Source organism: Mesoflavibacter sp. (genome assembly GCF_964226795.1).
In the GTDB taxonomy this organism is placed as follows: domain Bacteria; phylum Bacteroidota; class Bacteroidia; order Flavobacteriales; family Flavobacteriaceae; genus Mesoflavibacter; species Mesoflavibacter zeaxanthinifaciens.
This window is the reverse complement of record NZ_CAXQQP010000013.1, coordinates 1-57,671: the sequence shown is the minus strand read 5'-3', so window position 1 is coordinate 57,671 and position 57,671 is coordinate 1. Positions and strand designations below refer to the sequence as shown.

General features: G+C 31.6%; 53 protein-coding genes and 1 pseudogene (1 of these 54 running past the window's edge). 12 read left to right on the top strand and 42 right to left on the bottom strand.

The window, feature by feature from the left end; genetic code table 11:
- The 3 genes from ACEQT4_RS11715 to ACEQT4_RS11705 form a co-directional block, all read left to right on the top strand.
- A protein-coding gene (locus ACEQT4_RS11715) for a T9SS type A sorting domain-containing protein (RefSeq protein ID WP_370227899.1) crosses the window boundary here: on the top strand, positions 1-15 show its end. The gene continues 726 nt to the left of window position 1, outside the view; 15 of the gene's 741 nt are visible here — the last part of the coding sequence; its start codon lies beyond the left edge, outside the window; its stop codon occupies positions 13-15.
- 94 nt (positions 16-109) lie between these two features.
- Positions 110-568, top strand: a complete 459-nt coding sequence (locus tag ACEQT4_RS11710; protein WP_370227897.1) for an SRPBCC family protein — start codon at positions 110-112, stop codon at positions 566-568.
- Positions 568-804 carry a hypothetical protein gene (locus ACEQT4_RS11705; protein ID WP_036227340.1) on the top strand — a complete coding sequence of 79 codons (237 nt, stop codon included), beginning with the start codon at positions 568-570 and terminating at the stop codon, positions 802-804. Before ACEQT4_RS11710 ends, ACEQT4_RS11705 begins: the two co-directional genes overlap by 1 nt.
- 317 nt (positions 805-1,121) lie before the next feature.
- Here ACEQT4_RS11705 and guaB read toward each other — a convergent pair whose 3' ends face one another.
- Positions 1,122-2,591, bottom strand: a complete 1,470-nt coding sequence (gene guaB, locus ACEQT4_RS11700) for an IMP dehydrogenase (protein WP_027880007.1) — start codon at positions 2,589-2,591, stop codon at positions 1,122-1,124.
- 182 nt (positions 2,592-2,773) lie between these two features.
- Between guaB and ACEQT4_RS11695 the strand changes: the two genes are divergently transcribed.
- Positions 2,774-5,005, top strand: coding sequence for a TonB-dependent receptor family protein (locus ACEQT4_RS11695; RefSeq protein ID WP_370227894.1), 2,232 nt, complete (start codon positions 2,774-2,776; stop codon positions 5,003-5,005).
- A 54-nt stretch (positions 5,006-5,059) separates the two neighbouring features.
- Here ACEQT4_RS11695 and ACEQT4_RS11690 read toward each other — a convergent pair whose 3' ends face one another.
- The 3 genes from ACEQT4_RS11690 to ACEQT4_RS11680 are packed head-to-tail and all read right to left on the bottom strand — an operon-like array spanning position 5,060 to position 7,643.
- Positions 5,060-5,926: a hydroxymethylglutaryl-CoA lyase gene (locus ACEQT4_RS11690; RefSeq protein ID WP_370227892.1), complete on the bottom strand. Its 867-nt coding sequence runs from the start codon at positions 5,924-5,926 to the stop codon at positions 5,060-5,062.
- A gap of 37 nt (positions 5,927-5,963) precedes the next feature.
- A complete protein-coding gene (locus tag ACEQT4_RS11685) occupies positions 5,964-6,590 on the bottom strand; it encodes a LysE family translocator (RefSeq protein ID WP_370227890.1) in 627 nt (208 codons plus the stop codon).
- Positions 6,591-7,643 (bottom strand): quinone-dependent dihydroorotate dehydrogenase, encoded by a 1,053-nt coding sequence (locus tag ACEQT4_RS11680; RefSeq protein WP_370227888.1) that lies wholly within the window; start codon positions 7,641-7,643, stop codon positions 6,591-6,593.
- A 106-nt stretch (positions 7,644-7,749) separates the two neighbouring features.
- On the opposite strand from ACEQT4_RS11680, the gene pepT reads away from it, so the two are divergent.
- Complete coding sequence (pepT, locus tag ACEQT4_RS11675) at positions 7,750-8,991, top strand: peptidase T (RefSeq protein ID WP_370227886.1); 1,242 nt, start codon at positions 7,750-7,752, stop codon at positions 8,989-8,991.
- A 91-nt stretch (positions 8,992-9,082) separates the two neighbouring features.
- Here pepT and ACEQT4_RS11670 read toward each other — a convergent pair whose 3' ends face one another.
- Positions 9,083-10,015, bottom strand: coding sequence for a peptidylprolyl isomerase (locus ACEQT4_RS11670; protein ID WP_370227884.1), 933 nt, complete (start codon positions 10,013-10,015; stop codon positions 9,083-9,085).
- A 144-nt stretch (positions 10,016-10,159) separates the two neighbouring features.
- Positions 10,160-12,352, bottom strand: a complete 2,193-nt coding sequence (recQ, locus tag ACEQT4_RS11665) for a DNA helicase RecQ (RefSeq protein WP_370227882.1) — start codon at positions 12,350-12,352, stop codon at positions 10,160-10,162.
- Between the two features lie 160 nt (positions 12,353-12,512).
- Here recQ and ACEQT4_RS11660 point away from each other — a divergent pair, with 160 nt between their 5' ends.
- The 4 genes from ACEQT4_RS11660 to lptB all read left to right on the top strand — a co-directional run bounded on the left by ACEQT4_RS11660 (position 12,513) and on the right by lptB (position 15,463).
- Entirely contained in the window at positions 12,513-13,478 is a 966-nt protein-coding gene (locus ACEQT4_RS11660) for an SIS domain-containing protein (protein ID WP_027880015.1), read from the top strand.
- Positions 13,478-14,314: a twin-arginine translocase subunit TatC gene (tatC, locus tag ACEQT4_RS11655; protein ID WP_027880016.1), complete on the top strand. Its 837-nt coding sequence runs from the start codon at positions 13,478-13,480 to the stop codon at positions 14,312-14,314. Before ACEQT4_RS11660 ends, tatC begins: the two co-directional genes overlap by 1 nt.
- Positions 14,298-14,648, top strand: coding sequence for a carboxymuconolactone decarboxylase family protein (locus ACEQT4_RS11650; RefSeq protein ID WP_027880017.1), 351 nt, complete (start codon positions 14,298-14,300; stop codon positions 14,646-14,648). The genes tatC and ACEQT4_RS11650 overlap by 17 nt, the downstream gene beginning before the upstream one ends.
- A gap of 74 nt (positions 14,649-14,722) precedes the next feature.
- Positions 14,723-15,463, top strand: coding sequence for an LPS export ABC transporter ATP-binding protein (gene lptB, locus ACEQT4_RS11645; protein WP_027880018.1), 741 nt, complete (start codon positions 14,723-14,725; stop codon positions 15,461-15,463).
- Positions 15,464-16,026: 563 nt separating this feature from the next.
- On the opposite strand, the gene ACEQT4_RS11640 is transcribed toward lptB, so the two are convergent.
- Together ACEQT4_RS11640 and ACEQT4_RS11635 are read right to left on the bottom strand one after the other, a co-directional pair.
- Entirely contained in the window at positions 16,027-16,848 is an 822-nt protein-coding gene (locus tag ACEQT4_RS11640; protein ID WP_370227879.1) for a TerC family protein, read from the bottom strand.
- A gap of 8 nt (positions 16,849-16,856) precedes the next feature.
- A complete protein-coding gene (locus ACEQT4_RS11635; protein ID WP_370227877.1) occupies positions 16,857-17,606 on the bottom strand; it encodes a phosphatidylcholine/phosphatidylserine synthase in 750 nt (249 codons plus the stop codon).
- A gap of 206 nt (positions 17,607-17,812) precedes the next feature.
- Here ACEQT4_RS11635 and ACEQT4_RS11630 point away from each other — a divergent pair, with 206 nt between their 5' ends.
- Positions 17,813-18,799 (top strand): PorV/PorQ family protein, encoded by a 987-nt coding sequence (locus ACEQT4_RS11630; RefSeq protein WP_205619340.1) that lies wholly within the window; start codon positions 17,813-17,815, stop codon positions 18,797-18,799.
- Between the two features lie 9 nt (positions 18,800-18,808).
- Positions 18,809-19,960 carry a DUF4105 domain-containing protein gene (locus ACEQT4_RS11625; protein WP_370227875.1) on the top strand — a complete coding sequence of 384 codons (1,152 nt, stop codon included), beginning with the start codon at positions 18,809-18,811 and terminating at the stop codon, positions 19,958-19,960.
- A gap of 68 nt (positions 19,961-20,028) precedes the next feature.
- On the opposite strand, the gene ACEQT4_RS11620 is transcribed toward ACEQT4_RS11625, so the two are convergent.
- From ACEQT4_RS11620 to ACEQT4_RS11455, 34 genes and pseudogenes are all read right to left on the bottom strand, one after another.
- The gene (locus tag ACEQT4_RS11620) at positions 20,029-21,423 is read right to left on the bottom strand and encodes a sugar transferase (protein WP_370227873.1); all 1,395 of its coding nucleotides are present in this window, start codon (positions 21,421-21,423) and stop codon (positions 20,029-20,031) included.
- 78 nt (positions 21,424-21,501) lie between these two features.
- Positions 21,502-22,509 carry a glycosyltransferase family 4 protein gene (locus ACEQT4_RS11615; RefSeq protein ID WP_370227871.1) on the bottom strand — a complete coding sequence of 336 codons (1,008 nt, stop codon included), beginning with the start codon at positions 22,507-22,509 and terminating at the stop codon, positions 21,502-21,504.
- Entirely contained in the window at positions 22,469-23,818 is a 1,350-nt protein-coding gene (locus tag ACEQT4_RS11610; protein WP_370227869.1) for an O-antigen ligase family protein, read from the bottom strand. Before ACEQT4_RS11610 ends, ACEQT4_RS11615 begins: the two co-directional genes overlap by 41 nt.
- Positions 23,818-24,897 (bottom strand): glycosyltransferase, encoded by a 1,080-nt coding sequence (locus tag ACEQT4_RS11605; RefSeq protein ID WP_370227867.1) that lies wholly within the window; start codon positions 24,895-24,897, stop codon positions 23,818-23,820. The genes ACEQT4_RS11610 and ACEQT4_RS11605 overlap by 1 nt, the downstream gene beginning before the upstream one ends.
- A gap of 145 nt (positions 24,898-25,042) precedes the next feature.
- Positions 25,043-26,170: a glycosyltransferase gene (locus ACEQT4_RS11600; protein ID WP_370227865.1), complete on the bottom strand. Its 1,128-nt coding sequence runs from the start codon at positions 26,168-26,170 to the stop codon at positions 25,043-25,045.
- Positions 26,167-27,162 (bottom strand): glycosyltransferase family 2 protein, encoded by a 996-nt coding sequence (locus ACEQT4_RS11595; RefSeq protein ID WP_370227863.1) that lies wholly within the window; start codon positions 27,160-27,162, stop codon positions 26,167-26,169. Before ACEQT4_RS11595 ends, ACEQT4_RS11600 begins: the two co-directional genes overlap by 4 nt.
- A complete protein-coding gene (locus tag ACEQT4_RS11590; RefSeq protein ID WP_370227861.1) occupies positions 27,159-28,190 on the bottom strand; it encodes an exostosin family protein in 1,032 nt (343 codons plus the stop codon). Before ACEQT4_RS11590 ends, ACEQT4_RS11595 begins: the two co-directional genes overlap by 4 nt.
- On the bottom strand, positions 28,183-29,727 hold the full coding sequence (locus ACEQT4_RS11585) for a glycosyltransferase family 2 protein (protein ID WP_370227859.1): 1,545 nt from the start codon (positions 29,725-29,727) through the stop codon (positions 28,183-28,185). Before ACEQT4_RS11585 ends, ACEQT4_RS11590 begins: the two co-directional genes overlap by 8 nt.
- On the bottom strand, positions 29,724-30,671 hold the full coding sequence (locus ACEQT4_RS11580) for a hypothetical protein (protein WP_372521220.1): 948 nt from the start codon (positions 30,669-30,671) through the stop codon (positions 29,724-29,726). Before ACEQT4_RS11580 ends, ACEQT4_RS11585 begins: the two co-directional genes overlap by 4 nt.
- 5 nt (positions 30,672-30,676) lie before the next feature.
- Positions 30,677-31,825: a glycosyltransferase family 4 protein gene (locus tag ACEQT4_RS11575; protein ID WP_370227855.1), complete on the bottom strand. Its 1,149-nt coding sequence runs from the start codon at positions 31,823-31,825 to the stop codon at positions 30,677-30,679.
- Positions 31,826-31,828: 3 nt separating this feature from the next.
- On the bottom strand, positions 31,829-32,491 hold the full coding sequence (locus tag ACEQT4_RS11570; RefSeq protein ID WP_370227853.1) for an FkbM family methyltransferase: 663 nt from the start codon (positions 32,489-32,491) through the stop codon (positions 31,829-31,831).
- Position 32,492: 1 nt separating this feature from the next.
- Positions 32,493-33,890 carry a UDP-glycosyltransferase gene (locus tag ACEQT4_RS11565; RefSeq protein WP_370227851.1) on the bottom strand — a complete coding sequence of 466 codons (1,398 nt, stop codon included), beginning with the start codon at positions 33,888-33,890 and terminating at the stop codon, positions 32,493-32,495.
- A gap of 231 nt (positions 33,891-34,121) precedes the next feature.
- Complete coding sequence (locus ACEQT4_RS11560) at positions 34,122-34,997, bottom strand: N-acetylneuraminate synthase family protein (RefSeq protein ID WP_370227849.1); 876 nt, start codon at positions 34,995-34,997, stop codon at positions 34,122-34,124.
- 10 nt (positions 34,998-35,007) lie between these two features.
- Positions 35,008-36,162 (bottom strand): cytidylyltransferase domain-containing protein, encoded by a 1,155-nt coding sequence (locus ACEQT4_RS11555; RefSeq protein WP_370227847.1) that lies wholly within the window; start codon positions 36,160-36,162, stop codon positions 35,008-35,010.
- A 113-nt stretch (positions 36,163-36,275) separates the two neighbouring features.
- The gene (locus ACEQT4_RS11550) at positions 36,276-37,106 is read right to left on the bottom strand and encodes a polysaccharide pyruvyl transferase family protein (protein ID WP_370227845.1); all 831 of its coding nucleotides are present in this window, start codon (positions 37,104-37,106) and stop codon (positions 36,276-36,278) included.
- Between the two features lie 13 nt (positions 37,107-37,119).
- Positions 37,120-38,208, bottom strand: coding sequence for a glycosyltransferase family 2 protein (locus ACEQT4_RS11545; protein WP_370227843.1), 1,089 nt, complete (start codon positions 38,206-38,208; stop codon positions 37,120-37,122).
- A gap of 3 nt (positions 38,209-38,211) precedes the next feature.
- Positions 38,212-39,345: a glycosyltransferase family 4 protein gene (locus tag ACEQT4_RS11540; protein WP_370227841.1), complete on the bottom strand. Its 1,134-nt coding sequence runs from the start codon at positions 39,343-39,345 to the stop codon at positions 38,212-38,214.
- 11 nt (positions 39,346-39,356) lie between these two features.
- On the bottom strand, positions 39,357-40,826 hold the full coding sequence (locus ACEQT4_RS11535; RefSeq protein ID WP_370227839.1) for a hypothetical protein: 1,470 nt from the start codon (positions 40,824-40,826) through the stop codon (positions 39,357-39,359).
- A gap of 19 nt (positions 40,827-40,845) precedes the next feature.
- The gene (locus ACEQT4_RS11530) at positions 40,846-41,640 is read right to left on the bottom strand and encodes a glycosyltransferase family 2 protein (RefSeq protein ID WP_370227837.1); all 795 of its coding nucleotides are present in this window, start codon (positions 41,638-41,640) and stop codon (positions 40,846-40,848) included.
- A complete protein-coding gene (locus tag ACEQT4_RS11525; RefSeq protein ID WP_370227835.1) occupies positions 41,640-42,572 on the bottom strand; it encodes a glycosyltransferase family 2 protein in 933 nt (310 codons plus the stop codon). The genes ACEQT4_RS11530 and ACEQT4_RS11525 overlap by 1 nt, the downstream gene beginning before the upstream one ends.
- A pseudogene (locus ACEQT4_RS11520) lies at positions 42,565-43,605 on the bottom strand (acyltransferase family protein). Before ACEQT4_RS11520 ends, ACEQT4_RS11525 begins: the two are co-directional and overlap by 8 nt.
- A 14-nt stretch (positions 43,606-43,619) precedes the next feature.
- On the bottom strand, positions 43,620-44,573 hold the full coding sequence (locus tag ACEQT4_RS11515; protein ID WP_370227833.1) for a glycosyltransferase family A protein: 954 nt from the start codon (positions 44,571-44,573) through the stop codon (positions 43,620-43,622).
- A gap of 7 nt (positions 44,574-44,580) precedes the next feature.
- On the bottom strand, positions 44,581-45,357 hold the full coding sequence (locus ACEQT4_RS11510; protein ID WP_370227831.1) for a glycosyltransferase family 2 protein: 777 nt from the start codon (positions 45,355-45,357) through the stop codon (positions 44,581-44,583).
- Between the two features lie 2 nt (positions 45,358-45,359).
- Positions 45,360-46,283, bottom strand: coding sequence for a GDP-L-fucose synthase family protein (locus ACEQT4_RS11505; RefSeq protein WP_370227829.1), 924 nt, complete (start codon positions 46,281-46,283; stop codon positions 45,360-45,362).
- Between the two features lies 1 nt (position 46,284).
- A complete protein-coding gene (gmd, locus tag ACEQT4_RS11500; protein ID WP_370227827.1) occupies positions 46,285-47,400 on the bottom strand; it encodes a GDP-mannose 4,6-dehydratase in 1,116 nt (371 codons plus the stop codon).
- A 65-nt stretch (positions 47,401-47,465) separates the two neighbouring features.
- Positions 47,466-48,278: a putative capsular polysaccharide synthesis family protein gene (locus tag ACEQT4_RS11495; RefSeq protein WP_370227825.1), complete on the bottom strand. Its 813-nt coding sequence runs from the start codon at positions 48,276-48,278 to the stop codon at positions 47,466-47,468.
- Between the two features lie 10 nt (positions 48,279-48,288).
- On the bottom strand, positions 48,289-49,167 hold the full coding sequence (locus tag ACEQT4_RS11490; RefSeq protein WP_370227823.1) for a glycosyltransferase family 2 protein: 879 nt from the start codon (positions 49,165-49,167) through the stop codon (positions 48,289-48,291).
- An 8-nt stretch (positions 49,168-49,175) separates the two neighbouring features.
- Complete coding sequence (locus ACEQT4_RS11485) at positions 49,176-50,132, bottom strand: glycosyltransferase (RefSeq protein WP_370227821.1); 957 nt, start codon at positions 50,130-50,132, stop codon at positions 49,176-49,178.
- Positions 50,133-50,173: 41 nt separating this feature from the next.
- Entirely contained in the window at positions 50,174-51,313 is a 1,140-nt protein-coding gene (locus tag ACEQT4_RS11480; RefSeq protein WP_370227819.1) for a glycosyltransferase, read from the bottom strand.
- Positions 51,297-52,217: a class I SAM-dependent methyltransferase gene (locus ACEQT4_RS11475; protein ID WP_370227817.1), complete on the bottom strand. Its 921-nt coding sequence runs from the start codon at positions 52,215-52,217 to the stop codon at positions 51,297-51,299. Before ACEQT4_RS11475 ends, ACEQT4_RS11480 begins: the two co-directional genes overlap by 17 nt.
- Before the next feature lie 3 nt (positions 52,218-52,220).
- The gene (locus ACEQT4_RS11470) at positions 52,221-53,042 is read right to left on the bottom strand and encodes a sulfotransferase (RefSeq protein ID WP_370227815.1); all 822 of its coding nucleotides are present in this window, start codon (positions 53,040-53,042) and stop codon (positions 52,221-52,223) included.
- Complete coding sequence (locus tag ACEQT4_RS11465) at positions 53,023-54,246, bottom strand: ABC transporter ATP-binding protein (protein ID WP_370227813.1); 1,224 nt, start codon at positions 54,244-54,246, stop codon at positions 53,023-53,025. The genes ACEQT4_RS11470 and ACEQT4_RS11465 overlap by 20 nt, the downstream gene beginning before the upstream one ends.
- A 111-nt stretch (positions 54,247-54,357) precedes the next feature.
- Positions 54,358-55,200: an ABC transporter permease gene (locus ACEQT4_RS11460; RefSeq protein ID WP_370227811.1), complete on the bottom strand. Its 843-nt coding sequence runs from the start codon at positions 55,198-55,200 to the stop codon at positions 54,358-54,360.
- 179 nt (positions 55,201-55,379) lie between these two features.
- Positions 55,380-55,589 (bottom strand): hypothetical protein, encoded by a 210-nt coding sequence (locus ACEQT4_RS11455; RefSeq protein WP_370227809.1) that lies wholly within the window; start codon positions 55,587-55,589, stop codon positions 55,380-55,382.
- Between the two features lie 948 nt (positions 55,590-56,537).
- Between ACEQT4_RS11455 and ACEQT4_RS11450 the strand changes: the two genes are divergently transcribed.
- A complete protein-coding gene (locus ACEQT4_RS11450; protein ID WP_370227807.1) occupies positions 56,538-57,287 on the top strand; it encodes a hypothetical protein in 750 nt (249 codons plus the stop codon).
- Positions 57,288-57,671: the final 384 nt, after the last annotated feature.

Sequence of the window (57,671 nt, the reverse complement as noted above, 5' to 3'; positions counted from 1 at the left end):
AAAGTATTATTGTAGTTAATCCTACAATACTGGTATTTTGTATAATAAAAGCGATTGAAATTTTTTCAATCGCTTTTTTTTTATACTTTAATTTAGAAATTGAAATTTGATGCTAAGTTATACTTCTGAAATAATCATTAATAAACCTATTACTACTTGCTTTACAGAAATTGTTAACCTTGATAGTATGAAGCATTGGCAAGAAGGCTTAATTAGTTTTGCGCATATCTCCGGTACACCAAGAAAAATAGGTTCTACTATTCAACTTAATTATCAATTTGGTAAACGAAAAATGGAACTTACAGAAAGTGTTACCCACAGAAAAGATAATCATTCTATTCATTTTAATTTTGATACTAAAATGATGCATAACGTGCAGCAAAATTTCTTTGAAATTATAGATGATGATACTACAAAGTGGATTAGTCACAATCAATTTTTACCAAGAAATTTCACTTCAAGAATAATGCTTTTTTTAATGCCCAAAGCATTTAAAAAACAAAGTAAAAAGTACTTAATTAACTTTAAAAACTACTTAGAAAACGGCACCTCAATAATTATAAAATAATGAGACAATTAAAACTAATTTGGGATTTTAGAGGTCCTGATGCTTTAAAAATTGCAGAACACCATGTAATACATCTAAAAGAATATATAACTCTTCAAAACACCAATCTAAACATCACTGGTTATCAAGAATTATCACCCATGCATAGTATTGCTTTTATGGTTGTTGATGAAATTGAAATGAAACCAATACGTGATGCTTTAAAACCACATCGTGGACAGATTTATAATCCGTAATACCTCTTTTATTGAATCACAATACAACCCAGCTAATTAAAATATACAGTTTAAGTCTGTTAAGTATTTTTTGTTATTACTTATTGGATACAACAACTGTAATCCCTACGATTTTAGAGAAGACCAAAAACTCCAAATACCAAGGATTTCTTACCTTTTTCTTTTCAGGAATTATTAAATATGGTTTATTAGCTATTGGAATTTTATCAATTGTAATTGTTAGTTTTTTAGTGATTAGAAAACAGTTTCTAACAAAACACAAATAAAAAAGCACAACAATTAAGTTGTGCTTTTTAACTATCTATTAATAATTAAAATTATCTTGAATAATTTGGTGCTTCTTTAGTGATTGTAACATCATGTGGATGACTTTCATTAATTCCTGAAGATGTTATTTTTACAAATTGTGCAGACTCTTTTAAAGTTGCAATATCTTTTGCGCCGCAATATCCCATACCAGCACGTAAACCACCAATAAATTGATGTATACTTTCGTAAAGTTCTCCTTTATAAGGTACACGACCAACAATTCCTTCTGGGACTAATTTTTTAATATCGTCTTCTACATCTTGAAAATAACGGTCTTTACTACCTTGTTTCATCGCTTCTACAGAACCCATACCGCGATAAGACTTAAACTTACGTCCTTCGTAAATAATAGTTTCTCCTGGACTTTCTTTTGTTCCGGCTAATAACGATCCTAACATTACAGTATCTGCACCAGCTGCAAGAGCTTTAGGTATATCTCCTGTATATCTTATTCCACCATCTGCTATCACAGGAACACCTGTTCCTTTTATTGCTGCAGCAACTTCTAAAACAGCGCTAAACTGTGGGAAACCAACACCTGCAACAACACGTGTTGTACAAATAGATCCTGGTCCAATTCCTACTTTTACAGCGTCTGCACCAGCTTCTACTAAATATTTTGCAGCTTCTGCTGTTGCTATATTACCAACAATTGCTTCTAATTGAGGGAATTTTTTCTTTATTTCTTTTAAAACATTTACAACTCCTTTTGTGTGTCCATGTGCTGTATCTATAACAATTGCATCTACACCTGCATTAACTAACGCTTCTGCTCTATCTACTGCATCACCTGTTACTCCAATTGCTGCAGCAACACGTAATCTTCCGTAGTTATCTTTATTAGCTATAGGTTTTTGAGTAACTTTGGTGATATCTCTAAACGTAATTAATCCTTCAAGTTTATCACCTTCTACAATTAAAAGCTTTTCAATTTTATTTTGCTGAAGTATTTTCTCTGCATCTTTTAAAGAGGTACCAACTGGCGCTGTTACTAGATTTTCGCTAGTCATTACTTCTACAATTGGTCTAGAATTTTGATGCTCGAAACGTAAATCTCTATTAGTAACAATACCTTTTAATTTTCCTGTTGCATCAACAATAGGAATACCTCCAATACTATGCTCTTTCATAGCTTGTTTAGCATCTGCAACAATTGCTGTAGTTGGCAAGGTTACTGGATCTATAATCATACCGCTTTCGGCACGTTTTACTTTACGTACTTTAGTCGCTTGCTCTTCTATGGTCATGTTTTTATGCAACACACCAATACCACCTTCTCTAGCCATAGCTATTGCCATACGACTTTCGGTAACTGTATCCATAGCTGCAGAAACTATAGGTACATTAATAGTTATATTTCTTGTAAATTTTGATTGAATATTGACTTCGCGTGGAAGTACTTCAGAAAACGCTGGAACTAGTAGGACATCATCGTAAGTTAATCCTTCGCCTACTATTTTATTGTTGTGTGCTGTCATGTTGCAATTAGAATTAATTGCGCGTAAAGATACGACTTATATATGAAACTATCTCGAAATTTTTTCTCTTATAAAATCTTTCCGAAAATTATCTTTATTTATTCTAAATAAGTTTTGAAAAACTAAAAATGAATATTATTTTTGCACGCTGAAAACAAATTATTTTTAATCAGTCTAAATAAATGAGAACTAAATTTTTATTCTTCATCTTATTAATCACCAGTAGTGTAATAGCTCAAAACACAAAAGATTCTATTACCAACAATACAGATTCTATTCAAAAATTAGAAGAAGTTTTAATTAAAACAAATGTAATATTTGGTAACAAATACATGGCAAAAAACCGCACAGGTTCTGCATATTACATTTCGCCAACAGAATTAAAAAAACTAGGTTACACAGATATTAACCGTGTTTTAAAAACTGTTCCTGGTGTAACCATTGTAGAAGAAGATGGTTTTGGTCTACGTCCTAACATTAGTTTAAGAGGTACTTCTCCAGAACGTAGTGCAAAAATTAGCTTAATGGAAGATGGTGTATTGATTGCTCCTGCACCATACAGTGCTTCTGCTGCTTATTACTTTCCTTCTGTTGCAAGAATGGAAGCTGTAGAAATTTTAAAAGGTAGTAGCCAAGTGCAATATGGTCCTTTTACTTCTGGTGGTGCTATAAATATGGTTTCTACACAAATTCCTGATCATTTTTCTGGTAGAATTAAAGCCTCTTACGGAAGCTTTAACAGCGGACAAGTTTATGCGTCTGTTGGAGACAGCAACAAAAATTTTGGATATAATGTTGAATATTTAAACTTTAATTCTGATGGATTTAAAAATCTATTAAACGATGCAAATACTGGGTTTGACAAGAATGACGTTGTTGCTAAATTTAGATTGAACACAGATAAAGAAGCAAAAATTCAACAAAGTTTTGAAACTAAATTTCAGTTTGCAGATGAAGTGTCTAATGAGACCTACCTAGGATTAACAGACACAGATTTTAAGAATAATCCTTTTGATAGATACGCAAGTTCTCAAGAAGATAAAATGACTAATGAGCATATTCAATTATTATTAACTCATAACATTGAATTTTCTAAAAATTTCGCCATTACAACCAATGGTTACTTTAATAGATTTGAAAGAAACTGGTATAAATTAAACGATATTACAGCTAATGGTGATAATGTAAGTATTGCTAACATTGTATCTAACCCAGATCTATACCCTACCCATTTTAGTTATATGACAGGTTTAGAAAACTCACCAGCAGATGCTTTAACGGTTAAAGCAAATAACCGCAAGTACATTTCTAAAGGTGTTCAAACTAAATTAGATTATCATTTTTATGGTGAAAACACATTTCATGATATTGAACTAGGGTTAAGATATCACTATGATGAAGAAGATCGTTTTCAATGGAAAGACTACTACAGCATTGAAAATAATTCTATGCAATTAACCACTAAAGGTATACCTGGTACAGATGCTAACAGGATTAGTAGTGCAAATGCTTTTGCTTCATACATTATGTATAAGTTTAAATATAAAAACTTAACATTAACTCCTGGTTTACGTTACGAAAACATTGTGCTTAAACGTGAAAACTATGGCACAAGTGATATAAGCAGAACAGGCAGCAATTTATCTGTAAGAGAAAACAAAGTAGATATTTTTATACCTGGTATTGGTTTTAATTACAAATTCAATAACAACTACTCTGTTTTTGGTGGTGTACATAAAGGATTTTCGCCTCCAGGAAATGAAGATGGTCAAAAACCAGAAGAAAGTATTAACTATGAATTAGGTTCTAGATTTAACTTTAAAGGCATTCAAGGTGAAGTTGTGGCCTTTTACAACGACTACAGCAACCTTTTAGGTAGTGATCTTGCTGCTAGTGGCGGAACAGGTAGTTTAGATATGTTTAACGCAGGAGAATCTACCGTAAAAGGACTAGAAGTTCTTTTAAATTATGATGCACTTCAAAATAACACCAACTTTTCTTTACCTATTACTTTAGGTTATACATATACTGATACTGAGTTTTTAAACAGTTTTGGTAGTGATGATGGTATTTGGGGAACTGTTTCTGAAGGAGATGAAATACCATATATTGCAAAGCATCAATTAAATGCAAGTATTGGTTTAGAACACAAAAAATATTCAATTAACTTAAACGGAAGATATAATGGTGCTTTTAGAACAGTATCTGGTACTGGATCTATTCCTGATAATCAAAAAGTAGAATCGGCTATCGTTTTAGATTTAGCTGGTCGTTACCATATCACTTCAAAATTAAGTGCAACAGCTAACATTATTAACCTACTAGATAATGAATACGCAGTATCAAGGGTACCTGCAGGATTAAGACCTGGTCATCCTTTTGGTATCTATGCTGGATTAGAATTTCAGTTTTAAAAAGTAAAAAATTAGTTAAAAAAAAAGAGCTTGTAAAATATACAAGCTCTTTTTTTAATGATAAAAATTGAAAATTTTACTCGCCTCATTATATGCGCTTTCAAAAGACATCGCATTTAAGTCATGCGCCTTTTTTGTAGTTAGATAAGAAAAGACTTTTTCTGTTGGCATATTTCCGGTTAATTCATCTTTAGCCATAGGACAACCGCCAAAACCTTGTATAGCACCATCCAAACGTCTACAACCTGCATTGTAAGCAGCATCTACTTTTTCAAACCAAGTGCTTGGTGTAGTGTGTAAATGTGCACCAAATTCGATATTTTGATATTTCGGAATTAAATTTGAAAACAAATAATCTATATTTTCTGGATTAGATGTACCAACTGTATCACTTAAGGATAAAATTTCTACACCCATTTTACTCAGTTTTTCTGTCCAATCGCCTACTATTTCAACATTCCAAGGATCACCGTAAGGATTACCAAATCCCATGGAAATATAAACAACCACCTTTTTATTAGCTTGATTTGCTGTGTTTAAAATGTCGTTTAACAAGTCTACAGATTGTGCTATTGTTTTATGTGTATTACGCATTTGAAAGTTTTCTGAAATAGAAAACGGATAACCCAAATAATCAATTTCTGGATGTTGACAAGCATCTTGTGCACCACGTAAATTTGCTACAATTGCCAATAATTTACTTTTGGTTTTGCTTAAATCTAATTGCGCTAACACTTCGGCTGTATCTACCATTTGCGGTATAGCTTTAGGCGACACAAAACTTCCAAAATCTATCGTATCAAAACCTACACGTAATAAAGATTGTATGTACTGTACTTTTTTTTCGGTAGGAATAAATTGCTTGATGCCTTGCATGGCATCTCGCGGACATTCGATTACTTTTACTAGGTCGTTTTTCATGGTCTTTCAAAGATAAAAAAGAAATAGATTTTTGGCTTTATTTCTTCTGAAAAAAGATGAACACAGCAATTCCTACAAACACAACTATTTGCAACCATTTTAGTACTAATCCGATGTTTTTATTCTGTTTTAAATACTCCGAAATAAATCCTGAAAGCACTGCGATTGCAGAAAATATAATTAAAGATGTGAGCATAAACAGTAATCCCAACACATAAAATTGAGTTACTGTTGATAAGGTTTCTGAAAATAAAAACCCAGGAAAAAATGCCAAAAAGAAAATAGACACTTTTGGGTTTAACACATTCATTATTACACCTTGCTTAAATAGTTGCCACAAACTTCTTTTTGGTGTGTTTTCAGCAGTTAAAGCAACTTCAGCATCACTTTGATACACTTTATAAGCCAAATACAATAAGTAAACAGCGCCTAAAATTTTGAGTATTAGAAAAAGTGTATCGTTATTTTTAATAATAGCAGACACACCAAAAGCAACCAATGTTGTGTGTACCAAACAACCAGAAATTAAACCTGCAACTGTTGCTAAACCATAATTACGACCATTAGTTATACTTTGCATTAACACATAAATATTATCTGGTCCAGGCGATATGGCTAAAGCCGAAGTCGCTACAACAAACCCAAATAAGGTTTCGATAGTCATTTAATTTTGGTTTAAAATAGCTTGATTAATCTGCTTGATTAATCGTGGTCCTTCATAAATAAAACCAGTATAAATCTGAACTAAATCTGCTCCAGCTTCTAGTTTTTCTAATGCATCTTCAGCACTGTGTATTCCTCCAACACCAATAATCGGGAATGCTTTATTACTTTTTTCTGCTAGGTATTTAATCACTTTTGTAGATTTTTCTTTTATAGGTTGACCGCTTAAACCTCCATTTCCGATAGCTTCCAGACGTTCTTTTGGTGTTTTTAACCCTGTACGATCTACAGATGTGTTGGTAGCAATAACTCCATCTAATTTTGTTTCTTTGATAATTTCTATAATTTCATCTAACTGAATGGTATTTAAATCTGGAGCAATCTTAAGTAAAATTGGTTTTTTAGATCTCGACTGCGCACGACCTGACAATTCTTCGTTAGCTTTTTGCACTTCGCTAATGAGTTCTAACAAATAATCTTTGTCGGTTAATTTAGCATGACTTCCAACGTTTGGACAACTTACATTAAGCACAAAATAATCAACATAAGGATGTAAACCTTTAAAACACTCTAGATAATCTCTGGTGTAATCTTCTGGTGCTGTATCGGTATTTTTTCCGATATTTCCACCAATAATTAACTTTCCTTTATTTTGTTTTAATTGTTTAATTGCAGCTTCTAAACCTTCGTTATTAAAACCCATACGGTTTATAATTCCTTGGTCGTCTTTTAACCTAAATAAACGTTTTTTTGGATTTCCAGCTTGTCCTTTTGGTGTAACTGTTCCTATTTCTATAAATCCAAAACCGAAGTTTGCTAATTCATTATACAGTACTGCATTTTTATCAAAACCTGCTGCTAATCCTACTGGATTTTTAAAGGTTAATCCAAAAAGGTTGCGTTGTAGTTGTTTGTCTTCTACAACATATAAACGTCTAAACACCGAAGTCATTCCTGGTATTTTAGAGGTTAATTTAACAAGCTTAAATGTAAAATGATGAATTTTTTCAGGATCGAAACTAAAAAAAAACGGTCTTAGAAGGGATTTGTACATCGTGTAATGTTTGCACAAAAGTAATGTGAAAAAATGTGATTTACAATTTATATAATCTTGAATAATTGTACTTTTATACTTTCAAATAAAATAAACATTTCAAAATATGATTTCAAAAGAAGACATCATCAAAAGATTTGTTAGCTACGTAACTGTAGATACCGAATCTGATCCAAATAGCAACACAACACCAAGCACCAAAAAACAATGGGATCTTGCCAATGCATTAGTGCAAGAATTACAAAATATAGGCATGCAAGATGTAAGTATTGATCAAAACGCTTATATCATGGCGACATTACCAAGTAATGTGGATCATGACGTGCCAACTATTGGATTTATCTCGCATTTTGATACGTCGCCAGATTTTACTGGTGCTAATGTTAATCCGCAAATTGTAGAACGTTATGATGGTAAAGACATTGTTTTAAACGAAGCTGAAAACATTGTTTTATCTCCGGATTATTTTGAAGATTTATTACTTTACAAAGGTCAAACCTTAATCACAACCGATGGTACAACGCTTTTAGGTGCTGATGATAAAGCTGGTATTTGCGAAATTATTTCTGCAATGGAATACCTTATCAAAAATCCTCAAATCAAACACGGAACCATTAAAGTTGGATTTACTCCAGATGAAGAAATTGGTCGTGGCGCACATAAATTTGATGTTGAAAAATTTGGTGCAGATTGGGCTTACACCATGGATGGAAGCCAAATTGGTGAATTAGAATACGAAAATTTTAACGCTGCTGGCGCTATAGTTAAAGTGAAAGGAAAAATTGTACATCCTGGTTATGCTAAAGGAAAAATGGTTAACTCTATGTACATTGCTACAGAGTTTATCAACTCCTTACCAAGACTAGAAACACCTGAACATACTGAAGGTTATCAAGGATTTTTTCATTTATATTCTATAAAGGGTGAAGTTGAAGAAACAGTACTAGAATATATTATTCGTGATCACGACAAAGAGCATTTTGAAGCTAGAAAAGAAGTGATGCAAAAGCTTACCGACGAGCTTAACCAGCAATACGAACGTGAAGTAGTAACCATTGAAATTAAAGATCAATACTTCAACATGAAAGAAAAGGTAGAACCTGTAATGCACATTGTTGATATTGCTGAAGAAGCGATGAAACAATTAGACATTAAACCATTAATAAAAGCAATTCGTGGTGGTACAGACGGATCACAATTAAGTTATATGGGCTTACCTTGTCCTAATATTTTTGCTGGCGGACATAATTTTCATGGACGTTATGAGTATATCCCTGTAGAAAGTATGATAAAAGCAACAGAAGTGATTTGCAAAATCGCTGAGTTGACCGCTGAAAAATATAAGTAATTCAGTTTTCAATAAACAATTACCAACTAACAAAAAACCTCACAAGACTAATCCTGTGAGGTTTTTTTATTTTGAGTTTGTAAGCTAAAGTTTATTTAGCATTTACTAATTCTACATCAAAAATTAAGGTTGCATCTGGTGGAATAACACCGCCAGCACCACGAGAACCGTAAGCTAAATCACTTGGTATTACAAAACGTGCTTTATCACCAACGTTTAATAATAAAATTCCTTCGTCCCAACCTGGTATAACTTGTCCCATACCTACTAAAAACTCGATAGGCTCGTTACGTTTGTAAGAACTATCAAATACAGTTCCGTCTGCTAATTGTCCTTTATAGTGTACAGACACTTGATTGCCTTTTTCAGCTTTTTTACCACTTCCTTTTTGTATGATTTGGTAACGTAAACCACTTTTAGTTTCTTCAAAACCTGCTGCTAATTTATCTAACTCAGCACGTTTAGCTTCACGTTCTTCTGCAATACGCTTTTCTCTAGCACCTTCAAATACTCTAAAAGCTTCAATTGCGTTAAAGTTTTTTGCTGCATCACCTTCTCTTACAATTTCTAAAGACTCAATAACATCACCTTGTTGGATAGCGTCTACTACATCTTGTCCTTCTACAACTTTTCCAAATACGGTATGCTTACCATCTAACCAATCTGTAGCAACGTGAGTGATAAAAAACTGACTACCATTTGTACCTGGTCCTGCGTTAGCCATACTTAAAACTCCTGGTCCATCGTGTTTTAAATCTGGATGAATTTCGTCATCAAATTTATAACCTGGGTTACCAGTACCTGTACCTTGAGGACAACCACCTTGAATCATAAAATCACTAATCACTCTGTGAAATTTTAATCCATCGTAATAAGGTGTTCCTTGTGGTTTTGCAGAGTTTTCCATGTTACCTTCTGCTAAAGCTACAAAGTTACCTACTGTTCCTGGTGTTTTTTCAAATTCTAAATTAACAAGAATTGCTCCTTTTGAAGTATTAAATTTTGCGTATAAACCGTCTTGCATTGTCGTATTTTTTTAATGAATTGCAAAGATACGTAATGATTTAAGATTTACTAATTAGCATTTAAAATTTTTAATGATTAGTTATTTTCTAAAACAAAAAAGTCATTGTAAATACAATGACTTTTTTTCATTTTTTTTTTGAAATTAATTAGCGACTTCACTAATAAATTTAATTCGGTATAAACGTAACTCTTCGTCGTCGTAATCGCCATCAAATTCGTCTAAAGCTACATCTATCTTATCGGTTTCAGTTTCCATAAAATAGTCGTATAGTTCTTCTTGCTGGTCTTCATCTAAAATTTCATCTATCCAATAATCGATATTTAATTTGGTTCCAGAATAGACAATAGCTTCCATTTCTTTAATAAATGCTGGCATTTCCATGCCTTTTGCAGACGCTATATCTGTTAATGGTAGCTTTCTATCTACATTTTGAATAATGTATAATTTTATTCCAGAATTACTTCCTGTAGATTTTACAATCATATCATCTGGTCTTATGATATCATTATCTTCTACATATTTGGAGATAAGTTTTACAAAATCTTTACCGTATTTTTTTGCTTTACCTTCTCCTACACCATGCACATTAGATAATTCTTCTATAGAAATCGGGTATTTAAGCGCCATATCTTCTAAAGAAGGATCTTGAAAAATAACAAATGGTGGTACACCTAATTTTTTAGCGTTTGTTTTACGTAGGTCTTTTAGCATTTTCATTAATTGCTCATCTACTACTGCTCCACTTCCTTTAGATGCTGTTATAACATTATCTGTGTTATCTTCACTAAAATCATGGTCCTTTGTCATCATAAAAGATGTTGGGTTACTTAAAAAGTTTTTTCCTTCATCTGTAAGTTTTATAACACCATAGGTTTCGATATCTTTTTTTAGTAATCCAGCGACTAGCATTTGTCGTGTTAATGCCATCCAGTAACTTTTTTCTTTGTCTTTACCTACACCAAAGAAAGGTTGTGTATCTGTTTTATGAGAATTAATTAAGGCATTAGATTTACCGACTATAACATTTACAAGTTCTTTAGACTTGTACTTTGCATTTGTTTTACTTACAACATCTAATATAATAGCGACATTGTCTTTTGCTTCTTCTTTTTCCTTTGGATGACGCATATTATCATCCATATCGCCTCCTTCTCCTGTTTCGTTATCAAATTCTTCTCCAAAATAATGAAGAATGAATTTTCTTCTAGACATAGATGTTTCTGCAAAAGCAACTACTTCTTGTAACAATGCATGACCAATTTCTTGCTCCGCTACTGGTTTACCAGACATAAACTTTTCTAATTTTTCTATGTCTTTATAAGAATAATAAGCCAAGCAATGTCCTTCACCGCCATCTCTTCCTGCACGACCTGTTTCTTGATAATAGCTTTCTATACTTTTTGGTATATCATGGTGAATTACAAAACGAACATCTGGTTTATCTATTCCCATACCAAATGCTATTGTTGCTACCACTACATCAATATCTTCCATTAAAAACATATCCTGGTGAGATGCTCTTTTTTTAGCATCTAAACCTGCATGATAGGGTACAGCCTTTATACCATTAACTTGTAGTACTTGCGCCAATTCTTCAACACGTTTTCTACTTAAACAGTAAACAATACCAGATTTACCTTCATGTTGTTTGATAAATCTAATGATGTCTGAATCTACATTTTTGGTTTTTGGACGTATTTCGTAATATAAATTAGGTCTATTAAAAGATGCTTTAAAAGTATTAGCATCTGTCATCCCTAAGTTTTTAAGAATATCTTCTTGCACCTTAGGTGTTGCTGTTGCAGTTAGACCTATAATAGGTATATTATCGCCTATACGTTTTATAATGTTTCTTAGGTTACGGTATTCTGGCCTAAAGTCGTGTCCCCATTCGCTAATACAATGGGCTTCATCAACTGCCATAAAAGATATTTTTACAGATCGTAAAAACTCTACATACTCATCCTTTGTTAAAGATTCTGGAGCTACATAAAGTAATTTAGTTACACCGTTGGTAATATCTGCTTTTACTTGTTTTACTTCCGTTTTATTTAATGAAGAATTTAAAACGTGTGCAATACCATTTTCATTAGAGACACCTCTTATGGCGTCTACTTGATTTTTCATTAAAGCTATTAAAGGAGAAACTACTATTGCTGTACCTTCTTGCATTAATGCTGGTAGTTGGTAACATAAACTTTTACCTCCACCTGTAGGCATAATAACAAAGGTATTGTTTTGATCTAATATACTTTTTATTACTTGCTCTTGTAAGCCTTTAAACTCACCAAAGCCAAAATATTTTTTTAATGCTGCATGCAAATCACTTTTCACTATACGAACGATTTGAAATTTTATTAATTAGTTACATTTAACACATAAAACAGCAAAATAATTTAAGAGTTTAAATATTTCACTAATGAAATAATCCCTAAATTTGCTGCTTTAAAATTAAAGATACTAAAATCTTTATAAACCAAAAAAATAAAATACTTTGAAAAATAATGCCTCCATATTAAAGAGTGCTAAAGAGACCATAGAATTAGAAGGACAAGCCATACTAAATTTAAAATCTTTATTAGACGATGATTTTGTTAACGCTACCCAATTAATCTACAACTCTAAAGGTCGTGTTATTATAACAGGCATAGGTAAAAGTGCTATTATAGCTACTAAAATTGTTGCTACATTAAACTCTACTGGCACACCAGCTGTGTTTATGCACGCTGCAGATGCTATACATGGTGACTTAGGTTTAATTTTAGAAGATGATGTTGTGATCTGCATTTCTAAAAGCGGAAATACTCCTGAAATTAAAGTTTTAGTTCCACTTATTAAAAACGCTAAAAATAAAATGATTGCCTTAACTGGTAACAAAGATTCTTTTTTAGGACAACATGCAGATTATGTATTAAATTCTTACGTGCAAAAAGAAGCATGTCCTAATAATTTAGCACCAACAACAAGTACTACAGCTCAATTAGTTTTAGGTGATGCGTTGGCTGTTACGTTATTAGAATTACGTGGATTTACTAGCCGAGATTTTGCAAAATACCATCCTGGTGGCGCTTTAGGTAAAAAATTATACTTGCGCGTACTTGATATTTCTTCTGTAAACGAAAAACCTCAAGTTACGTTAAATACAAGCATTAGAGATGTTATTGTTGAAATTTCTGAAAAACGTCTTGGTGTTACAGCTGTTGTAGAAGACAAAAAAATTGTGGGCATCATAACAGATGGAGATTTAAGACGTATGCTTAGTAAAGTAGACGATTTTTCTTCGCTTACAGCAAAAGATATTATGAGCAGCAACCCAAAACGTATAGCAGAAGATGCTATGGCTATAGATGCTATGGAAGTACTTGAGGAGAACGGAATCTCTCAATTACTGGTTGAAAAAGAAGGTCATTATGCTGGTGTTGTACATTTACACGATTTAATAAAAGAAGGTATTATATAATGGCAAAAAAGGATGTAAACGAGATGTCTTTTTTAGATCATCTTGAAGATTTAAGATGGCATCTTATACGTATTGTTGGTGCCGTTATACTTTGTGGCACAGTCGCTTTTATCTTTAAGGGATTTATTTTTGACAATATCATTTTTGCGCCTAAAAAAATGGAATTCCCTACCTACCAATGGTTATGCGCTCTTGCAAACTTAGTTAGTGTAGAAGACTCTACTTTTTGCGGAGAATCTTTCCCGTTTATCATCCAAAACAGGACGATGGCTGGTCAGTTTTCTGCACACATATGGACGTCTATTTATGCAGGCTTTATTATTGCTTTTCCTTATGTTATATATCAACTATGGAAGTTTATTAGTCCTGGACTTAATGATAATGAACGTAATACTTCAAGAGGATTTATTGTAGTTTCATCTTTATTATTTTTTTTAGGTGTTTTATTTGGGTATTATGTAATAACACCTTTATCTATAAACTTTTTAGGAACATACACGGTAAGTGCAGAAGTATCTAACGAGATTGACATTTCATCTTACATAAGTTTAGTAAGAGCATCTGTAATTGCATCAGGAATTATTTTTGAACTACCTATTTTAATTTACTTTTTAACCAAATTAGGTTTAGTAACACCAGAAATTTTACGCAAATACCGAAAGTTTGCGCTGGTTATTGTTTTAATTATTTCAGCAGTAATCACTCCGCCAGATATAGCTAGTCAAATAATAGTAGCTATTCCGGTAATAATTTTATACGAAATTAGTATTCATATTTCTAGAATTGTATTAAAAAGAGAAAGAAAAAAAACCAAATCACATGTCAGATCTAGTTAAAGAATTTAATGATTACAGAGCCAAGATGAACGATAAAATTCTTGGTGATAACAACAAAATAATAAAACGTATTTTTAACTTAGACACCAATGCTTTTGCTGCAGGTGCATTAGACGTAAAAACTAAAGAGCTACTTGGTTTAGTTGCCTCTACAGTATTACGTTGTGACGATTGCGTAAAATACCATTTAGAGTCTTGTTATAAAGAAGGTGTAACAAAAGAAGAAGTAATGGAAACTTTAAGTATTGGTACACTAATTGGCGGTACAATAGTAATTCCTCACTTACGTCGTGCTTACGAGTATTGGGAAGAACTTGAAAACCAAAAGGGTTAAACTTTATATAAAATAAAAGTGACACTTTAATAGTTATATTGAAATGACTATTTTTAGCAAAATTAAATCAACAGATGAAGCTTAGAGCCGAACATTTAATGAAGTCCTACAACGGACGAAAAGTAGTAAAAGACGTATCCCTTGAAGTAAATCAAGGTGAAATTGTTGGGCTTTTAGGACCTAATGGTGCAGGTAAAACAACGTCTTTTTACATGATTGTTGGTTTAATTAAACCTAATGGCGGAAATATTTTTTTAGACAATACTAATATTACCAATTACCCAATGTACAAACGTGCTCAAAATGGTATTGGTTACTTAGCCCAAGAAGCTTCTGTATTTAGAAAATTAAGTATTGAAGAAAATATTTTAAGCGTATTACAGCTAACTAAACTTAGTAAAAAAGAACAATTAATGCGTATGGAAGCGTTAATTGAAGAGTTTAGTTTAGGTCACATACGTAAAAATCGTGGAGACTTATTATCTGGTGGAGAGCGACGTCGTACAGAAATTGCACGTGCATTAGCTACAAACCCAAGTTTTATTTTATTAGATGAGCCTTTTGCTGGTGTAGATCCTGTTGCTGTAGAAGACATACAACGTATTGTAGCACAGTTAACTAAAAAGAATATTGGTATCTTAATTACAGACCATAACGTACAAGAAACGTTAGCTATTACAGATCGTACATACCTAATGTTTGAAGGTAGTATACTTAAAGCTGGTGAACCAGAAGAATTAGCTAATGATGAAATGGTACGTAAAGTATACCTAGGTCAAAACTTCGAGTTACGTAAAAAGAAAATACGCGAGTAGGTTTTTTCAGTTGGCAGTTTTCAGTTGGCAGTACGCAGTAATCAGTCAGCAATACGCAGTAAAAATTAGCTTTAGCTTTTCTCGTTAATCCGAAAAAGTCATTACTAAATTAGTTTCTAATCAAACCTTACTATTTTAAGATAAGAATATAATGATGTAATTAAAATAATACTTATTAAAATAAAAGGTATTTCAATACCAACATTCAAACTATAAAAAAACAGATAAACTGAAGCACAAACGTATGTCAAAACTAATAAGTCATATTTAAATAGTTTTTTCCTGTTTATTTCTTCAAATTTTTCAATTATTTCTTCAAGCCTTCCTTTTTTGTAATAATAAAAGTGTGGTAGTACAAAAGTTATTATAAAAATAAAAAAAAATAAAATTTTAGTTTTTAATATCTCTTCATTTAAGAATGCTACAATCGTCAAAAGATTAAAATATAATAAAACAGTAATAGCACTTATTGTAGATTTTTTTGGCCACCAATTATTTGTAATTGATATGCTTTTATATATACTAAAGAAAATATAATTGAAAATTATCATCTAATCAGATAATTAATTTTCTTCTTTTTTATTCTCTACACTTGCCTTCTCTACTAACAATTTCTTTTGATAGCGTCCTTGTACAATATCTACAATAACTAAAACAGCGATAACAAAGTAGAATGTAGTATTACTCATTGGTGTAATTTCATTACCAAAAAATTTGATATGTGCTAGATGTCCTCCTTCTGTCACTAGCATTATACCAACTATAAAAAGGATAAATAAACCTAAAACTTCATACATTCTATTTTTAGATAAAAATGTTGAAATTCTATCTGCTAACAATAGCATTAATAAACCGCTACATACAATAGCAATTGCCATAATTATAAAAGCTGTTGTAGAGCTTTCAATATCACTAGTTAAGCCTATTGCTGCCAAAATAGAATCAAAAGAAAACACCAAATTCATAATAACAATACTAACAACTACTGCGTTAGCACTTTTAAAACCTTTGGTTTCTTTTTCTAAGGTTTCATGTATATCTGGTGTACCAATCATATGCCAAATTTCTTTAATAGCAGTATAAATTATAAATCCGCCACCTGCAAGAACAATTAAACTGTGACCGTTAAATGCAAAATCTACTACATTTTCTATACTTCCTGTTAAGAAAGAAAATGGCTCTTTAAAAAAACCAATAATAGATACTAACACAAATAACAGCACTATTCTTAAAGCTATAGCAATTAAAATACCTACTTTTCTAACGCGCTTTTGAGAGTCTTTTGGTGCTTTTTTAGATTCTAAAGAGATGTAAAGTAAATTGTCAAAACCTAAAACTGCTTGTAACATTATAAGCATTAGAAGGGTAAAAATGTTTTCTAACATAATAGTTATTAATTGATTGTATTAAATAATGATAATAAAATGTAAAGTAAGATAACTAAAGGGATTGCTGCAAATTGTAAGACTATTAGTAATACAACACTAAGTATTAAAAAAATGTAACGCACAGCATTGGTTTTAAAACCGTAACTTTTAAATTTTAAGGCAAACAATTTAATTGGCGAATTCAATAAATAAGTACTTAACAAAGTTAAAACCACCAAAAACCAAGGGTTTAAAATAGTCGCATTTATCAAATCGTTATTCTGAAATTCTAAAATTAAAGGTAAAGACAATACCAACAAAGCATTTGCTGGTGTTGGTAAACCTTTAAAATAGCTTTGTTGATCTTCGTCTATGTTAAAACGTGCCAATCTGTAGGCTGAAGACAACGTAATTAGTAACCCTAAAAAAGGCAAAAAGCTAACATTAACGCCAGACCAATATAAACTATCAGACCAGTCATCAGTTATAGTTATTCCATTTGTATTAGTTGCTAACTCTAACAGTTTATACATAATTAAACCTGGCACTAAACCACTAGTAACCATATCTGCTAAACTATCTAATTGTATTCCTAACTCACTTTGTACGTTTAATTTTCTTGCTAAAAGCCCATCAAAAAAATCAAAAAATATACCTAAAAAAACAAAAATTGCTGCTAATGTAAAGTGATTATTTACAACAAAAACCACAGCTATACTTCCACATAAAAGATTAAGAAGTGTGACAAAATTAGGAATAAAGGCTTTAATATTCATGCATTAGTTTTTTGTAAAAATAGTAAAGAATTTTGGTCTAAAACAACTTACAAACAATATACTATTAAAATTGAAGTTTAATATGTAGAAAAAATATAGCATCTTTGTAAAAAAAATTGAAATTGAGATTACTTTTAGCTTCTCTTATATTATTGGTGTTCATCCCATTAAACGCACAAACCACCCGTAAATATTCTAACGAATTTATGAATATAGGTGTAGATGCTGCTGCTTTGGGACAAAGTAACGCTGTAGTAGCAAGATCTAACGATGTAAATGCAGGTTACTGGAATCCTGCAGGATTAATCAATTTAGAAGACAATCAATTAGCTTTAATGCACTCTAGTTACTTTGCTAATATTGCAAATTATGACTATGCCGGTTTTGCTATGCCTTTAGATGATAATAGTGCTTTTGGAGTGTCTTTAATTAGATTTGCTGTAGACGATATTTTAGATACTACTCAGTTAATTGACGAGCAAGGTAATGTAAATTACGACCGTATTAGCCTCTTCTCTACTGCAGATTATGGATTAACAATATCTTATTCAAGAAACTTACCTATACAAGGATTAAGCTATGGCGTAAATGCTAAAATTATACGCCGTATTATTGGGGATTTTGCTTCAAGTTGGGGCGTAGGTCTTGATGCTGCTATTCAATTTGAAACAGATAACAATTGGAAGTTTGGTGTTATGGCAAGAGACATCACAACAACGTATAACGCATGGTCAATTAACGAAGAAGAATTTGCCAAAGTACAGAATGCTGTTGAAGGTCAAAACCAAGAATTACCAGAAACTACAGAAATTACAATACCTAAACTACAAATTGGTGTTGCAAAACTATACCGCTTTCACTACGATTATACATTAGAAGCAGAAATAGATTTAAATGTAAGATTTGAACAAAATAATGATGTTATCTCTACCTCTTTTGCTAGCATTAACCCTGCATTTGGGTTTGAGTTTGGATATATTGACATGATATATCTTCGTGGCGGAATGGGTAATTTTCAAAATGAATTACAGATAGATAATTCAGAGCAATTAACTTTCCAGCCTACATTTGGTGTTGGGTTTAAATACAACGGTATACAGGTAGATTATGCGTTTACAGATATTGGTGACCAAAGTGTAGCATTATATTCTAACGTATTTTCTTTAAAATTAGATTTTAGTATCTTTAGATAACCCTATCTTATGAAACTACTTTTACGCTTCCTTTTTCTACTTTGTGTTACAATTGCTTTTTCACAAAAAAACATCCCTAACAACACACAAATTAGTGTATTAACCATTGGTTCTGGCAATAACCTTAATGATGCGTTTGGACATAGTGGTATTAGACTAAAAACAAGTTACAGCGATATTGTATACGACTTTGGTCGTTATAATTTTGAAGACCCAAACTTTTACCTCAACTTCGCTAGAGGAAAACTTAACTACTTACAAGGTAAAGCTAATTACAATAACTTAGTTAATTTTTACAAACAACAAAACAGAAGTATTAAAGAACAAATTCTTAATCTTTCTGCTGAAGAAAAGCAAAGCGTTTATACATTTTTAGAAACTAATTACGCAAAAAATCAAGGGGCTTATTTATATGATTTTTTCTATGATAATTGTGCTACAAAAATTAGAGATGTTATAGAAAATGCTACTAACGGTAATATTGACTACCAATTACCTGATAATTACGAAGACAAAACTTTCCGCACATTAATTCAAGATCAATTGCATCCTAATACTTGGGGAAGCTTAGGAATAGATATTGCATTAGGAGCTATTATAGACCGAACCGCAACACCAAGAGAGCACATGTTTTTACCTAAAAACATACATGCATTTTACAGTGAGGCTACAATAAATAATAGACAATTAGTTAGTAATAGTAAAACAATTATTAATTCTGATACTAAATTTAAAAACGGAACTTTTTTATTAAGTCCAATTTTTGTTTTAAGTCTTATTGCTATATTAATCATCTATATAACCTTTAACGATCATAAAAAACAGCGAAGAACAAAAGGGTTAGATGCTTGTATACAGTTAATTTTAGGTGTAATAGGTATACTTTTAACTTTACTATGGTTCGGTACAGATCATACCGCTACGGGTTATAATTATAACTTATTATGGGCTTTTCCTTTAAGTTTATTTATGGTTATCCAAGCCTATAAAGCAAAACCAAAAAAATGGTTTATTGGATATATTAAGTTTTGTGTATTAATGCTATGCTTGCTTACTGTACATTGGATTAGTGGTGTACAACAATTTGCTCCAACTTTAATTCCGCTTTTAATTGCGCTATTCGTAAGATACATATTTCTATTGAAGTTTTTAAAGAAATAGTAGTTCTCGATAAATTGTACTCGTACCTCGTAAAACACTCGAACTGACGAGAACTTCAAAACTTAAATTTACTGTCCTCTAAAGAAAATAACAGTACTTAAGGTTTTTATCACGATATTTATGTCTAACATAAAACTACGATGTTTAATATAAAACAAATCATACTGTAGTTTTAACAAACTATCGTCTACACTAGATCCATAACGCGCTTTAACCTGAGCCCAACCTGTTAGTCCTGGTTTTACAATATGTCTAGTTTCATAAAAAGGAATAACTTGAGACAACTCTTTAACAAAAACAGGTCGTTCTGGTCTTGGACCTATCAAACTCATGTCGCCTTTTAAGATGTTAATAAATTGCGGAATTTCATCTAAGCGAGACGTGCGTAAAAAACGTCCAAAAGGCGTAACGCGACTATCATTTTTACTTGCCCAAACTGCTCCTGCAGATTCGGCATTTTTCACCATACTTCTGTATTTATATATAGTAAAAGGTTTTCCGTTTTTACCTACGCGCTCTTGTGTATAAAACAGTTTACCTCTATTACCAAGTGCGTTTCCTATTAAATTTAAAGGTAAAAACAAAACTCCTATAGCCAATCCTATCACAGATAAAATTATATCTAATAATCGTCTATAAGCAAGGTAAAATTTGTTTTTATTATTTCTACTAAAAGGGAAATATTTATAAAAGTCTTTACCTACAAATTGTACAGGGACACGATAAGTAATATCCTCATAAACTTGTGTGTACTCTTTGATTGGAAAACCTTTTTCTAGCAAAGACATAAGCTCTGAATATATCGTTGGCGTTATATTTTCTGAATTATAACTTGCGACTACTATTTCAGAAATTCCTTCATCTTTAATCACCTTTCTAATTTGCCTTGAGCTAAATTCTTTAACTGCAGTAAACTTAACTGTGTCTTTTTTATCACTCTCGCAATTTATATAACCTACAATAACATAATTTGGGTCTGCATTATTAAAAGCCTTAACAATACTTTTAATATTAGAGGTTTCTCCTATAAGTAATACACGCTTATAAAAACGTGGTGAAGAAATAAAGGTAATATAAGCCCAACGCCAAACAAACAAACCTAATAAAATAGCAATATAAAAATAGATAATCTGCAATCTATTATCAGGTAAAGATGGTGTATAAAAAGGTGTTAATAAATAAAATAATACGGTTATCGAAGTGGTTAAAATAATGGTGCTTACCACAGTTTCCATTCGGCTAGATTTTTGTAAATCGTACAGTTCTAAAACTGTTCCAAAAACAGATATATAAAGTGCTAGCACAAAAATCCATGCCCAATGCTCTTTATTTACCAAAAAATAATCAAAATTAAATATAGTACTCACCAAGTACAAAGAGCCACCTATAGAAAGCAAGTCGAAAATACGTAGTAGAATTTTACGCTCAGAAATTTCAAAATGTATGCCACTTGTATTATCCATTGGCTATTGGTTGGAAGAATTTTACCAAAGATAAAAACATAAAAATTTTAAACAAGTGTATCGACAAATTTATAATTATCATTTTAAGACAGATAACCATAATTGTTGTATAGTAGACCAATCATAACTTTCGGCTTTTACCCTTGCTTGTTTTGTAATAGTTGATAGTAATATAGAATCATCTTTAAGTTGTTGTATAGCGCTTACAAAACCTTCAACTTGTCTTGATTTTACTAATAAACCATCTTTTTGGTGATGAATTAAAAATGACAATCCACCAACATCTGTAGAAATAACCGGTAATCCTAATGCCATAGCTTCTATAACGCTTACTGGCATATTATCAAAGTTAGTCGTATTTATAAATATATTGTAATCTTTAGACAGTAAAATCCACTCAGATTTGGTTAAACCACCAGTAAAGGTTACATCTAAGTACTTAGATTTAGCGTAAGCTTTGGTCGTCTCTAAACTGCCATCCTTTTCTGGTCCTACCATACATAAAGAGGCATTATACCCTTTTACTTTCAAAGTCTCTAAAATATCTATAGCTAAAGTAGGATTATAAATTTTAGAGAAAGAGCGTACCCAAAGTAGTTTTACCTCATCTATAACTCGAGTATTAAACTCATATTGACTAATATCAATACTATTAGGTATGACTTTGCATGTATAACCTTTAGTTTCAAAATGATGCTTCATATACTCTGAAGGTGATATATTAATGTAAGAATACTTAAATATTAGTTGACTAAGCTTAGGGTTATTTATTAAACGGTTAGGTAAGTTTCCGCCGTGTAAAATGGGTATGTATTTCAACTTTAAAAGACGACACAACAGACTAACAGCTAAAGCAAAATAAAAATTTAAAGTACTATAAGTATCAATTAGTACATAATTAGCTGTTTTACGCTGTTTAAACACGGTTAATAACATGTCTAATAAACGTAAAAAAATATTACTTTTAGAAGACGCATAAGTCACTTTATAACCTAAATCTTCAATATGAAGACCCAAGGTATCAATAGTAGATGCTGTATTACCTTTATGCGCTAACTTGTTTCCTATGTAAACGAGATGAGTCATCTTTAATATGTATTAAACTTAAAGCATATATAAACGCTGGTGCTGCAATACGCATGGAAGAATGGTTTATGGTTAAAAACCAAAACAGATAAAAAGAGAAAAAGAGTACGTTACTTCTATCTTTTAATCTTAAAAATAAAGGAACTAAAAGTAAAATACTGAAGGCTAAAATGCCTAAAAAACCGTGCTCGGCAATGATACGGCTCATTTCATTATGTGAGGCAGCGTGTATACCTGTTTCTTGAAAGCGCAAATCTTTGATACGCCCTACACCTACACCTACAAAAGGATGTTCTAAAAACTCTTCAAACTCAGCTAAAAATAAATCTGTACGTCCTGTTGTTATATCTTCTTTCTCCATTCCTACTGCATTTTGATTGGCATAACGTTTTTCAATCATTCCATTAGTCTGTATGGTAGAGATAATCCAAGTTGCAGCTCCCAGAACCAAAAAAACCACTACAGAAGATAGCATTCTAGTTTTATTAACCTTATCCATACTTTTATATTGAATAAATATAAAAGCGACTATCATTATTATAGCTGTAAATACTCCTCCACGACTAAAAGTAACTATTGCTCTAAAGGCAAAAAGTAAAATAAATAATAAATCTAGATACTTTATTAGTTTGGATTTAGAAAAATAAAAGAAACGAACCGTAAATAGAAAAAAACCTAAACCTAAAACTGTTGCCACCTGATTAGGACCAAAACCACCTGATGCTATAAAGTTTGAAGAAGTCCCAACTGCTACTTCAGATACATTAGGGTTATAGGTAATAATATAAATCAATGTACTAACTAAAGGAAATACAATATGATTAACAACATGTTTAAGCTGACTTTTACTTAACTGTATTTTATAACAAAATAACGCTGCAACACCTAAAGTTACTGGCCCACTTAAATTAAAAGCTATAGCCTTTCTAATATTAGTACTCACATCAAGCACATACAAAGAGATATAAACACTTGGTACTAATAATAGTATATAAAGAAGGTATGAACTTGCTTTAAAATGAAATCCTCTGTAAAAAAGTCCCATTATGCAAAATACTATCACAAGGTATTTACTAGACTCATAAAACAACCCACTACCTGTCATCCTTAAAATTACCTCAGCTCCTAAAATATAAGAGCATGCTTTAATAATCTCAAATGCTTTTAAATTAGGTTTTGCACTGATAACTCTAAAGAAGAAATAAGCAACTAACCCATAAAAATATATGTCACCAAAAGATCTGAAGAAAAACATCAACAAACCTAAAACCACATGTAGTCCTAATATATTTAAATACTGTTTATCCATTAATGAGGCACAAAGTTAGAATATATACCTTTAATAGTTGAAATAACAGCTTTTTTTGAAAAATTATTGTCTATATGTTGGCGTAAAGCACTCCCAAACAACTCTTGTTTTAAAGGATTATCAATATAATAGTCTAAAGCGCGTCTTAATGACTCTGGATCACTAGACGGCACCAACAGTCCGGTTTGTTTATCTATGATTACTTCTTTACATTGTCCTACATTAGTAGCTATAGTAGGTAAACCTGCTAATCCATATTCAATTAAAGCTAGAGGTAAACCTTCAGATTTTGAAGATAGCACACCTATATCACAATGCTTTAAAATTGCTGAAGTATTTGAACAACTCCCGTAAAGAAAGACACCATCAGACAACTTAAAATCTTTGATGTATTGCTTAATAGATTGAGAGTAACCATCTTCAAAATCTTTACCTATTAAATGCAACGTCCAATCTTTATTTTTATCGTATACACTTTTAAAAGCTGTCAACAAATTAATATGATCTTTTTCTTCTCTTAAATTTGCTAAACAAACAATCCTTCTACCTTTAAACCCTCTTAATTTTGTAATTAATTTTTCTTCCTCTGCGATGGAAAAATTGGGTAAATAAGTAACGGATTTGATTAATAATTCTTTTCGAGCCCAAGAAGCCAATAACTCATTAACACTAAAAACATAAGAAAAAAAACAGGAACAAAACTTTAATGTTTTTATCTGAAACTTATTAGAATTGGGCCTATTCCCATAATGGTCATGCCAAATAATCTTAACTTTTAAATATAGTAATTTAACTAATGTAGCTGTAAAGAAAGAACTAGAATGGGCATGTATAATATCTATTTGTTCTTGTTTAATAAAACTTTTAAGCTTTATAATTGCTTTTAAATCAAATGTTCGTTTCTTGTTTAAAAACAAATAACCAACTTTTGGGTCTAATGATACTTTAAGGATACCTTCTTGTCTTGTACTACAAAGATAAGATTTAGAAATTTCAGCCGATAAAGCATTAGCAATATTTACAGAAACACGCTCTGCGCCTCCTGCTTCCAAACTATCTATAAGTTGTAATACTTTCATTTTTCTAATTACTATTAATTACTTTAACCATACAACTTCTTACTTCTATTATCTACCAGCTACCTACTGCAAACTGCTTAATGCTGACTGCATACTTTTACCTCTTGTCTCTTGATTCTTGATTCTTGTTTATTTCATCTTATCTCTATTCTCTATTTTCTTCAAACAAAATCAAATCCCTAATTTCCTTTTCAAAACGATCCAAAGTATATGCTTGCGACCATTCTAAAGCTTTTATTGACATCGACTTAAAGTTTGCTTCAGCATAGCTATTAAAAACTTTAACTGCTTGACCTAAATCTGCCTCTACAAGTATGCCTCGTTCACCATGACCTAACATCGTTGGTATGCAAGAAACTCGCGTAGATAAAGGAATAACTCCAAAAAACATCGCTTCCGCAACCACTTTTGGCCAACCTTCAGATTTTGAAGCTAAAATTAAAAAATGTGATGTTTTATAATAGGTTTTTATAACATCTTTTGGCTGATTACCATGTAAAACGATATGAGAGTCTAATTGATGTGTTTTAATATAATTTTCTAATTCAGGTCTTAAAACGCCATCACCAAATACGTGTAATCGTACTTGTTTACCTTGTTTTAATAACTGCTCAACTAACTGAATAGCAAATAAAGGACGCTTCCCTTCGACTAAACTACCTACAAACATAAATTCTAAAGCACTTCTGTAGTCTCTTACCTTTAAGGGTTCTTTTTCTGCTTCGGTAAAAGTAGCTGTGAAAAATGGTTTAATATTTTCAGTTTGATTAGGCCACTCACCATAAACTAAAGCAGTCATATTTTTAGTTAAAAAAGTATTAGTTAACAACCACTTTTGTAAACAGTAACTCAAGGGTTGCTTAGATTTTGGATCCCAATTACCTGCATACTTAGCGGTTTTTATTTTCTTAGGAAAAAACAACTGAACCAAACAACCTAATAAACCTATATTACCAGGACAGCGTAGATGAATATGATCTGCTTGCTGACAAGCTTTATACAATGTAAACAAAATTAAAGGCAAAGATATTAAAGACTTTAAAGCTCTTGAAAAATTAATAAAAGCTATTTCAGGAATTGCTTTATGTATAATCTGATCATGTTGATAAGCCATATCAATTGCAGACGGTTTTGCCTGATGTACAGGTGAAACGATAGTTACTTCATCTACGTATTTTAACCAAATATTCATCTCTCGCACATAAGGCGCATAGCCATACCATTTTTGGTTTTGGTAAATATGAGGCACATGTGTTAGGATTAAAAAATTCATCGGTTGACTTTTGGCGGATTAATGATAATAGAAAACCACCCAACAACACGTCCTAAGCTTTCGGTCAATGCTTTTTTTCGATGTTTAGTAGTAATGATGTTACTCATTCTTATCAATGTTAACAACAAAGACGTTGCATGAAATTTAAACCTTGCTTTCAAACTCGGATTTTGGTATTTAACACGCCATACATACCAGCCATTTCTTAATACCATTATACCATATTTAAATTGGTTTGGTCGTCCTGAAGCGTCATGATAATGTGCTAAACGCGCATTAGTATTAACATACAAATCGCCTTTTTTAGCTAGTCGTAATGAGAAATCGGCATCTTCATAAAGTCCATATCCTACAAAATAGTCTGAAAACTGATATGTATTAAACACTTCTTTTTTGTAACTAGACACGCCTCCCATAATTTGTTCTACTTGATAGGTTTTCCCTGAAGGTGGTATAAAACTAACCGATCGACCATGAGAAAAAGTAGGCATATAACCTGGTGCTACATCTGGTAACAAACCAAAAGGCTGCCTTAACTTAAATCGCGAGGGTTCATTACGCATGTAACCATCAAAATAAAACTTATCTTTATTGTCCTTACCATCTGAAGTTTCCCACCGTACCTCATTAGTAATATAACCGCCTACTGCTAATGCATTAGGATAAGTAATATAGGTTGATAAAAGCTGCTTAAAATAATCTGGTTCCAAAACAATATCATCGTCCAAAAAACAAACCACATCTATAGCATCTCCTACTTGATTAATCCCAAAATTACGCTGTTTAGTTAATCCGCGTTGCGAATCATCTACTTTATAATATCTTAAATTTTTAAAAGGATTTTCTTCTAAAATAGTTTTGGTATCATTATTTGTAGATCCATCAATAATTAAAATATCATCTGGGTATAAACTTTGTTCGTTTATCGATTTCAACAAAGTTAGTAAAGCTTGCGGACGCATATATGTACAAACAATTAAAGAAAACCTCATAATGACCTTGCTTTAAATTGTTTATAAATGGCTTTAAAATAGGCATCACGTTTTAAATATTGTAACCATAGCTCTCTGTTAGCTTGTTGTAATGCTTTAAATTCAGTGTCACTTAATGACTGATGAAAATCTAGGATTTGTTTAATAATTGGCACCTTACTTTTAGCATCAATAATCACACAATGTTTTTGCCAGTCAATAATGTTTGCTAAAGGTAATCTACAATCTGTATTTAATAAAATAGGGATACGTCCTACTGCTAGAGTTTCATAAAAACGTACCGAAAAATTACCAACACCACGAATGCAAAAGGTATAAGCATTATTATGAATATTGTTGTAAAAAGCTATACTACTGTCGCGTCTAGTTGCTTCATTATGTAGTCCTGCGCGGTATTGATTTCGAAGGATAAAATTGGTGTTTACTTTATCGTTTACCGCTAATGTTTGTAAATATCTAGCGCGTTTAATACTAGATGGATAAAACGATTGCTTATCGACCAACCAACCTTTAAAACGACGTTTTACACTGTATTTCAAATGGTTAAATAGCTCTTTTAGCCATTTTTTAAATCCTAATTGGGCGTGTCCTACAAAACCAATATTAGGTTGTTCTGTTTTTTCTAAAGATTTAAATTCTGAATTTATAAAAGTTGAATAAGGATCATTTATAAATGAAGGTAATATAAAAGTAGTCTTAGACAACTTGCTATCAAAACCGCTTAATCTAAACGTATAGCTATTTTTGATGTAATTAGTATATCCATAATCACCTGCAGTATAAATCCATAATGGTTTTTGATGCTGCTTGGCGAGTTGTAATAATTCTTGACTAACTTGTTGATGCTTAATAAACACCGCATAATCTATAGGAAACACAACTACATCTGCCTCACTAATGGTATCGGTAATTTGATACAAACTAAGCAGTTCTTGGTTTGGCTTAAATACCAAATCAAACAGTAACGGAAAGACTTGACGTCGATACGTTTCTGTTAAAAAATCGGTATTGGTGTAAAGTTTAAGCATTAATAGATTGGGTTAGTTTTTGACTCCACTCAGCACTTTTTTGCCATTTCACTTTAAATTGTTTTACAAACTTAAAAGGATTTTTTTCATGACCACGTTTATAGCTTTTTAGCCCTAACAACAATTGATACCCTTGTAATTGATTAGATGTAAAATAGGTACTATGAAGTAAGTAAATCGTAGGTGATGGTTTAGGTTGGGTTAAATCATCTTCCCATAGTTGTTTCACTTTTGTTCTATAACCTCCAAACGGCGCTTTTAAATGTGTTATTTTAATATTTGCAAAATAAATCACATCTTCTCCTAAATGGCGCAACTGCATTCCAAAATCATTATCTTCACCATAATTAAACTCATAGCGTTTATCAAATTGTACTTGTTTAATTAACTCTGACTTGATTAAACTATTGCCTGCTCCAAAAATACTAGTTTGTGCCGTGTTTAAATACGTTTGTGTTTCATGTGGTTGTAAATACACAGTCGTACCCACAGTAACACCATATTTAGTCACAGCTTCTAGTAAAGATGCTATGAGGTCTGCTTCAAATCGGTTATCATCATCACCTAATAGAGCCCATTCACTTTCTACTTGGGACAATGCTATATTTCTAGCATTACAAACACCGGTTTGATGGGTAAAGGTATGTTTTATATTAAAAGGCCAATCTTGAGTTGCTAAATAATCTAATTCGGATGTAGAGTTTGGTTCTGGATTTTGTTCAACAATGACTACAGTTTTAGGTAATAACGTTTGTTTTGATAAATCCATTAACACATCATACAAGTATTGTTTTCTTCCTATGGTTGGTATAATGACATCTACCGTAGACGTTGTGTTAACTTGTTTTAAACTATGTATTTTTAATTTACCTAAATTAAATTCAAGATGTTGTTGCTTAAAAAATAGCGATTTTAATAAAGCTACAATTGGTAACCGTTTTTCATAAACACAAATAGCCAAGGTCAAAAAATAAACCCAAACCCATTTATAATGCTGCTTTACAAACTGATATAAAATAGAAATAGAAGCTGTTTCTTGCTGATAACTTATCGATACATTTTCTTTTAGTAAATCTGGTGATGAATAACAAAATAAACCTTGCGTCATACCATGCTTAGCTAAGCTATTTAAGTAATAATCAAAAGGATTAGACTTAGGCAAAATAGACGTCACTGTATTGACTACAGATGCATGCACACCACCAACCATGCTAGACATTAACCAAGTAGGATAAGTCACCTGCTTATTAATTTTTAGATAATAAGAACGCTCTACATAACCTATTTGCTCTGGCAAATAATGAGAACCTATATAAAAACTCGCCAGAATACGTTGATGATGAAATACTTCCGTTAAGCCTTCATAGTTAATATGTGCTTCACAACTTTGGTGACACCATAAAATAAGAGAATCCGGATAAGCAGATGCCAAAACAATAAACGTTTCGGTTAATGGTTGATTTAAATACCCATCAATAACCTGAGCGTTATGTAACACTTTTACAATCTTATTATCATGATGCACAATAACTATCATAAATCAACGTAGGTAAATGTTGTTTCTCCAACAATAGCAGCATACTTAGAAAAACTACTGTTATACATGGCTTCTGTTTTTAAAAAATAAACCTGACTGCTTTTACTAATCATAAAAAAGTCTATCAACGTTTTTAAATGTCCTTCTATTTGGCTATTTTTTTCAAAATTATCCATATGAAATGGCATTCCTTCTACAGCTTTTATAGAACTATTCGCAGTCACATAATTAATAAAATTAATACTATCTGAAAAAATATAAGCGGTTTTATTAGCACTTAAGGTCTTTATGTTTTCTAATAATTTATATTTTAATTGTTCTTGAGCGGCTTCAGGCAACACTAAAGAAGTGGTATCTTTAAAATCACCCATAATACTGGTAAACCGAGTGTGAAAAGCAATAAAATTTGAAGTATTTATCTCTTGTAAACGCTGATTTAAAAGATCAGAAATTTTAAAAAGTGATGTAAAATCTGTATTCCATTGCTGTCCTAATTCATCTTCATTTAAATGAGGAAAAAGAGTACGTCCATAATCTATATTCGCATAAACAAAATAACGATTCGCTTTTTTTTGTTTAATAAGTTCTATTGGATTCACATTAAAATCATTAACCACATGTATAAACTGGTCTTTAAACGGATGCCATCTAATGGCTTCTGGTTTAATAAGCCAATTTACTTGATTTGGTTCTAAAAATTGGTCTAATGCAAAAGGATTATAAAATAATATCTTAAAATCATAGTCTAATGTTTTGGCAACTTGATAAAAAGAGATGATACCTTTTAAACGGTCTACCAATCCACCATGTGGAAACACACCGTCAAAACAAACTATAATCTGTTTCTGTTCTGGCTTAGAAAAAGATATAGATTTAAAGTAGCGCATCACCCATTTAAAAAAATAGAATTGTTTAACTAGGTGTTTTTTTATCAGTTTACGCATGTTTATTAGCTATTAATTACAGACATATAATAATCAATATTTTGTTGTACTAAAGTCTCTATATCAAAAGTATGCTCTGTTTTTACTCGTGCTGCTTTACCTATTTGTAAACATAATTCCTGATCATTAAAAAGCTTTATAATTGCTTCAACATAAGCATCTGTATGCTTAGGATGTACTAAATACCCATTAACACCATCATCTATTAGCTCTTGTGCCCAACCTATACTGGTATTTACTACAGGCTTTTGAAGCGCCATACTCTCAATAGTTACCATACCCAAAGTTTCTGCAAAACTAGGAAAGGTACAGACATGCGCATTTTTTATATGTTCTTGTACTTCTGAATAAGGTATTTTTCCTAAATAATTGACCTTTGCTTTTACCTTTTCAGAAAATAAAGACTGCATCAATGCATAAGTAGATGCTTTGCCTGTTTTAATATCTCCTGAGTCACCTCCAATTAAAATTAATTGTGCATCTGGTTCTTTTTGTACTAACTTATTAAATACATCGGCTAACTCTAAAACACCTTTTTTTCTGATAATTGTTCCTATGTATAAAAGTGTTTTAGGTTGAAATTCCTCAGGATGAGCATTAACAAACCGATCCAACTCCAAACCATAATGGATGGTTTTAATTTTATTACGGTTTAAACCAAATATTTTAGCGGTTTCTTCTCCTGCATAGGTGGTTGGCGCAATATAGGCTTTAGCATTTTGTAAGGCTAGTTTTTCAAACACAAAATTTTTAAACTTTTGTTTCCTTCCATCTAGTTTACAAAAATAAGCATCACTACCATGAAACCTAATGACTAACGGAACCTTAAAGCGCATAAAAGCCGTTATACCGGTCCAATCTGGTGCTTCTAAAAGATGGATTTGTTCTTGCTCAACAATGGTATTGACATAGCGGTTTACTAATATTCTATAATGATACCAGGTTAAAAATTTAAACGCCTGTTTTTTTATTAAATGTATAGTCACACCATCGGCTTCTACAATAGAATCTTTAGATTGATGATATACAAATACCGTTACTTTCACACCTTGCTTTACCAAGCTAGTGGCTAAGTTTTTAATACTAGTCGCTATACCTGCTGCATGACTAACTTCTGGGTGTGGATATTCTGGTGTGATGTAGCCTATGTGCATAATTTATTTTCTTTCAAAGCTTAGCTCAATACATTTTGGTAAGCTGTTTACAAATCCTCCAGATGGATTAACCTCCATAAACACCAAGTTGAAATTATTAGATATTTTTTTTATAAAATCTAACAAAAGATGATGCTTAACATCTAAATCATGAAACTCAAAAACCATTGCTCTGATTTGGGATTGATGGGCTAATAATTCTTCTAAAAAATCATACTCACTACCTTCTATATCTAATTTAAGTACAACTGTTTTTTTATAACCAAAATACGTTTGTATGATACTAAAAATTTGCTCTGGTGTTTTCAACCATTTTGAAAGGTGTTTACACCGTTTTTTATTTGTTAAATCCCAAAAAATTAAAATATTATATAAATAAGATAGTTTTCTTGTCTTATTTAAAAATAATCGTGCAATTCCTTTTAAGAGTAATTTCCATTTAGATACTGTGGGATCAACCATTAATAAGGATGCATTCGGATTTAAACGATAAAAATCAAATTCAAATTCTACATTAGAGGATATACCACCACTAAATAACAAATCACTTTCTGTAATACTATTGGGACTTAAATAATAACCACCGTCACCAATACTACCAAATCGTAAAAGAGTTGTACTTTCTATTAAATAATAATCTTTTATATGCTGATAATAATTGGTCATTTTAATTAATCAATACCCTGTTTAAAGCTTCCCATATATTTTTAGAGGCTTCTGTTGGTGTTGGGCCAACAATAATCTCATACCATTGCTTACCTTCTTCTACATTACTTAACTGCCCATCTAATATTTGTTGTACTAAGTTTTCTAACTCATTTTTATCAGTGCAAAACACAGCTGCTTTGTCACTTGGCATACTTCTAAAATGCACATACTTGTAGTTTTGCCCTATATCTCTTATACCTTTTTTTAATTGTGGCTGCTCATAATTATAATAAATACATGCTTTATCATGAGCCACAAAATCAAATACTGTACTAGAACACACATTAGTTACAAATGCACTATGCTCACAGACATTATACAACATTTTAAAATCTTCAGGAGCTGGTAAGACTTGATTCCATTGACTACCTACCTGCTTCCAAATAGGATCTAAGACTTCAATGATATCTGCATTTTCTTTTATAACCGCATCATAACGATTGGTGAAATCCACTGGACATTTTCTATAAATTATTCCTAATTTGTAACCTTTTGTATTTAAGCTACGTACCACATTAGCCAAATCTTCTAAATAGTACTGATCTAAAGGCGAAGTGGTTTCATCATCTCCAGAATAGCAGATGTATTGCTTCTCTACATCCAATCCATAGGTGTTAAAAAAGTCCTCACGTGTTTCTTTTAAACTATGATCATAATGTGGTTCAAATTGTGGTGTCCCTGTTACAAATACTTGCTCTGGTTTTACAAATGGATAGTATTGCAATACTTCGCGCTTCATATGCTCGCTCCACACACAATAATAGTCAGTCTCAACAACTTGCATGGCTTTTGGAACATTATCCCACGAGTAGACAAACGCTACCGTAGGTATGCCTAAATCTTTTGCTGCTAACAAAGCACTTATAGACTGTGTTGCACGTTGTGTGGTACAGAAAATTAAATCTGGTTGATGTTCCTCCAATTGTGCTTTACAATAAGCATATTTAGGATTTTTTCGTTCTAAAGCATTAATTTTATGTCTTAATTTTTCTACACCTTTTTCTGAAGAATATAACCCAATCAAGAATTGTGTATATAAACTTTTAATAGTGTTTTTTAATCCTTTATAACTAAACGGAAATTTATAAGTTGGATAGACATCATCATTAAACTTATCTCTAGAAACGTTTAATTCGGCACGTTTTCTTGCTCTAGAATATATTGGTGTTAACGGATGTATTTGATGATTTTCAATGGTAACTTGTTTAAACCCTAACTCAGATTCTAAATCAAAAATAGTATTATTCCAATAGGTAATATCAAAACCCATCTCTTCACCTATAGACTTAAACTTTGTAAATGCAAAATTGCGCAATCCTACACCATCAGGAAAAAATACAAATACCTTTTTACTCATTTATGTTTTTATTCTTAGACTTCTCTTCTCTCTTTTCTATGATCTATTTTCTATTTCTTCTTACTTCAGGCCTCTTACCTCTTGCCTCTTGTCTCTTGTCTCTTGTCTCTTGTCTCTAAAATAAAAAACCACATTGTCATTGCGAGGACGCAGGACGAAGCAATCTCTTCATTTATAATTAGACATTAGTCATTAAAAGCACCTATCATCGGTCAAAAAACATCCGTCATACTAACCCTTCTGGTTTTTCAACTTATCACGCTGAACTTGCTCTATAGGTAAAATATCTTGTGTTTTATAGGTCAACGATTCGTATACGGCTTTCAAATCTCTAGATAACTTTCTTAATCCTGCAGGTTCTAAAGATGCAGCATGATCTGTTCCCTTCCAAGTACGATCTAAGGTATAATGTCTTTCTATCACATTTGCGCCTAAAGTATAGGCTGCCATATCTACCGCAATTCCTAAATGATGACCAGAAAAACCAATATGTTTTACCTCAGCACCATATTTATCTTTCAAAATATTAATATCTAACAAGCACACATCTTTAAATGGTACTGGGTAACCAGACGTACAATTATACAATACCAAATCCTTTGCGCGATTATGAGTTTTAAACAATGCTACTAAATCATCAATCTCATCTTTTGTCGTCATACCTGTAGAGATATGTAGCTCACCCTCATAATGCTCACACAACCACGTTAACATCTTCACATTGTTATTACATGCTGATGGTATTTTGATAAACTTAGGTTGTAAACCTGCTATTTCTTTAGCAGAGGTTAAATCCCAAACCGATGTCGAATAATCCAAGCCTATGTCTTCGCAATAGTCTTTTAACTCTTGATGTTGATTCACATCAAACTCTAAAAACTCACGGTGTGCACCATAAGTATCGCCATAAGAATTTACTGGGTTAGGATGTGGCGCATTGTATTGAGCTTCGGTTAACAACTCTTTATTATGTCTTTTTTGAAACTTTACAGCATCAACATTACAAAAGATTTTAGCTACCTTAATTAATTCTTTTGCTATCTCCATATCACCTTTATGGTTACATCCAATCTCGGCAATAACATATGGTTTTTTATAATTAGTCATATATTTCCTTTTAAAATCTTTTATTATATTGTTTTATAAATTGACAAGCAGAACGTATTGCTCCGCCTCCTGATGGTTTTGGTAAAATAATATCGGCTTGATTAGTAACTTCTTTCATTGCATTGCTTGGTGCTAAAGACCAACCTACACTGCATATATTGGCTAGGTCATTAACATCATCTCCAACATAAGCCACGTTATTTAGGTTAAAGCCTTGCTGTTTGGCTAAATGGGTTAATAAAGTATACTTATCTTTTACACCAAGATATACTTGTTCTATTTGTAGCTTTTGCATACGTTTAGCCACCAATTCAGAACGTTCACTAGTCATAATCATAACGGTAACGCCAAACTGTCTTAATATTTCCAGTCCCATACCATCACGCATATCAAATTGCTTAGTATGCTCGCCATCTTTGGTATAAGTAATGGTTCCATCAGTAAACACTCCATCAACATCTAACACCAAGTGTGTTATTTTTTCGGCTTTTTTAAGACCTTGTTGTCTAGCAATTAGAAGTTGCTCTACGACTAACCAATCATTTTCACTATCGATCTCATGCAAGCTTTCTTCAGACATATGTACGACACCTACTTTATCACCTAAGCGATTCTGCTTGTTTTGCAACACTGCTTTAGTACAGGTATATACTGCGCCATTTTCTACTAATAGTCCTTCAAAATCTTGACGTCTTGGTCGATTGGTATAATCATAATTTTGTGGAGTGCCATCACTATTCCAAGTAAAACGATGTGTATTTACTACAGATACGGTAGAATCATATCCTTGGTTTAATTGTAACAAACTAGTATTAATAGCTTTAGCAGTGGTAAAAGGCGATGTAGCTTGTAGTAAGCAAAACACATCAAAATCATAATCTATAGATGCTGCAAACTCTAACATTGCACTCTCTGTAGAAGCGGTATCTGTAGCACTAGATGCACTACGTTGTAACACTTTTACTTTATCTGTATAATGGTATTCTTTTTCTATAAAATTAATAATCCAGGCGTCATCGGTATACACATAAACAATATCCAAATCAGAGTGCAAAGCTTCACCCAAAACCCATGTAAATAAAGGTTTGCCTACCATTTTTCGTTTATTTTTTCCGGGAATACCTTTGGAGCCTTGACGTAAAGGAATAAAGCCTATAGATTTCATAATAAGTAAGATTTCTTGTACTTAACTAGTCGCTAAAATACATTTTTTTTCGGATGAAAGTGTGTGTTTTATGGATTTAAGGAAATTGATAATATTTTTTATCACACAGCTTATTAATCAATAAAAGGACACACAGACATTAACTTTTCTTTGGTTGAGTTTAAATGTTTTTTTTCAATAATTTTTTCTGGTGTTTTTTCTATCAAATTATTAAAAAATTTAAGATCAAATGCATTGGTTTTTATATGTGGTATATAAGGCTTAATATTTACAGATTCAAAATAATCCCGAAATTTAATATTATCACCAAATAATTTATCCGAAAACCGTTGCCAAACAGCCGGAATACCATAAGCTTGAGCGACTATAATTCCATGCAAAGATGATGATATGATATGTTTACACTCTAAAATCTCTCTTGTTGTTGCTTCTACATCATTAGTCATTAAATTAATCAACTTCACACCAGGCATTAATGGTAAAGTCGCTACAATAGATTTATAATCATTGTAGTGTGGAATAATTCCTATTTCATATTTCTTTTCAACCTTAGGGAGATAATAATCTGGTAATAAGAGAGCAGGATCACCATACACTTCAGGCACTTCAAAACCTTGATCTAATAAACATTGTCTTGTCCTTGGTCCTCTTACAGCTAATATCTCTTTTGCTACTACTGGCTGGTCTTTATTAATAATTCCACTACCCCAAATAATAGAATGTTGATTAGAAAATGCTAATATACTACCAACAGTAAGGTATATGGGTGATGAGCTTAACGTTTGTTTCCACTTCTTTTTATTAGTATGTGTAAACACTACTTTTTTACCACTTATTTTTTCTACTAAATATGGACCAATCATGTCTCCATAATTCTCTTTAGGCTTATTTTGTAAAATAACCTCATTCCACCAGAATAACTTTATTTTTTTTTTATAAATCATGCGTAACAGTTCTTTATAGTTTTATTATAAAAAAAATAGTGTTTAAATCTTCAGAAATAGTATAAGTATAATTATGATGTCTGTAACACAAAACAATTTCTTGCAACATTAAATCATTTACAGTTTTCATAGAAATTGGTATTCGATCTGGTTTATTTAATGTCTTTTTCAATTTATACTTTAAACTATCAAAATAAATATCTTTAGTTACCTTTATACATACTATTTCATTTTTTAAGTTAGGTAATATCATTTTTATACAGTGCCACACATTGGCATGGTCGTTAACTAGTTCAAAAGATAACGTAGCATCATTTTGGGTCAATTCATCATCTTTACACCAAATATTAGCTTTGATATCTTGTTTAAATAATGGTGTAATAGCATTGGTGTTCTTTTGATATAACTGATGAACTAAGTTTATCTTCTTAATATTAAATAACTTTGGATTTTTTAATAGTTTAGCATCATTTATACGATTCTGTATTGGATGCCACTGGTGATAAAAAAGGGTATTATGATCAAAAGTTTTTTTAAGCCCTTTATTAGATAGTCTATCGTAAAAGTCAACATCTTCAGAACCATAAAAATGATAAATTTCATCATATCCTTTAACAGATAAGAAATCCTCTTTAGCTACTACTATCATACCGTTAATAGTACCGTGATGTTTAATATCACTTAGTTTAACATCTAATTGGTATCCAGGTTTTAATTGCGCATTTTCCTTTAAATAAGATAATTTAAAGAGCGTAAAAGTGTTAGCAGAAATATTCTTTTTAATCTGGCTCACAGCTTCTATAGCAAAGCATATATCTACATCAGCTACGAAAATATGTGAGCTATCACTTTTTAATGCGCCATAATTTAAGGCTTTACTTTTGTTCCATAATAAACCTGGATGTGCAATATAATAGTAAGTTGCAAAATCAAACTGGTTGAGTATTTGCGCTACAGCATTAGCTTTATCAAGGGTACTACCGTAATCTACAAAGACCACTTCAAAATCAGTATCAGTCTGATTTTTTAAACTTTCTAATGAGATTTTAATGCGTTCAAAATCTCTATTTCTGTAAGCATAAATTATAGACAGTTTGGCCATAAGCTAAGGTATTATATCTAAATAAGTTTGGTTAACTTTAGATTTTATGGTTTCGTATTTAAAGGTATTACGCAATTCCATATTCAAAGAAAAGGCTTTTTTTAACAATGCTGGGTTAGTTAAAGCTTCTTTAATCAAAAGAGCTATTTCATCTTCATTTTCACAATCATTAATCAAAAGACCATTAACACCGTGAGTTATAATTTCTTCTGTTGCACCACCTGGATTAGATTGTATTGGAAAAGCACCATAACACAAAGCTTCTAACATTGTATTAGGCATACCATCACTATTACTATTACCTATATATAGCTTTGATTGCTGCATTAAATCTAGTACAGCCTCATGCTTTATTTTACCAAACATCTTATAATTTTGCCATGTGTTCAATTTACTTAATTTACTGTAAGTTAAAACCTCATCCTCTGCTCCAAACACAATAATTGAATACGACTCTAATACTTCTTTTAATTGTAGTATAGCCTTTAATATTGTTATAGCCCGACCTGAACGTCCTTGAAATCCTTTTACTAAAATAATATCTCTTTGATTAGGTGATTCTAATTTTTCAATAGATTCTAACTTAAAGCCTCCTCCTCCTGGATAAACTCCTAAAAAACGTCCCTTAAAGCCATAATCTTTGGCTATTTGATAATCTCTTTTGCAGTCGGTAAACAAATAATCTACTCTTGGTAAAACGTTTTTTATATCCTTTAAGTAAGATGGTATATTTTTAAAATAATATAAATCACTACCCCATGAAGAATAAATCCATTTTATCGAAGGATATTTTTGCATAACACCTAATATAGGTGTACAAGAAACATATAAAGCAAAACTATGCACAACATCAGGTTTTACCGTATTTAAATAGTCTTCAAATAAATCAGCTGTATCGTTTTGATTATATTTAGCTAAAAACCTCTCCATATAAGGCCATAATTTTTTAAGCCTAATACGACCTGGATAGTTATATTTTAAACGCCATCCATATTTTTGATCTACCCAATCTAACTTATCTACATACGCTCTACTATCAGTAATATTAAACCAATACACCTCATGTCCTTCATTTTTTAGTTGGTCTGTCCATCTGAAAAAATGTAACGTAGGCATAGAAACCATTAATATTTTCATAAAAAAAAGGTTTATAAATTAGAAAAAGGGTTTAAATAAACGGGCGCTTTAAAAATTTTACTTTTAGGAGAGTTAGACATAATGTTTTTTATTAGACTAACAAAATTAGCAGCCTCATGGTCTACATAAAACACCTTCTTTTGGTCAATATAATCCTTATAGATAGCTTGACCAAAATCATTTATAATTATGGATGGGGTATCTAACATCGAAGCCTCAATAACACACCCTGAAAAGTGAGTAATATGCCATGTACTTTTTAAAATAGATATTGGCAAGGGGCTAGACTTTGCATCTTCTATTTTTACTTTTTCTAATACACCTTTCGATTTCACAAATTCCTCTACATCTAATTTTGTAATATAACTACTAGGGTGTAATCTTAAAATCCAGATATAATCTAATGCTTTAATAAGAGACAAAATAGAGTCACTTAAAAAATCTGTTAAAAGGAACGGTTTAGCTTGAAAAGAATATAAAACATAAGATTGCTTAGATATAGTAACTTTATTAGTGGAGTTAAAATAATTTATATAAGGCTGTCCTATGCATTTTGCTTCAATCCCATTAGAAGCTCCCCATTTTAAAATATTTTTTTTTGAATGTTCATCCCAATTCCAATAGCTTTTAGGCATTAAACTGTAGCCTTTTTCTGGTATTTTATTCCAATCTGAAAAAACCATATGAGTATTGGTTTGTGGTCCATGTTGTACATCCACAGTTTTTATCCCCATACAATTTGCTGCATAAATAGAAGCATAAAGGTGGTCATAACCATAATAACCTGCATAGACAACATATTTAGGTTGTATACGCTTATATACTATTTTAAAAAAAGGTTGAAGGTTTATAATTTTTTTTACCCACCTAGTCACTGACAGTTCAGAATAAGAATCTAAAACTATAAATCGATTTAACTGAGAAACATCCTTTAAAAATTCTTCATATCCATCTAAGCTAACTTTAGACACAACCTTACGTTGTTTTAAAACCTTTGATTTAATTTTTTGTAAAGTGTTATATGCATTAATAGAGGATGTTAAATCTAAAATAGAAGACTGATAAAAATTACGGTTATATATTTTTAAAAATTCAAAAGTGTAATGATTATCACTTAAACCATAATTATAACTTAATGCATCAAAAAAACGATTAAAATAAACACCATCAATCTTAGTTCTATGAAAATGTCCTCCAAAATAGATAACTGATTTAAATTCTAATTTTAAAAGAAAACGTAACAAGTAAAATAAATCTTTAAATACTTGAAATAACTGTTTTTTAATAGTTTTTTTGGGAGGCTTAAAATTAGTGTTTTTAAGATTAGAAATTGGTTTTTGTTTAGAATATTTAAGCAAATCAATAAACAACTTTATACGTAGATAAGGCCAAACTTTAATGCCACCCACTTCCCACTGATCTACAGGATAACTAGATTCTAATCGTAATAAATGTTGCTTAATATCTTTTGCTTCAATCATAGTTTTTAAACAAAAGTAATTAGGGTTTATGTCTCTTTAAAGCCTTACGTATCGCTAATTTAGCTTTCAGTAGCTTAGCCTCATAACCTATCCTTTTTAAAAAAGTCATCACGTTATCAATAGTCATAGCATAAAAACTACTTAAAAACACTTTTAATAAAGATGTTGGCTTGTGATTATTTATAATACCATTAGCTATACTCTCGTTTTTGAAACGATTAATAGACGCTGTTTGATCTCGTTTAGCAAAATAAAAAAAAGTTTCTGTAATATTCTTTATTGTATACCCATGCTTCATAACTAAGGCTGACCAATATTTATCTTCACTAAAACCTAAACTTTCATCAAAAGGATACTGTTCCCAAACCTTTTTATTTATCATAGCACAAGCATTCATCAACCCTTTTTTTAATGGGTTATTAATGCTATCGGGACTATTATAAGCATCTTGATAATTAGCAAAACTATTAACAAAGCGTACGCCAGCTAAATCTCTATCATTTTCAAAAGCGGCTATAGCAGTTTTAAAAAAAGAAGCGCCTATAGGTAAAGCATGTGCGCTTAATAACAATACATAATTATGTATAGCATGTCCTATACCTAAATTTAAGGCTTTACCATAAGTAAATTTATCTATAGCAATAACTTTACAACCATATTGCTTTGCGATTTCTACACTGTTATCTGTAGATTGGTTATCCACCACAATCACCTCTGCAATATCATCTTTATAATAATGAAAAAGCATAGGTAACATCTTGCCTAAAGCATCACTTTCGTTTTTATTTCTTATAACTACAGATACGTGTCCCATTAAAATAACTGTTTGAATAATTTTTCTGGATAAACAAAAACAAACTGTCTAAAAAACTTCTTATACGTTTTAGTATAAAAAGTTAAATAAACTATTGCTTTGAAAACATGAAAAGCATAATGCAATTTTTTTTTAAAAGCAAACTGTTCAAAAAAACAATAATAATCATTTAACAGCAATAAAGCTGTATTTTGGTTAACCTTATTTGTCTTTTTAAGCATCTTTAAAACAGAATTTCTAGCTAAAAAATCTGAATACTGCTTGTCAACACTTTTAGTGTTTTTTATTGAGTTTGAAGTATATCTAATGTAGGAGTAACAAGTATCATCAAATTCAAAATGCGTATCCAAAGCAATAGCTTTAATATGAAATTCCCAATCTTGAAAACTTATTAAAGCTTCATTAAATCTCAAATTTTTAAGAGCCTCTCGTTTCCACAATACATCTCCTGTTTGCCATCCTGCTTCTAGATTGATAAAATCATAAAGCAAATCATCACTAAATAATACAGGTCGCCAAGGCGTGTGAGGATTTTTAGTTTTAAAATTATACAAGTAACTTTTTGTAACAGTTGCATCTATATCACTACTAGCTTTAAATAAGCTTAAATGTGCTTCAATCTTTTTCGGCAACATAACATCATCACTATCATACCACATTATATAGTCACCTTGACTTTGCTTTAAACCAAAATTTCTTGAAGCGTTTCCTCCTTTTGGTCGGTCTGCGGGTCTTTTATAAAACTTAAATCGTGTGTCTTTAGTAATGTAATCTGCTAAAACATCATCAGTAGCATCTGTGCTTCCATCATCTACAACAATACATTCCCAATTTGCATAGCTTTGATCAATAATACTGTTTAAAGTATCTCCAATTAGATCAGCTCTATTGTAAACAGGAATAATTATAGATACTAAAGCAGTATTAGTCATTAGTTAAATGTTTTTTTAATTTTAAAAATGGCTGTTCTATCAAAATCCATGATGCATAAGAGATAAGTAATAAAAGCACAAAATAGACAATATACTTAAAACCTCCTTGTAATAGCTGTGGCTGTTCTATTTGATTCACCCTAAAAATCCTATTCCAGTAAGAAGGTATAAAATTATGATATAAATAAATACCATAACTTATCTTACCTATAAAGCGCAATACTTTTAGGTTCAAAAATTTAAAAATATAAGTATTAGGTGCTTCTACACAAAGTAAAATAAGCCTTAACGTTAATAGACTCACAATTAACCGATGTGGATAATAAGAAATTTTCATTCCAAATAATTATAATAAAAATACCACAACCAAAGGATAAGTCAACACCTTTAAAAATTTATAAAACAGCTGTGTATAACTTGGTTTATATACAAGTACATAAGACAACAAAGCACCTATTGCAAAAGCATTTACACAACTTAGCGTAAGTATTGAGGTCATACTTTGACTTAAAAAATAAGGATACGCACTACCCAACACAATAGTGAACAATAAAAACAGAAATAAATAGCGTTGCTTAATAAAAAACATGAATAAAGGCCAAAACAAATAAAACTGTTCTTCTACTGCTAAAGACCAAAAATGCCCCACAAAACCATGCCAGCTTTGGGTATTATAAAAATAGTAATTACTTGTATAAGTTAGATAATAAACAATACCATCTCTAAATTCATCACCATTGGTCAAGTATAAAAATAAGACCAGTAAATAATAAACAGGAAATATCCTTACCGTTCGCTTACCTATAAAAACACTCAAACTTTTAAAAATACTAATACCCTTCTCTTTAATAGCAATACGGTTATGAAATAAAATTTTAGTAATTAAAAATCCACTAATTACAAAAAAGACATCAACTCCTATTTTTCCTAATAACATACCATGAATAAAAGGAACAAATGCAAACCAATGAGATACGATTACTAATAATACAGCTATAGCTCTTAGACCATCTAACCCTTTTTTATATTTCATCTTTTAAAGCTTAATTATTTAGAAGGGTATAAAAAAGAAAAATAACGTTGGCGCTGCCTAACCAAAGGAAAATACTTGATGCTCAATTTAGAAAACAGAAGTTTAGGTAGTTTTAAAAACAGTTTTAACCAATAACCTGTAAGAGAAAACAATTCTTTTGTAGCAATAAATTTATGACGCCATAAAAGATCAAGGATCATATCTAAATACTTAAAAGATATAGATTGATGATAAGCCCAAAACAACAAAGATTCATATATTCTCCAGCGATAAGTAGTATAAATATCCTTTTGATTAAACACGTTATCATCATGCACACCTCTAACTGCTACTGGCTTATCTATAATACCAGGCACTAACTTGCCTACCAATGCTGTTTTTAATATAAAGGCTGTATCCTCTCCAATTTGCAATGTTTCATCAAATACTCCAGAAGCTTTTAAAACAGATGTTTTTAATATAAAACCATCTATAGAAAAATGACCACTCTTATAATATAATAGATGTTCAAAAAGTGCACTAGGCGCAATTACTTCTGTAACTGTTGTTAGTTTGCTGGCTTTAAATTCTTTTTGGGTATGTGCTCTGTAAAAATGAACGCCTATAGCATTGTACACTCCATCTATTTCTGGTCTTTGCTTAAAAAGATCTAAATCATTTTTAAAACGATTTTCCAAATAATAATCATCAGCATCCAAAAACGCAACAAGGCTAGATGTTGCTTTTTTTAGAGCTAGATTTCTACTGGCAGATCGTCCTTTATTGATTCCTCCGTCATGGGTATATACCTTTACTCTATCATCTTCCTTTTGCAATCGCTCTAAAACTATTCCTGTAGCATCTGTGCTTCCATCGTTTACAACCACCACCTCATAAACTTCAGGTTGTTCTAAAGCCGATTTTATAGATTGCTCTATAAAAGCAGCACCGTTATAAACAGGAATAATTACAGAAATAGAATAATCCATGTAAATCTTAAATGTTTTTTAGTAAGCCTAACTTAGCTAACCATTGTATTTTTTTAGAAGATTTTAAATGATTAAGTGCTTGTCTTAATCGTATTTTTTCTCCTAAATCCCTCATAAAAACTTCAAATTCACTATCCAAAACACCTTGTCGTTCTTGGTGTAAAGCCTGACGGTTTTCTGGTACAGAACTCAATCCATCTCTATAAAAATTTGAAAACATAGCTCCTACATGCTTATAACTACAATTATACTTACATACAGCTATAATCATAAACTTCCAATCAGACACAATCTTTAAAGTCTCGTCATAAAACCCTATGGTCTTAAACAACTTGCGTTTAATAAATGTAGATTGATGTGGTGGTGTGTCTTTACTTAAATACTCAAAAGTTAATTGATCAGGACACTCTTTCACATAGCTGTGATTTGCTTCAACCACATTAATATCATAACAGACAAAATCTGTGCTATGCAAATCCACAATAACTCGCTGTAATGCATCTATACCTATTAAATCATCACCACTATTCAAAAACAAAATATACTCGCCATTGGCTTTAGCTATACCTTTATTCATGGCATTATAAATACCTCTATCGGGTTCACTAACCCAATACCCCAATTGGTCTTGCTGTTGTTCTATAATTGCTTTACTCCCATCATTAGAGCCACCATCAATCACTATATACTCAAAGTCCATATAGGTTTGGGACAACACACTATTCATAGTACGTGTTAGTCCTTCCTTATCATTATAATTTATGGTGATGACGGATAATAACATACTTAGCTTAAAAATTTATCTTCGTAAACTGCTTGTATCCCATCTTCTAAATGAATCTTATGATGCCAACCCAAACTGTGTATTAAAGATACATCTAACAGTTTTCGTGGTGTCCCATCGGGTTTATCGGTATTCCAAACAATCTCACCTTGATAACCTACTATATCTTTAATCAATTCTGCCAGTTGCTTGATAGAAATATCTTCTCCTGTACCAATGTTAACACTCACATTTCCTTGGTAGGTATCCATTAAATGTAAACTAGCTTTTGCCAAATCGTCCACATGCAAAAACTCACGCTTTGGCGTGCCTGTTCCCCAAACCTCAACCGTTGGCGCTTCTGCTAATTTAGCTTCATGAAATTTACGTAACAACGCTGGTAACACATGCGAGTGTTTTAAATCATAATTATCATTAGGTCCATATAAATTGGTTGGCATTACCGATATAAAATTACAGCCATACTGTCTATTATAACTTTCACATAGCTTTAAACCTGCTATTTTTGCAATAGCATAAGGCTCGTTAGTAGGCTCTAAAGTATCGGTTAATAAATACGCTTCTTTTATAGGCTGTGGTGCAAACTTTGGATAGATACATGACGAAGCAAAAAACAATAACTTTTTAACTTGATGCACATAACTTTGATGAATCACATTATTCTGTATCATTAAATTCTCATACAAAAACTGTCCGCGTAAGGTATTATTAGATTCGATACCTCCTACTTTGGCGGCTGCTAAAAACACGTATTCAGGTTGCTCAGTTTCAAAAAACTGTATGACAGCCGCTTGATTGGTCAAATCTAGTTCTGATGAGCTACGTAACACAAAATTGGTATATCCTTTTGCTTGCAATGCACGTAACACTGCAGAGCCTACCATACCATTATGTCCTGCAACATATATTTTTGCTCCTAACTCCATACTACTCTTCTCTTGCGTTTAAGGTCTCATGTCCGCCTGCTTTTAAATACTGCTCTTTTTTAAACAGTTTTAAATCAGATTGCATCATATCATTCACTAAATCTTGTAAGCTATGCTTAGGCTGCCAATTCAATTGCGCTTTACATTTACTAGCATCACCTATCAACAAATCAACCTCTGTTGGTCTATAGTAATCAGGATCTACCCTAACCACTACCGTGCCTGCTGGTAATTGATAATCTGGTTGGCTACAACTTACTACGGTACCAACTTCTTGATCACCTTCACCTTCAAATGCTAATATAATCCCCACATATCCAAATGCTAATTTTATAAAGTCTCTTACCGTAGTGGTCACACCAGTAGCAATTACATAATCATCGGCTTGCTCCTGTTGTAACATCAACCACATCGCTTCTACATAGTCTTTAGCATGTCCCCAATCACGTTTGGCATCTAGATTACCAATATACAACACCTCTTGCAAGCCTAAGACTATTTTAGAGGTGGCTCTAGTAATTTTTCGTGTTACAAAAGTCTCACCACGTAAAGGCGACTCGTGGTTAAACAAAATTCCGTTACACGCGTACATATTATAAGCTTCACGATAGTTTACCGTAATCCAATACCCATATAATTTAGCCACACCATAAGGGCTACGTGGGTAAAACGGCGTGGTTTCACTTTGTGGTACCGCTTGTACCAAACCGTATAACTCACTGGTAGAGGCTTGATAGATTTTTGTTTTTTCGGTCAACCCTAATAGGCGTACCGCTTCTAAAATACGTAAAGTCCCTAAACCATCAATATTAGCCGTATATTCTGGCGTATCAAAACTCACTTTTACATGAGACATCGCACCCAAATTATAAATCTCATCGGGCTGCACCTCTTGGATAACACGCGTAATATTCATACTATCACTTAAATCGCCATAATGTAATTTAAAACGCACATGGTCTTCATGTGGGTCTTGATACAAATGGTCTACACGATCGGTATTTAATAAAGAGGCACGACGTTTTATACCGTGTACCATATAACCCTTATCTAATAATAATTCGGCTAGATAGGCACCATCTTGTCCCGTTATTCCTGTGATTAAGGCTGTTTTCATTCTTTGTATGCGTTTCTTATCGTTTCACAAATATAGGTGTATCCATTAAAACACAACGTATGGAATCATTTAGAGTGTTTATCAATAAATTGTTGTATTTCATCATCTGTATAAAAATGAGTGACAAATTTGTGAGTATATAATTGTTCTAATTCTTCTGTTTCAAATTTTAATAATTGCTTTAACTCTTTGTAAACATGAGATATAGGCTTGTTAGAAGATTGATTGGCATTAGCTTCTAATTGTAAATCCAAACCTAAAAAGGCCTTCATAGCATCATGATAACAAGTGTTTAGCTGCTCTAATTTAATAATTAAGATATGGTAATCTTTATGCTTGTAAATACTATATCCTTTAGTTTTATCAAAAGGCTGTGCAAACACATCAAATCCTGTATAGTTATAAAACTCGCTATCAAACCAATTAAAGGTATAATCATAACTTAACTTATCTAAATAGGCTGTTTTTAAAGATGTAGCAGAGTATGATAATAGGTCACCTTCTACAACCTCATGTGGGTTTTGCATAAAGTTAGAAATCTGTCTAGACACAGGCTCTCTTACTAAAGATATTATATATTTTTTATGATTAGGATAAGCGTCAAGATGCTTAAATACTTGACGTGCAGCTTTTATATTGTGTTCGTAAAAAGATGTACCTAGCAACCTATCTTTTAACCATTCATCAGACAAAAAATGTGCATGAAAAATATTATTCCAAGGACTTATTTTTTTTAGTTCATAGTATAATGTAGAAGAGCCTACTTTACCTAAAGTATAAACAATTACCGTTTTCTCTTTAAGTGATTTTAACTTAAATTTTAAAAACTGTGTTCTTACTCGTTTTAAAACCTTTTTAATTATTTGTTTAATTGACATGCTGAATAAACTACTTTTCTTGTATTACAAAAGTTTTTTTAGAGTAATTAAAATCAATGGTTGTTCCCTTTGTATGTTCTAAATTAGTGATTTGATTATAAAAATAATGCACATTAAATACTTTAAAGCGTCTTAAAAACCTTGCGCTCTTTTGCAAACGTTGTATTTTTTTTAGCTGTACTGACTCATCAAAGCTTAGCGAATAGTTATTTATACTATCATTCACCTCTTGTATATAGTTTTTCATTTGTGTCCCAGACAATTGCCCTTCACGTTTGCGCCATGCGCCTATTGGTAAACTTGAAGTATATAATGTATCCTTTTGAGAAAACCTAAACCACAATTCAAAATCTCCTGCTAATTTCAAATTATCATTAATCATACCGCCTGCAGCGTCCCATAAACTACGTCTCCAAAACGTAGATTCTTGCTGCACCCATTTATAATCCTTATTCAAAAACTTAAGTAAACTAAATGATTTTGGGTAGCTTGTACGTATAAGCTGTCCTTTTAAATCTATAAAACTATTTAATCCTTGCACCCAATTAACCTGTGGCAAGTCTTTCATAATTCGATTCATGTAGTTTAAAGCATTAGGCAACAATATATCATCACTATTTATCCATGCCATAACATCTCCTGTACTTAATGCAAAACCTTTATTTAAAGCATCATACATACCTGTATCAGGTTCACTAATCCACTTTGTTATTTTAGACTCATAAGTTTTTATAATATCTAAGGTACCATCGGTACTACCGCCATCAATAATTATATATTCTAAATTTTCATAACCTTGATTGATCACAGACAATATGGTTTGCTCTATAAAATCTACCTGGTTATAAACAGGTGTTACAATTGATATTTTATATTTTGAAATACTCAATTTTTTATCTAATTTAATTTTTTGTTATATTTTATTATTTCAAAAAGAGCTTTGTCTGTGTTTATAAAATCACCAAAAGCTAACTGTAAATATAACTTCCATTCTCTTCTATTTTTCACCTTTCCTTTAATTGCCTTAGTAATAAAAATAAAAAATCTTTTAATCTTATTTTTTTTTGAATATTTAATATGTTGTTTTATAAACCAATTATAAGTAGTCAATATTCTAAAACTTGTATTATGACCGGCTTTTAATTTTACCAAATAAGAATCTAGTAATCTGCTTTTTGTTATATAATGATTAAACTTCAACGTTTCTAAATACCAAAGTTTATACCCCATCAAAATAAACCATTTACAAAGTTCGCTATCTCCTCCAGAGCTTAAAAGCTCTCCCTTTCTATCAGACAATAAAGACTCAAACCCAGTATTGTAAAGTCTTAAAAAAAGAAACTTCCTAAAAACCATACCTGCGCCCCAAACATAACCTCTACTGCTAACATCTCCACTTATAGTGGCTTGTTTGCCTACTGCATAATTTTTAGCTTCTTTATCCCACCATTTAGGTTCAACGCCTTCTAACACACCAATAGATTGTCCTCCTAAAACACCTACTTCTGGATGTTTAGTCATAAAATCAAATGCAATTTGCAAATAATCTGATGCCAACCAATTATCATCGTCACAAAAAATAATAAGCTCTCCTTTACTATGGTTAACACCTGTTTCTCTAGCATAAGACAAACCTGGTTTAGACTCTGTTACAACATTTAAATCTACAGTGGTATCTAATGCTTTCCAAATGTTATTTGCTACTTCTACAGTATGATCTGTACAATTATTATCTACTAAAACAACTTCATATGTAAAAGTATTATTAGTCTGTTGTACAGCTAAGTGTTCTAATGTATCTTTTATAACATACTGACTATTATAACAACAAACTATTACTGATAGGTTAATCATATCTAGATAAATAAGTTATTTATGCTGATTATTCAAATACATTATTTGTTTCTAATTAAATCAAATAATTCTTTACCCGCATTAACTTTATAACGTTTCATAGCACGTTCGTGTGCTATAACACCCATTTCTTTCCATTTCTCTTTATTATCCCAAGCTTTTTCCATAGCCTTATCTAAATAAATTTTTAATGGTGCTTCTGCTATCCAACCATTTTCATTTTCATCTACAACTTCTGTATTTCCTCCTACGTTTGTTACTACAGCTGTACGACCACAAATATTAGCTTCTACTAAAGATAAAGGTGTACCCTCACTTATTGATGGTAATACTAACAAATGATTTGCACTCCATATATCTTCTACAGAATCTACATGTCCTTTTAATATTACTTTGTCTTGTAATTCATAATGTGCTATTAAATCTTTTAAATAGTTTTCATCACTTCCTTTACCATATAAATTACAAGTCCAATGTCTAGCTTTCCATTTATCTTGACTTAAAACTTCAACAAGTATATCTTGACCTTTAAAACGACAATCTAATCTTCCTACTACTGCAAAACTAGGTATTGATAAATCTGGATATTCTACAATGTTCTTTTTATCTAAATTAACTGGATTATTAACTAAATAAAAATTAGCACCTTCTGTGTTTAAATATCTTTTAGTAAGATCTAAAGAACGCTGAGACACAAAACAAAAGTGTTTAATTTTGCTCACTATTTGACTTGCCTTTTTTCTTAAACCTTCTTTTGGTAGACCTACATCAGGCAAATGTTGGCTTATCAAACTTATAGGAACATCTAACGTTAATAAGTTTACTAATAAAGAAGATCCAAATGCTGAAAATGTATCGCCTTGACTTATTAAAATGGTATCAGTTCTTTTTAAGCCTAAAGTTTTAATTGTATCAAAAACAGTTGGAGGTGTTGTGCTTAGTCTTTTAAAAAATTTTTTTTTTGGTTGTTTATGGTGTAAGTCTAAATAATTAATTTTTGCTCCTAGACTTCTTAGATGTTGTATTCTAGCATGATCTTCATCCCATTTTTTTATAAAAACACTTACAGAAACATCTTTATTTAAAGCATAAACAGCTGTGTTATACCATAACTCCTCACTTCCTCCCCATGGAAAACCTCCCATAAGTGATACAATAACTAATTTATCCTTTCTTTTCATAGATAACTAATAAACTATCCCCTTTGTTTAATTTATTTTGATTAAGTTTTTTAAAGAGTTTTAGCAAAAATTTATTTTGCCCTATTTTACTTTTAACTATATGATTATTTAATGCTATTCTTCCTTTATTTGCTGGCTCTTCATAAATTTTAACCAATGATAATTCACTGTAAAAATTAGGTAATTTTTCAAATACATTTTTTCTCCACAATCCCATATGGTGAGGCGGCATGTTAAGAGCTAAGGTTTGTAATTGATTAACATATCTTGGATTAGTTTTTGGTAATTTTTTTTGTTCTTTAAAAAAGACGGCTTCATTATTTGGAACCGCAAAAATTAATTTTCCATTTGGCTTTAGAAGCTTTAAACAATGAGAAATAAAATCATTTATATTCCAAATATGCTCTAAAACCTGAAAAGCACACACAACGTTAAACTTAGCATCTACTTTTTCAGAATAAACTTCTAACGGTGTATTTAAAACTTGTAAGCCATTTTTATTTGCCTTTTCAATTGCTTCGCTATTTAATTCTAGACCTAAAGTATTAACCTTCTTTTTATTTAAATAAGAAAGAAAATAGCCGTTACCACAACCAATCTCTATAATACTTTGTCCTTCTTGCACATATGTATCAGTAACTTCATACTCCCATTTCCATTTTTGATAATACCAGTTATGCTTTTCTAATGCCTTATAAAATGCTTCGTTACCATAAATAGTAAACGGATGATAAAACTCGTAACCTGTGTCTAAGCATTTATATAAAGAAATTTGGTCTAAATCTTTAAAATAATTATTAACGTCTAAATCTAAACCCTCTTTATAAATAGTAGCTATTTCTTTTGTTGCTATTTCTTTTATTAATTTTACTCTACCAGAGGTTATAGGTGATTTAGTTATCATATCTTAACTTTTATAAATAGACTCAAACATTATTGACAAATCATTTTGGGTAGATGTATCTATTGTTAATGCTTCTTTTGATTTTAATTGAATTGAAAAATCATAACTATCGTCAAATAATTCATCTTTAATCCCCATAAATTCTAAAATCTCATTTAGTACAGATATTGTTTGGTTTGAATACCTTGAAAAATCTATTTCTAATATATTTTCTTTAGGAAAAAAATTTAAAAAACGATTTAATTGTTGCTCGTAATTTCCTCTTCCTATAAAGCTAGGTTCATAGATAAACTCTTTTGTTTGCAACAACATCTCATATTCTTCCTTAATAATATTCATAAATTCAGGAAAAGGTTTTCTATTTAAAAAATCAATCATTTTATCCCCATACGCCTTATTATACTGAATTACTTTCTCCTTATATTCCTTAGACCACAACTTACCCTCACTCAGTGACTTATACATTTTATAAGCTGAAATTGCTCTTTCAACAGGGTCTCGCTTAATGATAATAAATTTTGCTTTGGGGTTATATTGTTTTATTCTTTCTGCACAATAAGGCATGTACAAATATTCTGTTGAAGAATCAAATCTTATAACTTTCTTATTATTTCTAAAAAAGGTATGGTATTTATTTAATCCCATTTCATATAACCCATCAAAACTAAAAAAATCTGTTTCTTTTGGTATTGATCCGTGAAATGCAGGATGTTGATCTAAATAATAGTGTAATGATGTAGTACCACATTTCTGAGCACCTAAAACAAACAGCTCCACCTTATCTTTAGAAGTATTTTTCTCTTTCTTAAACCTCAGTCTTATCATTCTTTTCTTTAAAATAAAATGGCGCAAATACTAACCTATCATTACCTACAACTCTAAAATCATTATAATTGATATAATTGGATAAAACTTGTGGTTTACCTTCATTATAGCTATCAAATCTTACCGATATAAAATAAGCGCTTATAGATAAATTAAGCACACCAAAATCAAAATTAAAATTTTGATTATTTTCCGCTTTAATATCTATTAATCTTGTCTCTAATATAGCTACATTTGTTTGAGCCATATTATAAATTAAAATGGCAACTTTTACTTTTTTATATTCTTTATTAGAGCTTAAATTAAGCTTTAATTTGAAATTTTCATCAGATTTTATAATTCCTTCATTATTAAAATCATCTGAAAACAAACTGGCGTTATTTAAACAAATAACATCTTCTTTAAAGTTTAAATTTCCTGACAAATTTTGTCTATCAAAATAAGCTTGTATACCTTCACCTACGTCATCAGTATTCACTAACATTTCTCCTTTATGCAATAAAATGATATGATTACATATTCTTGAGACAAAAGGCATACTATGTGAAACAAAAATTACCGCAGTATTTTTAAGCAATTCACTAATCTTGTTAAAAGATTTCATAGCAAAAGACATATCACCAACAGCTAACACCTCATCAATAATTAAAACATCAGGTTCCATTTGTGCAGCTACTGCAAAACCTAAACGTACTTTCATCCCACTACTGTAGTGCTGTACAGGCATATCTATAAACTCTTCCAACTCGGCAAAAGCAATAATGGCGTCTAGCTTTTGGTCAATCTCTTGGCGTGTAAAACCTAAAACAGCCCCATTATTATAAATATTTTCACGACCAGATAATATAGGGTTAAAACCTGCTCCTAGCTCAATTAAAGCACCTACACGTCCTTTAATCGTTACTTTACCAGCATCGGGATTGATCAACCCATTAAGTATTTTTAGCAAGGTAGACTTACCAGCACCATTATGACCTATTAAGCCCAAACACTCACCACGTCGTAACTCAAAATTAATATCCTTAACCGCCCAAAACTCTTTAGGTCGTAATTCACGCTCGTTGGTGCTACCACCAATGCCAGTCATTAAATCTTTAACACCATACCATAAGCTAGTCTTTAAGTCTTTACAAAACTTTTTACTTAAGCCTTCTACCTTTACTAAAACCTCATTATCGGTGTGTATGTTTTGTTCTGGGTTCATCAACCTTTTTTCTTTTATTTTTTTTTAAGTTTCCTTAGTCATTTCGAGCATAGCGAGAAATCACACAAGCAACTAACTACTAACTGCTTATTACTTATTACTCATTACTAACTACGCACTCAATCGCTCCACAATAATCGGTATTGACAACCTATAAATCGCTAACCCAATTAACAATAGCGGGACACAACAAGCAATCACAATTAAAAATTGGTAACCATAGTTAGACACTGTTCCTACCACAAAATCTCTTGTGGTTAATATAATAGGTGTTAAAGGATTATAGGTCATTAATGTTTTTAACAAGCCATCTTCTTTTGGTAAAGCATAGACCACAGGTGTGGCATACATTAAAAACTGCAAACCAAACGTGATGATTTTATTAATATCAGAGTATAATAAACCTATAGGGGTAATAAACAAGCCAATAGTAGTACCGACTATAACAGCGCCTATTACTGCAACAGGTACTAACAATAAAGTCCAACTTAAACCAACACCATAAAACAACACAAAAACAAGTAACAATAGTAGTTTAATAGACGTATTAAACAACAATTTATAGATACCAGAAACAATTAAGGCCTCTTTAGGAAAATTTATTTTAGTTAAAATACCCCTAGCACTATTAGTACTCTGCATAGGCGATTTGATAGACTCTGTAACAATAGACCAAATCAACGTACCAGAAAAAGCAAATAACGGATAAGGCATACCGGTATCTGTTAGTCTAACTGTACCGCTATTATTTAGAACAATCCAAACCAATGCTGTTGCTAGTGGTGTAAAAAACGCCCAAAATAGACCTAAATAAGATTGACGGTATTGGGCTTTTATATCGCGCTCTGCCAATTGTCTTGACAAAAAACGTGAGGCATAAATATCTTTTAAACTCGCAGAAAACAGCTTAAAAAGACTTAGAGTATTATTTTTTTGATAAACTTTGGTTTCCAAAGGATAATCTTATTTGTGTTAATGGCTATGCAACACTCTATACAAGCATTGACATTATAAACACAAATAAACGATTTTTTTGGTGTTTTAACGCAAAAAAACAACCTTTTATAGAAGAAAATCATAAAATAAAAAAGGGCGACTTTTAAAGTCACCCTTTTTTAAAAATGTAATAACATTTAAGCAGATTGATCTTTAATACCATTAACCGTATTAAAAACCTCTTCATAAGACAAATCCATATAGTCACAAAATAAACGGATACTAATAGGTTGATGCTTCTTTTTACCATATGCATCTCTAATGGATTTTATCAATCTCTGAGCATAAGACTCACTCTTGCCCATTAAGAACATAACATCGTTAGATGTAATTATGATACGTTTCATTTTTTTATGTTCGTTAAAATCGGTCAATTGTTGCATTTGCAATTTAACACATATAACACATTAAAAAATAACAAATTACATTAGTTTTTCCGCATAATTATCAACAATTACTTACCCATTATCATTATTAGCCTAAACAAACATTCAAAACAGTATTATAATTCAACATGACATGTCATTTCGAGTGTTACACTGAGCGTAGTCGAAGTGCAGCGAGAAATCACACAATTAACTCATCAACAAATCCACAAATAAACAAAAAACGTCATTGTGAAGACGCAGGACAAAACAATCTCATAATCGATTAATCGAGCAATCCAAAAATCTAGAAATCCCTTTGTCATTTCGAAGAAGGCACGACTGAGAAATCACACAAGCAACTCATTAACAAATCCACAAATCAACACAAAACGTCATTGCGAGAACAAAGGACGAAGCAATCCAACAATCTACAAATCGTCACTTCGAGTGATTTACGAAGCATGAGCAAATCGTATCGAGAAGCACCTCAAAGTCATTTCGAAGAAGGCACGACTGAAAAATCACACAAGCAACTCATCAACAAATCAACACAACATGTTATTGCGAGGACAAAGGACGAAACAATCTCAAACAAAAACAATCAAGCAATCAAACCACAACCACCAACCAATCCCATACCAAAGCCCACTCAAAGCGCACCCAAAGGTATCCCAATGTTAAAAAACCAGTAACCATAAAAAGAAGCACAAAACATCAAAAAACGTAAAAAACAGACAAAAACAGCATTTTTAACAACGTTCAACAAAAAACAACCAGAACAGTAAAAAACAAAATGCAAGTTCCAATCCCATAGTACATTGCCATCTCAAAGCCAAAATAGAACAATGTAGGAGCTCATACAACATCTATTGAAGCTATAATTTATAACGTGCTAAATGAAAATAAGCACATAAAAACAATTAGAAGATGGCAAAATTAAGTAGCCTATTAAAAATTGAAGGAACCTTAGATGGAATGACCTTCTACAGAGGAAAAGACGGATATTTAGTCCGCACAAAAGGAGGAATCTCTAAAAGCAGAATCCAAAACGATCCCGCGTTTATCAGAACCCGAGAAAACGGAACCGAATTTGGTCACGTCGCTAAAAGCGGTAAAACATTAAGGCAAGCCTTAACACCACTATTAGCAGATGTCAAAGACGGTAGATTAGTCAGTCGATTAACAAAAACTCTATCTTTAGTTAAAAATGCAGATACAACATCCACTAGAGGAAACAGAAATGTTGGTATAGGCATAGCAACTCCTGAAGGGCAAAATGCAATAAAAGCATTCGACTTCAATCAAAATGCACAACTAGATAGCATTCTGTTAACCGACTTTACACTTGACACTGCTACAGGAGGCGTATTAATTAGTAACCTAAACCCGTTACAACAAATCAATGCACCGTCTGGAGCCACACATGTAAGTTTTACTGCTGCAGTACTAAACCTTGATTTCCAAACAGGAGAAAAAGAATTAGTCATGAGTACAGAAATTAATAACCCATTAAACAGTACAGTAGTAGATATTAATCCAATACCTGCAAGTGTTCCAACAGGCACAGGACAAACCTATTTCTTATTAAAACTAGCCTTTTATCAAGAAATCAATAGTATGCAATATGCCTTAAACAATGGAGCATACAACGTCATGCAAATCTTAGAGATTCAGTAGTACAACAACTACACAGACAAAAAAAGAGGAAGCAATACTTCCTCTTTTTTTTATAATTAAAATACTAACCGTCATTGCGAGAATGCAGGACAAAACAATCTTTTACAACAACAATCAAGCAATCCAACAATCCCTTTGTCATTTCGAAGAAGGCACGACTGATAAATCACACAAGCAACTCAACAACAAATAAACACAACATATAATTGCGAGGACGCAGTACGAAGCAATCCAACAATCTTCAGATCGTCACTTCGAGTGATTTATATAGCATGAGTAAATAGTATCGAGAAGCATCCCTAAGTCATTTCGAAGAAGGCACGACTGAGAAATCACAAAAGAAGCTCTTCTAATCAAATCCAAAAATCAACACAACATGTCATT

What these genes read in the sequence shown, in the direction of transcription:
- guaB (WP_027880007.1), bottom strand. Translation starts at nt 2,591, where the DNA reads ATGACAGCACACAACAATAAAATAGTAGGCGAAGGATTAACTTACGAT.
- ACEQT4_RS11650 (WP_027880017.1), top strand. Translation starts at nt 14,298, where the DNA reads ATGTCAGATCTAGTTAAAGAATTTAATGATTACAGAGCCAAGATGAAC.
- ACEQT4_RS11595 (WP_370227863.1), bottom strand. Translation starts at nt 27,162, where the DNA reads ATGAGGTTTTCTTTAATTGTTTGTACATATATGCGTCCGCAAGCTTTA.
- ACEQT4_RS11615 (WP_370227871.1), bottom strand. Translation starts at nt 22,509, where the DNA reads ATGACTCATCTCGTTTACATAGGAAACAAGTTAGCGCATAAAGGTAAT.
- ACEQT4_RS11530 (WP_370227837.1), bottom strand. Translation starts at nt 41,640, where the DNA reads ATGGGACACGTATCTGTAGTTATAAGAAATAAAAACGAAAGTGATGCT.
- ACEQT4_RS11630 (WP_205619340.1), top strand. Translation starts at nt 17,813, where the DNA reads ATGAATATAGGTGTAGATGCTGCTGCTTTGGGACAAAGTAACGCTGTA.
- tatC (WP_027880016.1), top strand. Translation starts at nt 13,478, where the DNA reads ATGGCAAAAAAGGATGTAAACGAGATGTCTTTTTTAGATCATCTTGAA.
- ACEQT4_RS11525 (WP_370227835.1), bottom strand. Translation starts at nt 42,572, where the DNA reads ATGACTAATACTGCTTTAGTATCTATAATTATTCCTGTTTACAATAGA.
- ACEQT4_RS11575 (WP_370227855.1), bottom strand. Translation starts at nt 31,825, where the DNA reads ATGCACATAGGCTACATCACACCAGAATATCCACACCCAGAAGTTAGT.
- ACEQT4_RS11570 (WP_370227853.1), bottom strand. Translation starts at nt 32,491, where the DNA reads ATGACCAATTATTATCAGCATATAAAAGATTATTATTTAATAGAAAGT.
- pepT (WP_370227886.1), top strand. Translation starts at nt 7,750, where the DNA reads ATGATTTCAAAAGAAGACATCATCAAAAGATTTGTTAGCTACGTAACT.
- ACEQT4_RS11590 (WP_370227861.1), bottom strand. Translation starts at nt 28,190, where the DNA reads ATGCTTAAACTTTACACCAATACCGATTTTTTAACAGAAACGTATCGA.
- ACEQT4_RS11485 (WP_370227821.1), bottom strand. Translation starts at nt 50,132, where the DNA reads ATGATTAACCTATCAGTAATAGTTTGTTGTTATAATAGTCAGTATGTT.
- ACEQT4_RS11480 (WP_370227819.1), bottom strand. Translation starts at nt 51,313, where the DNA reads ATGAAAAGAAAGGATAAATTAGTTATTGTATCACTTATGGGAGGTTTT.
- ACEQT4_RS11635 (WP_370227877.1), bottom strand. Translation starts at nt 17,606, where the DNA reads ATGAATATTAAAGCCTTTATTCCTAATTTTGTCACACTTCTTAATCTT.
- ACEQT4_RS11605 (WP_370227867.1), bottom strand. Translation starts at nt 24,897, where the DNA reads ATGAAAGTATTACAACTTATAGATAGTTTGGAAGCAGGAGGCGCAGAG.
- ACEQT4_RS11465 (WP_370227813.1), bottom strand. Translation starts at nt 54,246, where the DNA reads ATGAACCCAGAACAAAACATACACACCGATAATGAGGTTTTAGTAAAG.
- ACEQT4_RS11505 (WP_370227829.1), bottom strand. Translation starts at nt 46,283, where the DNA reads ATGGAGTTAGGAGCAAAAATATATGTTGCAGGACATAATGGTATGGTA.
- ACEQT4_RS11680 (WP_370227888.1), bottom strand. Translation starts at nt 7,643, where the DNA reads ATGTACAAATCCCTTCTAAGACCGTTTTTTTTTAGTTTCGATCCTGAA.
- ACEQT4_RS11685 (WP_370227890.1), bottom strand. Translation starts at nt 6,590, where the DNA reads ATGACTATCGAAACCTTATTTGGGTTTGTTGTAGCGACTTCGGCTTTA.
- ACEQT4_RS11610 (WP_370227869.1), bottom strand. Translation starts at nt 23,818, where the DNA reads ATGGATAAACAGTATTTAAATATATTAGGACTACATGTGGTTTTAGGT.
- ACEQT4_RS11555 (WP_370227847.1), bottom strand. Translation starts at nt 36,162, where the DNA reads ATGAAATCTATAGGCTTTATTCCTTTACGTCAAGGCTCCAAAGGTATT.
- gmd (WP_370227827.1), bottom strand. Translation starts at nt 47,400, where the DNA reads ATGAAAACAGCCTTAATCACAGGAATAACGGGACAAGATGGTGCCTAT.
- ACEQT4_RS11495 (WP_370227825.1), bottom strand. Translation starts at nt 48,278, where the DNA reads ATGTCAATTAAACAAATAATTAAAAAGGTTTTAAAACGAGTAAGAACA.
- ACEQT4_RS11455 (WP_370227809.1), bottom strand. Translation starts at nt 55,589, where the DNA reads ATGAAACGTATCATAATTACATCTAACGATGTTATGTTCTTAATGGGC.
- ACEQT4_RS11565 (WP_370227851.1), bottom strand. Translation starts at nt 33,890, where the DNA reads ATGAGTAAAAAGGTATTTGTATTTTTTCCTGATGGTGTAGGATTGCGC.
- ACEQT4_RS11450 (WP_370227807.1), top strand. Translation starts at nt 56,538, where the DNA reads ATGGCAAAATTAAGTAGCCTATTAAAAATTGAAGGAACCTTAGATGGA.
- ACEQT4_RS11550 (WP_370227845.1), bottom strand. Translation starts at nt 37,106, where the DNA reads ATGATTTATAAAAAAAAAATAAAGTTATTCTGGTGGAATGAGGTTATT.
- ACEQT4_RS11705 (WP_036227340.1), top strand. Translation starts at nt 568, where the DNA reads ATGAGACAATTAAAACTAATTTGGGATTTTAGAGGTCCTGATGCTTTA.
- ACEQT4_RS11600 (WP_370227865.1), bottom strand. Translation starts at nt 26,170, where the DNA reads ATGAATTTTTTAATCCTAACACATGTGCCTCATATTTACCAAAACCAA.
- ACEQT4_RS11585 (WP_370227859.1), bottom strand. Translation starts at nt 29,727, where the DNA reads ATGATAGTTATTGTGCATCATGATAATAAGATTGTAAAAGTGTTACAT.
- ACEQT4_RS11690 (WP_370227892.1), bottom strand. Translation starts at nt 5,926, where the DNA reads ATGAAAAACGACCTAGTAAAAGTAATCGAATGTCCGCGAGATGCCATG.
- ACEQT4_RS11620 (WP_370227873.1), bottom strand. Translation starts at nt 21,423, where the DNA reads ATGGATAATACAAGTGGCATACATTTTGAAATTTCTGAGCGTAAAATT.
- ACEQT4_RS11510 (WP_370227831.1), bottom strand. Translation starts at nt 45,357, where the DNA reads ATGTTATTATCCGTCATCACCATAAATTATAATGATAAGGAAGGACTA.
- ACEQT4_RS11560 (WP_370227849.1), bottom strand. Translation starts at nt 34,997, where the DNA reads ATGACTAATTATAAAAAACCATATGTTATTGCCGAGATTGGATGTAAC.
- ACEQT4_RS11625 (WP_370227875.1), top strand. Translation starts at nt 18,809, where the DNA reads ATGAAACTACTTTTACGCTTCCTTTTTCTACTTTGTGTTACAATTGCT.
- ACEQT4_RS11695 (WP_370227894.1), top strand. Translation starts at nt 2,774, where the DNA reads ATGAGAACTAAATTTTTATTCTTCATCTTATTAATCACCAGTAGTGTA.
- lptB (WP_027880018.1), top strand. Translation starts at nt 14,723, where the DNA reads ATGAAGCTTAGAGCCGAACATTTAATGAAGTCCTACAACGGACGAAAA.
- ACEQT4_RS11475 (WP_370227817.1), bottom strand. Translation starts at nt 52,217, where the DNA reads ATGATAACTAAATCACCTATAACCTCTGGTAGAGTAAAATTAATAAAA.
- ACEQT4_RS11545 (WP_370227843.1), bottom strand. Translation starts at nt 38,208, where the DNA reads ATGGCCAAACTGTCTATAATTTATGCTTACAGAAATAGAGATTTTGAA.
- ACEQT4_RS11540 (WP_370227841.1), bottom strand. Translation starts at nt 39,345, where the DNA reads ATGAAAATATTAATGGTTTCTATGCCTACGTTACATTTTTTCAGATGG.
- ACEQT4_RS11710 (WP_370227897.1), top strand. Translation starts at nt 110, where the DNA reads ATGCTAAGTTATACTTCTGAAATAATCATTAATAAACCTATTACTACT.
- ACEQT4_RS11670 (WP_370227884.1), bottom strand. Translation starts at nt 10,015, where the DNA reads ATGCAAGACGGTTTATACGCAAAATTTAATACTTCAAAAGGAGCAATT.
- ACEQT4_RS11535 (WP_370227839.1), bottom strand. Translation starts at nt 40,826, where the DNA reads ATGATTGAAGCAAAAGATATTAAGCAACATTTATTACGATTAGAATCT.
- ACEQT4_RS11640 (WP_370227879.1), bottom strand. Translation starts at nt 16,848, where the DNA reads ATGTTAGAAAACATTTTTACCCTTCTAATGCTTATAATGTTACAAGCA.
- ACEQT4_RS11515 (WP_370227833.1), bottom strand. Translation starts at nt 44,573, where the DNA reads ATGGATTATTCTATTTCTGTAATTATTCCTGTTTATAACGGTGCTGCT.
- ACEQT4_RS11580 (WP_372521220.1), bottom strand. Translation starts at nt 30,671, where the DNA reads ATGCGTAAACTGATAAAAAAACACCTAGTTAAACAATTCTATTTTTTT.
- ACEQT4_RS11470 (WP_370227815.1), bottom strand. Translation starts at nt 53,042, where the DNA reads ATGATAAGACTGAGGTTTAAGAAAGAGAAAAATACTTCTAAAGATAAG.